The sequence below is a fragment of the Adhaeribacter aerolatus genome, assembly GCF_007991635.1.
Taxonomy (GTDB): Bacteria; Bacteroidota; Bacteroidia; order Cytophagales; family Hymenobacteraceae; genus Adhaeribacter; species Adhaeribacter aerolatus.
Genome location: NZ_BJYS01000018.1, coordinates 1 through 57,671, shown reverse-complemented (window position 1 = coordinate 57,671; position 57,671 = coordinate 1). Strand labels below are relative to the sequence as shown.

The 57,671-nt window shown below is 45.2% G+C and carries 44 protein-coding genes (1 of these 44 running past the window's edge); 23 read left to right on the top strand and 21 right to left on the bottom strand.

Going from position 1 to position 57,671, the window contains the following annotated elements; genetic code table 11:
• The 5 genes from AAE02nite_RS12765 to AAE02nite_RS12745 all read left to right on the top strand — a co-directional run.
• Positions 1-864: the 3' portion of an ABC transporter ATP-binding protein gene (locus AAE02nite_RS12765; protein WP_146898131.1), read on the top strand. The gene continues 9 nt to the left of window position 1, outside the view; the window shows 864 of its 873 coding nt (coding positions 10-873); its start codon lies off the left edge, out of view; it ends in the stop codon at positions 862-864.
• A gap of 246 nt (positions 865-1,110) precedes the next feature.
• Positions 1,111-2,790 (top strand): FAD-dependent monooxygenase, encoded by a 1,680-nt coding sequence (locus AAE02nite_RS12760; RefSeq protein WP_146898130.1) that lies wholly within the window; start codon positions 1,111-1,113, stop codon positions 2,788-2,790.
• Positions 2,791-2,956: 166 nt separating this feature from the next.
• Positions 2,957-3,334, top strand: coding sequence for a fluoride efflux transporter CrcB (gene crcB, locus AAE02nite_RS12755; protein WP_146898129.1), 378 nt, complete (start codon positions 2,957-2,959; stop codon positions 3,332-3,334).
• A gap of 131 nt (positions 3,335-3,465) precedes the next feature.
• Positions 3,466-4,611, top strand: coding sequence for a hypothetical protein (locus tag AAE02nite_RS12750; protein ID WP_146898128.1), 1,146 nt, complete (start codon positions 3,466-3,468; stop codon positions 4,609-4,611).
• Between the two features lie 80 nt (positions 4,612-4,691).
• A complete protein-coding gene (locus AAE02nite_RS12745) occupies positions 4,692-5,045 on the top strand; it encodes an MmcQ/YjbR family DNA-binding protein (protein ID WP_146898127.1) in 354 nt (117 codons plus the stop codon).
• 117 nt (positions 5,046-5,162) lie between these two features.
• Here the strand turns inward: AAE02nite_RS12745 and atpG are convergent, their stop codons facing one another.
• The 8 genes from atpG to AAE02nite_RS12705 form a co-directional block, all read right to left on the bottom strand.
• Entirely contained in the window at positions 5,163-6,059 is an 897-nt protein-coding gene (atpG, locus tag AAE02nite_RS12740) for an ATP synthase F1 subunit gamma (protein ID WP_146898126.1), read from the bottom strand.
• A gap of 119 nt (positions 6,060-6,178) precedes the next feature.
• Positions 6,179-7,759, bottom strand: coding sequence for a F0F1 ATP synthase subunit alpha (atpA, locus tag AAE02nite_RS12735; RefSeq protein WP_146898125.1), 1,581 nt, complete (start codon positions 7,757-7,759; stop codon positions 6,179-6,181).
• An 88-nt stretch (positions 7,760-7,847) separates the two neighbouring features.
• Entirely contained in the window at positions 7,848-8,405 is a 558-nt protein-coding gene (gene atpH / locus AAE02nite_RS12730; protein WP_146898124.1) for an ATP synthase F1 subunit delta, read from the bottom strand.
• 87 nt (positions 8,406-8,492) lie between these two features.
• Entirely contained in the window at positions 8,493-8,987 is a 495-nt protein-coding gene (locus tag AAE02nite_RS12725; protein ID WP_146898123.1) for a F0F1 ATP synthase subunit B, read from the bottom strand.
• A gap of 171 nt (positions 8,988-9,158) precedes the next feature.
• Entirely contained in the window at positions 9,159-9,422 is a 264-nt protein-coding gene (gene atpE / locus AAE02nite_RS12720) for an ATP synthase F0 subunit C (RefSeq protein WP_146898122.1), read from the bottom strand.
• A 39-nt stretch (positions 9,423-9,461) separates the two neighbouring features.
• Entirely contained in the window at positions 9,462-10,532 is a 1,071-nt protein-coding gene (gene atpB / locus AAE02nite_RS12715; RefSeq protein WP_146898121.1) for a F0F1 ATP synthase subunit A, read from the bottom strand.
• A gap of 38 nt (positions 10,533-10,570) precedes the next feature.
• On the bottom strand, positions 10,571-10,960 hold the full coding sequence (locus tag AAE02nite_RS12710; protein ID WP_146898120.1) for a hypothetical protein: 390 nt from the start codon (positions 10,958-10,960) through the stop codon (positions 10,571-10,573).
• A 44-nt stretch (positions 10,961-11,004) separates the two neighbouring features.
• Positions 11,005-11,241: an AtpZ/AtpI family protein gene (locus AAE02nite_RS12705; protein WP_146898119.1), complete on the bottom strand. Its 237-nt coding sequence runs from the start codon at positions 11,239-11,241 to the stop codon at positions 11,005-11,007.
• Between the two features lie 336 nt (positions 11,242-11,577).
• On the opposite strand from AAE02nite_RS12705, the gene AAE02nite_RS12700 reads away from it, so the two are divergent.
• The 3 genes from AAE02nite_RS12700 to trxA all read left to right on the top strand — a co-directional run bounded on the left by AAE02nite_RS12700 (position 11,578) and on the right by trxA (position 13,352).
• Entirely contained in the window at positions 11,578-12,039 is a 462-nt protein-coding gene (locus tag AAE02nite_RS12700; RefSeq protein WP_146898118.1) for a hypothetical protein, read from the top strand.
• 27 nt (positions 12,040-12,066) lie between these two features.
• Positions 12,067-12,261, top strand: coding sequence for a hypothetical protein (locus AAE02nite_RS12695; protein WP_146898117.1), 195 nt, complete (start codon positions 12,067-12,069; stop codon positions 12,259-12,261).
• 767 nt (positions 12,262-13,028) lie between these two features.
• Positions 13,029-13,352: a thioredoxin gene (gene trxA, locus AAE02nite_RS12690; protein ID WP_146898116.1), complete on the top strand. Its 324-nt coding sequence runs from the start codon at positions 13,029-13,031 to the stop codon at positions 13,350-13,352.
• Positions 13,353-13,370: 18 nt separating this feature from the next.
• Here the strand turns inward: trxA and AAE02nite_RS12685 are convergent, their stop codons facing one another.
• The gene (locus tag AAE02nite_RS12685) at positions 13,371-14,732 is read right to left on the bottom strand and encodes a sensor histidine kinase (protein WP_146898115.1); all 1,362 of its coding nucleotides are present in this window, start codon (positions 14,730-14,732) and stop codon (positions 13,371-13,373) included.
• Positions 14,722-16,101, bottom strand: a complete 1,380-nt coding sequence (locus AAE02nite_RS12680; RefSeq protein WP_146898114.1) for a sigma-54-dependent transcriptional regulator — start codon at positions 16,099-16,101, stop codon at positions 14,722-14,724. The genes AAE02nite_RS12685 and AAE02nite_RS12680 overlap by 11 nt, the downstream gene beginning before the upstream one ends.
• Positions 16,102-16,483: 382 nt before the next feature.
• Here AAE02nite_RS12680 and AAE02nite_RS12675 point away from each other — a divergent pair, with 382 nt between their 5' ends.
• The 3 genes from AAE02nite_RS12675 to AAE02nite_RS12665 all read left to right on the top strand — a co-directional run bounded on the left by AAE02nite_RS12675 (position 16,484) and on the right by AAE02nite_RS12665 (position 21,863).
• Positions 16,484-18,892, top strand: coding sequence for an ABC transporter permease (locus AAE02nite_RS12675; protein ID WP_146898113.1), 2,409 nt, complete (start codon positions 16,484-16,486; stop codon positions 18,890-18,892).
• Positions 18,893-19,199: 307 nt separating this feature from the next.
• Positions 19,200-21,068: a M61 family metallopeptidase gene (locus tag AAE02nite_RS12670; protein WP_170252594.1), complete on the top strand. Its 1,869-nt coding sequence runs from the start codon at positions 19,200-19,202 to the stop codon at positions 21,066-21,068.
• A gap of 315 nt (positions 21,069-21,383) precedes the next feature.
• Positions 21,384-21,863, top strand: a complete 480-nt coding sequence (locus tag AAE02nite_RS12665) for a hypothetical protein (protein ID WP_146898112.1) — start codon at positions 21,384-21,386, stop codon at positions 21,861-21,863.
• Between the two features lie 357 nt (positions 21,864-22,220).
• Here AAE02nite_RS12665 and AAE02nite_RS12660 read toward each other — a convergent pair whose 3' ends face one another.
• From AAE02nite_RS12660 to AAE02nite_RS12650, 3 genes are all read right to left on the bottom strand, one after another.
• Positions 22,221-22,619, bottom strand: coding sequence for a hypothetical protein (locus AAE02nite_RS12660; RefSeq protein ID WP_146898111.1), 399 nt, complete (start codon positions 22,617-22,619; stop codon positions 22,221-22,223).
• Positions 22,620-22,702: 83 nt separating this feature from the next.
• Positions 22,703-23,263 (bottom strand): hypothetical protein, encoded by a 561-nt coding sequence (locus AAE02nite_RS12655; protein WP_146898110.1) that lies wholly within the window; start codon positions 23,261-23,263, stop codon positions 22,703-22,705.
• A gap of 743 nt (positions 23,264-24,006) precedes the next feature.
• Positions 24,007-25,050: a chemotaxis protein CheB gene (locus AAE02nite_RS12650; protein WP_146898109.1), complete on the bottom strand. Its 1,044-nt coding sequence runs from the start codon at positions 25,048-25,050 to the stop codon at positions 24,007-24,009.
• A 327-nt stretch (positions 25,051-25,377) separates the two neighbouring features.
• On the opposite strand from AAE02nite_RS12650, the gene AAE02nite_RS12645 reads away from it, so the two are divergent.
• The 8 genes from AAE02nite_RS12645 to AAE02nite_RS12610 all read left to right on the top strand — a co-directional run bounded on the left by AAE02nite_RS12645 (position 25,378) and on the right by AAE02nite_RS12610 (position 37,491).
• Positions 25,378-26,439, top strand: a complete 1,062-nt coding sequence (locus AAE02nite_RS12645; protein WP_146898108.1) for a chemotaxis protein CheB — start codon at positions 25,378-25,380, stop codon at positions 26,437-26,439.
• A gap of 647 nt (positions 26,440-27,086) precedes the next feature.
• Positions 27,087-27,338, top strand: coding sequence for a hypothetical protein (locus tag AAE02nite_RS12640; protein WP_146898107.1), 252 nt, complete (start codon positions 27,087-27,089; stop codon positions 27,336-27,338).
• 400 nt (positions 27,339-27,738) lie between these two features.
• Complete coding sequence (locus tag AAE02nite_RS12635; protein WP_146898106.1) at positions 27,739-31,746, top strand: chemotaxis protein CheB; 4,008 nt, start codon at positions 27,739-27,741, stop codon at positions 31,744-31,746.
• 793 nt (positions 31,747-32,539) lie between these two features.
• Positions 32,540-34,795: a TonB-dependent receptor gene (locus AAE02nite_RS12630; RefSeq protein WP_146898105.1), complete on the top strand. Its 2,256-nt coding sequence runs from the start codon at positions 32,540-32,542 to the stop codon at positions 34,793-34,795.
• A complete protein-coding gene (locus AAE02nite_RS12625; protein ID WP_146898104.1) occupies positions 34,795-35,616 on the top strand; it encodes a DUF4249 domain-containing protein in 822 nt (273 codons plus the stop codon). The genes AAE02nite_RS12630 and AAE02nite_RS12625 overlap by 1 nt, the downstream gene beginning before the upstream one ends.
• Positions 35,617-35,756: 140 nt before the next feature.
• Positions 35,757-36,320, top strand: a complete 564-nt coding sequence (locus tag AAE02nite_RS12620) for an RNA polymerase sigma factor (protein ID WP_146898103.1) — start codon at positions 35,757-35,759, stop codon at positions 36,318-36,320.
• A gap of 56 nt (positions 36,321-36,376) precedes the next feature.
• Complete coding sequence (locus tag AAE02nite_RS12615; protein ID WP_146898102.1) at positions 36,377-36,598, top strand: hypothetical protein; 222 nt, start codon at positions 36,377-36,379, stop codon at positions 36,596-36,598.
• Positions 36,599-36,813: 215 nt separating this feature from the next.
• The gene (locus tag AAE02nite_RS12610) at positions 36,814-37,491 is read left to right on the top strand and encodes a ClpP family protease (protein WP_146898101.1); all 678 of its coding nucleotides are present in this window, start codon (positions 36,814-36,816) and stop codon (positions 37,489-37,491) included.
• A gap of 77 nt (positions 37,492-37,568) precedes the next feature.
• Here the strand turns inward: AAE02nite_RS12610 and AAE02nite_RS12605 are convergent, their stop codons facing one another.
• The 7 genes from AAE02nite_RS12605 to lpdA form a co-directional block, all read right to left on the bottom strand.
• Positions 37,569-39,056: a glutamate synthase subunit beta gene (locus AAE02nite_RS12605; protein ID WP_146898100.1), complete on the bottom strand. Its 1,488-nt coding sequence runs from the start codon at positions 39,054-39,056 to the stop codon at positions 37,569-37,571.
• The gene (gltB, locus tag AAE02nite_RS12600) at positions 39,049-43,599 is read right to left on the bottom strand and encodes a glutamate synthase large subunit (RefSeq protein ID WP_146898099.1); all 4,551 of its coding nucleotides are present in this window, start codon (positions 43,597-43,599) and stop codon (positions 39,049-39,051) included. The genes AAE02nite_RS12605 and gltB overlap by 8 nt, the downstream gene beginning before the upstream one ends.
• Before the next feature lie 515 nt (positions 43,600-44,114).
• The gene (locus AAE02nite_RS12595; RefSeq protein ID WP_246151015.1) at positions 44,115-44,942 is read right to left on the bottom strand and encodes a purine-nucleoside phosphorylase; all 828 of its coding nucleotides are present in this window, start codon (positions 44,940-44,942) and stop codon (positions 44,115-44,117) included.
• 203 nt (positions 44,943-45,145) lie between these two features.
• Positions 45,146-46,906 carry a signal peptide peptidase SppA gene (sppA, locus tag AAE02nite_RS12590; protein WP_146898098.1) on the bottom strand — a complete coding sequence of 587 codons (1,761 nt, stop codon included), beginning with the start codon at positions 46,904-46,906 and terminating at the stop codon, positions 45,146-45,148.
• Positions 46,907-47,441: 535 nt separating this feature from the next.
• On the bottom strand, positions 47,442-48,710 hold the full coding sequence (locus AAE02nite_RS12585) for a replication-associated recombination protein A (protein ID WP_146898097.1): 1,269 nt from the start codon (positions 48,708-48,710) through the stop codon (positions 47,442-47,444).
• Between the two features lie 482 nt (positions 48,711-49,192).
• Positions 49,193-50,188: a D-alanine--D-alanine ligase gene (locus AAE02nite_RS12580; RefSeq protein WP_146898096.1), complete on the bottom strand. Its 996-nt coding sequence runs from the start codon at positions 50,186-50,188 to the stop codon at positions 49,193-49,195.
• Between the two features lie 128 nt (positions 50,189-50,316).
• Positions 50,317-51,714: a dihydrolipoyl dehydrogenase gene (lpdA, locus tag AAE02nite_RS12575; protein ID WP_146898095.1), complete on the bottom strand. Its 1,398-nt coding sequence runs from the start codon at positions 51,712-51,714 to the stop codon at positions 50,317-50,319.
• Positions 51,715-51,926: 212 nt separating this feature from the next.
• Between lpdA and AAE02nite_RS12570 the strand changes: the two genes are divergently transcribed.
• Positions 51,927-52,640: a tetratricopeptide repeat protein gene (locus AAE02nite_RS12570; RefSeq protein ID WP_146898094.1), complete on the top strand. Its 714-nt coding sequence runs from the start codon at positions 51,927-51,929 to the stop codon at positions 52,638-52,640.
• A gap of 157 nt (positions 52,641-52,797) precedes the next feature.
• Complete coding sequence (locus tag AAE02nite_RS12565; protein ID WP_146898093.1) at positions 52,798-53,400, top strand: tetratricopeptide repeat protein; 603 nt, start codon at positions 52,798-52,800, stop codon at positions 53,398-53,400.
• A 396-nt stretch (positions 53,401-53,796) separates the two neighbouring features.
• On the opposite strand, the gene AAE02nite_RS12560 is transcribed toward AAE02nite_RS12565, so the two are convergent.
• Positions 53,797-54,381, bottom strand: coding sequence for a hypothetical protein (locus AAE02nite_RS12560; protein ID WP_146898092.1), 585 nt, complete (start codon positions 54,379-54,381; stop codon positions 53,797-53,799).
• Positions 54,382-54,549: 168 nt separating this feature from the next.
• Between AAE02nite_RS12560 and fabG the strand changes: the two genes are divergently transcribed.
• Both fabG and AAE02nite_RS12550 read left to right on the top strand, forming a co-directional pair.
• A complete protein-coding gene (gene fabG, locus AAE02nite_RS12555; RefSeq protein WP_146898091.1) occupies positions 54,550-55,296 on the top strand; it encodes a 3-oxoacyl-[acyl-carrier-protein] reductase in 747 nt (248 codons plus the stop codon).
• A gap of 209 nt (positions 55,297-55,505) precedes the next feature.
• A complete protein-coding gene (locus AAE02nite_RS12550; RefSeq protein WP_146898090.1) occupies positions 55,506-57,590 on the top strand; it encodes a vWA domain-containing protein in 2,085 nt (694 codons plus the stop codon).
• The last annotated feature ends 81 nt before the right edge of the window (positions 57,591-57,671 follow it).

The following is a 57,671-nucleotide window of genomic DNA, read 5'->3' as shown; positions in this document are numbered from 1 at the left end:
ATTCGGGTTCGGAAATCGTTGCTGATGGCATCCGGCAAAACAGAACTAGCTGTAGATTTTAACCTGGAGGCCGGCAGTTTCTGTACGCTCTACGGCAAATCCGGCGCTGGTAAAACTACCATCTTAAAAATATTAGCCGGTCTGATTCAGCCCGACGAAGGATTTATCAGCGTAAACGATGAAGTATGGCTCGATACAGGTAAAAATATCAACCTGCCGCCCCAAAAGCGTGAAATTGGCTTTGTATTTCAGGATTATGCCCTCTTCCCGAATATGACCGTGCGCGAGAATTTGCAGTATGCACTCAACGGAAAAACAGATAAAAACCGCATAGACGATTTACTGGAGCGGGCAGCCTTGCAGCAACTGGCCCATCGCAAACCGTTAACCCTTTCGGGAGGACAGCAACAGCGGGTGGCTCTGATGCGGGCATTGGTGCGGAAACCCCAAATATTGCTCCTCGACGAGCCGCTCTCGGCCCTGGACCTGGAGATGCGCCAAACGCTGCAAACCGAAATTTACGGTTTACACCAAAGCTTCCACACCACCACCCTTCTGGTCAGCCACCAGTTATCCGAGATTTACCGCTTATCAGATTTTATCATCAGCCTCGAAAACGGTAAAATTATGGCGCAAGGTACCCCGGCCGGTGTTTTTGGGCGCGAACGGCTGAGTAGTAAAATTCAGTTAATTGGCGAAGTTTTAAGTATCCGGGAAAATGGCGTGGTATATATTCTGGATATCCTGGTCGGAAATAATATTATTAAAACGGTGACCACCGCGGAGGAAGTTCAGGGCTTGCAACCCGGCGATCAGGTGAAAGTATCGGCTAAGGCGTTTAATCCAATTGTTCAGAAACTATAAATTTAAGCGTTAAGCTTCCTGCAGAAGAAGCTGGCTTAAGCTTTAATTATTGCTTATGTAACGGAAAATATAAGATAGCCACGCTTTATATTCCCTTCTTGCTCTTATATTAAAAAGGACGGTTGCTGATTATTTTACCCCAACAAAATACTTTAGATGAATCGCTTCGTTTTACGTACACAGGAGGCAATTTAAAATATCATCACTACCGCTTCCGGCGGCAAAACCTTTGCGTATCTTTACCCCATGGCCCTGCCTAAAAAGCATACAAACGTCCTGATTGTTGGTGCTGGTCCTACCGGCCTGATGCTAGCCTGCCAATTGGCCACGCGGGGTATCTCTTTCCGGATTATCGATCGCAATGCGGGGCCCTCAGATAAATCGAAGGCGATTGTGGTACAGGCCCGCACCCTCGAAATATTGGAGCAGATGGGCATTGTAGCCGAAGCGCTGGAGGCCGGGCATGCGGCTACAGGCCTCAATTTTATCGTAAAAGGTCGCTGGGTTCAGAATATTAACCTGCAGGGCATCGGCGAAGGGCAAAGCCCCTACCCTTATATGTGCATTCTGGAGCAAAGTAAAACCGAACAACTGCTGTTGCAATATTTAGAACAATATCATATTGCCGTAGAATGGAATACCACCCTGCACCACCTGAAACAGACCGAAAAACAGATAAAAGCCCTGCTTCATTTTAAAGACACCAACCAGGAAGAAATTACCTGTGACTGGCTGGTGGGCGCTGATGGTGCCAGCAGCCGGGTGCGGCATTTACTGGATGTAGATTTTATAGGCGGTACCTACGAGCATACCTTTTTAGTGGCCGATACCCAGGTAGACTGGGATTTTAACCACGATGAGATGTTCGTGTGCCTGGCAAATAAAACCTTGGCGGCCTTTTTCCCGATGGCGGGCCATAAGCGTTTCCGGGTAGTGAGTTTCTTGCCGCCCCATCTCCAATACCGCGATGACCTTACGTTTGACCGCATCGCCCCCAGCCTGCAGAAACAACTCGGCTTTAAAGTCAGGTTTAGCAATACTAACTGGTTTTCAACTTATAAACTGCACCATCGCTATGCCAAACAATTTTACGAAGGACGGTGCTTTATAGCCGGCGATGCGGCCCATATTCATAGTCCGGCGGGCGGGCAGGGCATGAACACCGGCCTGCAGGACGCTTATAATCTTGCCTGGAAACTGGCGCTGGTTATAAACGGCACCGCCCCCCCGGATTTATTGCACAGCTACCAAACCGAACGGTTGCCGGTGGCCAGAACCTTGGTTTCTACTACCGACCGGGTATTTAGCCTGATGGTTAGCAAAAATTTTGTAATAAGTTTCCTGCGGTTAAAACTACTGCCTACCCTGATTAGTAAACTTACCCGGCCCAATTATATGCGCGCCGAAATATTCCGGCGGGTTTCCCAAATTGGTATCCGGTACCGCAAAAGCAAGTTATCGGTAACGCCCACCGATGGCAAACATTTTCCGGAAGAGGCGCCCCGCCCCGGTGACCGCGTGCCATTTATTCAGGTTTTTAGTTCCGATTACGACAAGCTGGTTAGTATTTATTCGCTGCTCCGGAATTCTTATTTCACCTTAATTATTTTTAAAAGCAGCTTTGGTACCGACCGCGCCGAACAACTACAGGAAGAACTGGAAACAGCCTTGCAGGATTATTTACCCAACCTGATTAAGTGCCATATCCTTTATCCGCACGACCAAAACCACGGGGTTTACGGCTTGTTTGGCATTGTAGAAGATGCTTTTTACCTTATCCGGCCCGATAATTACATTGCTTTCCGTTCGCAGCCCGCCGATACGCAAAGTTTGTTAAATTACCTGACCGACATCTTACAACTGCAACCATTGCCGCCTAATGTAAACGAACCGGATGTAAACGTTCCTCCTTTTACTGCTGAATAAATTAAAATCCTTTACGCCTTCAGCTTTATTTAACGGAATTTTCCGGCAGGCTATCGCTGGTTTCTGCCACCAAAGAAGGCGCCAGCAATCTTACCCCCAGAACAACTACAAATTCCGGTTATATAAAAGCAGCTTTTTAATATTATCTTGCGGATATTGTTTTCTTATGAAGGAGTTTTTACTTGTTTTCTTGGGTGGCGGCCTGGGCAGCATGATACGGTTTGGCTTAAGCCGGGCTATTAATTTGGCTAATATTACCGCTTTTCCGCTGGCTACCTTGATAATTAATATGCTGGCAAGTTTTATTCTGGGCTTCTTTCTGAGTTCTCTCGATTTCAGAAACAATGCAAACGTTTCCTTAAAATTATTAGTAGCGGTAGGTTTTTGTGGCGGTTTCAGTACTTTCTCTACCTTTAGCCACGAAACCTTGGTTTTACTTCGCTCCGGTCAGCCTGCTTTAGCATTGGGTAATATTTTTCTGAGTGTGCTCCTGTGTCTGGCGGCAACTTTGGGTGGTTTGGTTTTGGCAAAAGCTATTCTTTAATCCTTTAAGCCGAAATTGGAGGAAGCTCTCGTTTAAATTTGTAACAGCATTGTAAATCCTTCTCATAACAAAATTTACTCATTACGGGGAGTTCTCCGGTAAAAACAGAGGCAAACTTTAATTTAATGCACATGGCAAAATCATATAAAAAAATTACGCCACAAGCGGCTACTCCGAAAAAAGAGCTGACTATTGCAAAACAAAAGCAACAAGTTTTAAGTAAGCCGCAGCAAACCTTTAACCGGCTGACCAAAAAAATAGAAAAGCTGCAGCAGGAAATAGCCGATACCAACCGTATGCTAGGCGAAAAGCTGGCCTTTTATGGCGAAAATATTCATCCGCTAGAACAGCAATTAGTAGTATTGCGAAAGCAAACCGTACAACTGCTTTTGCCCTATTACACCGATAAAAAGCTGCTGCCCAAAAAAGATAAAAAAATATTAAGAGAAGTATTAGCAGAGCAGCTAAACGATATATTTTCTTTTAGCGAGGACGAGCCAGACGAGGAGCTTCAAAACGCTTTTGAGGTTGTAGAAGGGGTAAAATATGAAGAGGCGCAACAACAGGACTTCGACCAGATGAAATCTGAAATGGCCGATATGTTCGAGAGCTTCGGTTTCCGGATGAATTTTGAAGACCTGCGCCCGGATATGAGTCCCGAAGAATTAATTCGGAAAATGCAGGAAATGGAAGAACAAGTATCGCAACAGGCCCGAAATTTAGGTCAGGAGGCACCGGCCCGGAAAAAATCGAAAAAACAACTGGAGCGGGAAGAACGCGAAAAGCAAACCGCCGAAGTAAAAAGCAAAAGTATCAGCCGGATATATAAACAACTGGCCAAGGTACTTCACCCTGACCTGGAGCAGGATACCGAACTAAAAGCCTTTAAAGAACTGCGAATGCGGGAACTGACAACCGCTTACGAAAAAAATGATTTGCACACCCTGCTAAGGCTCGAACTGGAGTGGATTCAGAAAGAAGAGGCTAATTTAGAAAAACTGACCGACGAAAAGCTAACCATTTATAATGAAGTATTAAAAGAACAAGTAGCCGACCTGGAAGAAGAATCTTTCACCATGCTGCAACATCCGCGTTACCAACCCTTGCTCCGGCTGGTTATGTTTCCGATGGCGATAAAAGGGCTGAACCTGAACAGGAAAAAGAAAGATTTAGACGAAACTTTAAAAAGTCTGGAAAGCAGCATTGCGCGACTGCAAAGCGAAAATGCGCTGACGGAAGTCAAAGATATAATCAGCTTTTTTAAACTAATGTACTAATCACCGGTAGTGGCTTCTTTTTAGTCTAACTTTTCTTTAACTGCTTGCGGGGTTTAATTAAAAAGAATATTTAATACAGAATGACCATTGAGGAAATACAAAATATTTGCCAACAGCTTAGGGGCGTAACGGAAGATATAAAATGGGAAAACCACCTTTGCTTCAATGTGGGCGGCAAAATGTTTCTGGTAACCGCTCCCGATAGTACGCCTGCTACCGCTTCTTTTAAAGTACCCGACGAGATATTTGAAGAAGTTGCAGCAAAAAAAGGGTTTTCGCCGGCTGCTTATTTAGCGCGGTACAAATGGGTTTATGTAGATAATATAAATCGGCTGAACTTAGAGGAATGGCAAGCATATATTAAGCAATCTTACGATCTCATTTTTGCCAAACTTCCAACCAAAATACGAAAGGAAATAAGCCTGAATAATTAAGTTCGTAATGCAAAAAGTATATTCAGCCTATCAGCAATATTAACCTTAATGATTAATAAAACAAAAAGCGCCTCTTTATAAAGAAGCGCTTTTTAATAAGGAGTAATATTTAATTTATTACCGGCTAGCAGCCAAAGCTTCGGCACCACCCACAATTTCGAGAATTTCGGTAGTGATAGCCGCCTGGCGCGAGCGGTTATAAGTTAATTTAAGTTCTTTTAATAATTCACCGGCATTGTCAGTTGCTTTGTCCATGGCCGTCATCCGGGCCCCATGTTCCGAAGCATTAGACTCCAGTACGGCTTTGTACACCTGTATCTTCAACGATTTAGGTATCAACTCCCGAATAATATCTTCTTTATTGGGTTCAAAAATATAATCCAGGTTAGTAGTGGCTGTGGTTTGGGTCTGCGCCTCGGCCTTTTCTTCAATCGGTAAAAATTGTTCGGTCCGGATAATTTGGGTAGCTACGTTTTTAAACTCGTTGTAAACCAAATCCACGCGGTCGTAATAGCCGGCAGTAAAACGCTCCATGGCATATTCAGCAGCGGCCCGTACCGTATCGAAAGATAAGTTCAGGAAAACCCCGGTATAAGTATCGATTACTTTATAACCGCGGCGGGTTAGCGCTTCGTAACCTTTTTTGCCAATGGTTAAAAATTCAACGTTACCGGCTGCCATTTGGGAGGCATAATTTTCGTTTACCAGGCTAACAACCGCTTTGGCAATATTGGTATTAAATGCGCCGGCCAAGCCCCTGTCAGAAGTAATGGCAATCACCAAAACCCGGTTTACTTCGCGTTGCTGGCTATATTCATTGCTTCCGGCATCATCGGTTAAACGCGATAAGTTGGTTAAAATGCTGCTCAAACGCTGGGCATAAGGTCGCATCCGGATAATATTGTCCTGAGCACGTCTTAGTTTAGCCGCTGCCACCATTTTCATGGCTTTGGTAATCTGTTGGGTAGAGGTTACCGATACAATGCGGTTGCGTACTTCTTTTAAACTGGCCATTTATTTTTTTCTAGCTCTAAGCTGATAGCTTTTAAAATCTTAAAGCGGATTGAATAGATAATAGATAAAAAGAAGGAACTCACCGGGAATATTTTACCCGGGAGTTCCTTTGGTATGTATTATTTTCTGAAACGGGCCGAAAGATCTTTCGCCGTTTGTTTTATTGCATTGATAGCGCTGTCTTCCAGTTTACCGGCTCTTAATAAATTTAAAGCATCGGGGTGAGAAGTACGCATGGTCACTAAGAAATCTCTTTCAAAAGCTCTTACTTCGTTAACCGGAACATCATCCAGCAAACCATTGGTACAGCAGTAAATAATGGCTACCTGCTCTTCTACCGGTACCGGCGAGAATTGTGGTTGTTTCAGCACTTCCAGGTTACGACGTCCCCGCTCAATAGTCAGCTTGGTAGAAGCATCCAGGTCAGAACCGAATTTCGCAAAAGCTTCCAACTCGCGGAACTGCGCTTGATCCAGCTTAAGCGTACCTGCCACTTTCTTCATGGATTTAATCTGGGCGTTACCACCTACCCGCGATACCGAAATACCTACGTTAATTGCCGGACGAATACCAGAGTTAAACAAGTTGGTTTCGAGGAATATCTGGCCGTCGGTAATAGAGATTACGTTGGTTGGGATATAAGCCGAAACGTCACCGGCTTGCGTTTCAATAATTGGCAACGCTGTTAAAGAACCACCGCCTTTTACTAAATGCCGGATAGAATCTGGCAAATCGTTCATGTTACGGGCAATTTCATCCGAAGCGTTGATTTTAGCCGCCCGCTCTAACAAGCGAGAGTGCAGATAAAATACGTCGCCGGGGTAAGCTTCGCGTCCTGGGGGACGACGCAGCAACAAAGATACTTCGCGGTAAGCTACCGCTTGTTTAGATAAATCGTCGTAAACTACCAAAGCCGGACGACCAGTATCGCGGAAGAATTCACCAATAGCGGCACCGGTAAATGGCGCAAAGAACTGCATTGGTGCTGGGTCAGAAGCAGCTGCTGCCACTACCACGGTGTAATCCATGGCACCACCTTGCTGCAAGGCATTAACCACCTGCGCAATGGTAGAAGCTTTCTGGCCTACGGCTACGTAAATACAGAAAACCGGCACGCCTCTTTCAAAAAATTCGCGCTGGTTAATAATGGTATCAATCGCCACGGCAGATTTACCAGTCTGGCGGTCACCGATGATTAACTCCCGCTGGCCCCGGCCTACCGGAATCATCGAGTCAATCGCTTTAATACCGGTTTGCATTGGTTCGTTTACCGGCTGACGAAAAATTACCCCTGGAGCTTTTCTTTCCAAAGGCATGTCGTACAGCTCCCCACCAATCGGGCCTTTACCATCTATCGGCTGACCCAACGTATTTACTACCCGACCAACCAAGCCATCGCCTACTTTAATAGAGGCAATTTTATTTGTGCGGCGCACGGTAGCACCTTCTTTTATTTCGCTGTAGTCGCCCAACATTACGGCTCCTACGTTATCTTCTTCTAAGTTAAGAACAAGTGCCTGCAATCCGTTTTCGAACTCCAATAGCTCGCCAGATTGGGCTTTAGACAAGCCGTAAATCCGGGCTACCCCGTCCCCTACCTGCAGTACGGTACCTACTTCCTGCAATTCGGCTGCGGTTCTGAAATCAGATAATTGTTCCCTTAATATTGCGGATACTTCATCAGGTCTTACTTCTGCCATGATTATTTTTTTATGTTATTTCGTTTTTGCAATGCCGGTGCTTTTGAGCTACCGATTCAGGTAACAGTTTTAACGGTTACCAAATTCCTTAGAGCTTGTTGATATAAGGATTTTCTTTGAATTTATTTTTCAGGTTCCGCAGACTGGTTTTGATAGAATCATCTACCTGCAAGTCACCAATCCGCACGACTAAGCCGCCAATTAAAGCAGGATCTACATTTTCCTGCAACTGAATGGTTTTACCGGTTTGCTGCGCCAGCCTTTGTATTAATTGGGCTCTCAGCTCCGGCGTTAAAGGAACAGCCGTGGTTACATGCGCAATCAGGATTCCTTTGTATTGGTTGTATTGCTTAATAAACTCCGTAGATACACTGGCCAGAATTGCTTCGCGGTTTTTCTCGGTTACGAGCAGAAAAAACTTCAGGGTTAAATCACTTACCTTTCCGGTAAATAAACTTTTCAGAATGGCCAGTTTTTTACCGTGGTTAATAATTGGGTTCGTCAGGAAAAGCTCAAAATCACGGTTGTCTTTTACCGTTTTGGCAAATAGCACCATATCCTGATAAACCTGTTCCAACAAGCCTTTTTCCAGGGCCAGGTCAAGCAAAGATTTGGCGTAACGGGAAGCAACTCTTATATCAGACATCTTTTATATTGTTAAATTGTTAGGTGTTGAATTGTTAATTGTTTTTCCGAAGAATATTAACAATTAAACAATTTAGCCATTCAACAATTAGTTAAGGTTTACTTCTTTAATATAATCGTTTACCAAAGCTTGCTGCGCCTGTGGGTTGGCCAACTCACGCTTCAGGATTCGCTCGGCAATTTCAATGGAAAGCGCAGCCGCCGTATTTTTAACTTCGGTTAAAGCCGCTTTCTTCTCGTTTTCGATTGCCTGACGGGCATTAGCAACCATGCGGGTACCTTCTTCGTTGGCTCTGGCTTTGGCTTGTTCTACTATTGCAGTACCGGCTTCACTGGCTTCGCGCAAAATGCGGTCACGCTCAATGCGGGCTTCCTGCAATAATTTTTCGTTATCCGCTTTCAGGGCCTGCATTTCCAGTTTCGCTTGGTCGGCCATGCGCAATGCCGACTCAATAGAATCTTCGCGCTGGCGCAAAGAAGCCATGATGGGTTTCCAGGCAAATTTGGATAATAAAAATAATACAATAATGAACGTAACGGTTTGCCAGAAAATAAGGCCTATACCCGGTGTTACTAATTCCATTTTACTTTATTTTGGTTTATTGTTTAATTTAATCAGAGGTTTAACCTCCTGACAGCTACTTATTTTCTTCTCTATAATTGTATGTTACCCGAAGCAGATTTCTTCTTTTTCAGCGGTCCGTGCTAAAAGGCATGCCCTAGAAGCCGGTCCGCTGAAAAATTGGAGGCTTTACTAGCCTTTGAAAGAAATAAGAAGACATACTACCACACCAAACAGGGCAACACCTTCAATAAGAGCTGCCGCGATAATCATCGCAGTTTGGATACGAGCAGTAGCTTCTGGCTGGCGGGCGATAGATTCCATGGCTGAACCACCAATTCTACCAATACCTAAACCGGCACCTAAAGCAACTAAACCAGCACCGATACCGGCACCCATAATTGCTAAACCTGTTCCCAGGCCTAATCCTGCTTGAAGCAACAACGCTAATAACATAGTTATAAAAATATAGAGTTAAAAAATAAAAAAATCTTATTAATGGTGGTCTTTAACATTACCGCCAAAGCCCATATCTTCTACATGGTCGTGTTCTTCGGTAGCACCACCAAAGTACATAGCGGTAAGCAAGGTAAACACATATGCCTGCAACAGCGCCACGAACAACTCCAGGAAGTTCATAAACACGGCAAACGCCACGCTAACCGGCCCAATGGCAATGCTTTCGAAAATAAATATTAAGGAGAATAAGCTTAGAATAATAATGTGGCCGGCCGTAATGTTTGCGAATAACCGGACCATCAGCGAAAATGGCTTGGTTAAGATACCTACTAATTCAATTGGAATCATGATGGGCAATAAAGCTACGGGTACACCCGGCGTTTTAAAGATGTGCGCCCAATAAGCTTTGTTAGAGCTAAACAGTGTTACTAGTAAAGTAAATACCGCCAGCACCATGGTAACGGCAATATTTCCGGTTAAGTTAGCGCCACCCGGCATTAAGCCCAGCATATTATTAAACCAGATAAAAAAGAATATGGTTAATAAATAAGGCACATACCGCTCGTATTTAGGGCCAATATTAGGTTTGGCTACTTCGTCGCGGATAAATATAATAATGGGCTCGAAGAAAGACTGTATGCCTTTAGGAGCTTTGCCCGCGTTGGCTTTATAACGGCCGGCAATGGTAAAGAAAATAATTAATAATAACGCAACACTCAAAAACAACGAAGCAACGTTTTTGGTAATCGAAAAGTCCAAAGGCCCGGCATGGTGTTCTTCGCCTTCAGCATTTGTTTCAGTCAACGGCTCACCGGCTTCATTCGCATAGTAAATATGCCCATGCTCCTTTACATAACCATTATAAGGTTTTAAATTACCGTGTTCGTCGTAAAAGTTTTTAGAAGAAAAAATATCAAGGCCGTTTTTACCGTACAAAATAACGGGCAGATGCAGCGTAGCGCCGTGGGCAAATTCCCAACTGTGCTCATCGCCAATGTGGTGGGTTATCATCTGACCCGGGTCGAACTTACCACCTTCTTCGGCTGGCTCAGCCGCAAACCCCGAAAATGCAAAAAGAGATAAAAGTAACGTGAATAACTTCTTCATTAAGAGATTGTTATATTCAAAATTTAGCAGTCTAAACATCATTCCGACACCTGCTTTTTCGAAATTCGGCGCAAGTTACTTAATATGCTATAGATTTCAAAACCAGTATAAATAAAATAAATCAGAAAGAAATTTATCGCAAACTGCAGTTCCCGTTCGGTAGCGAAATACACGTAAAAAAATACCACAAACATGCAGAGCAGCACCCGCCCCACCGATGAACCAAAATAATACAATTGGAAACTACCGGCATCCTCACCAATGCCTTTCCGGATAAAATAAAAAGTAGCCCAGGTAATTACGGCAAAAAACAACAACATATACCAAGCCAGCGGATGTACCAGGTTATAGCCGGTAAAGTAAATCAGCGCCCCGATTACGGCTACAATCATTAAAGACAAGACTAAAAGATTGCGTGAGAAAGACATAGGTTTTAAATAGGGCACAAAATTACGCACCAAAAGATATAAACCTATTTTTTTATCACAGATTTGATGATCATATACATCGAGGTGAGCACGCCTAACAGCATTAAACCAATCGTCCACCAGGGATTTTTGTTACCTACTTTGTCATCCAGGGCCATGCCGCCCCAAGCCGCCAGCACCAACACCGCAATCATTTGAAAGCCCAGACCGGAATATTTCAGGTAAGGCTTTAACTGGTCTTGCCGGGAAGATTCTTTTGATGGTTTGGTATCTGGATCCATAGTTAACAATAAAGACTTATTTATAAGTCTAACGCAGAATGAAGGTTAGCAGTTTTTAAGTAAAATAAGTAATGGTTTACTCCTTATCAACTCCACCATATACCATCGGATAAGTAGTGAGCAATTGGTAATGGAATATTCCGCCAAATGCAATAATATTTATTAGTGCTCCCTGTTTAATTAATAAGAACATCTGAATAAATAATTTTTAAAGACTTTCAGACTACATTCTTCATCCATTTTAAAGTTTTTTGAGCAAAAACACTATATTCAAAAATTTAATTATTAAATTACTTTAATTTATTTATTGCCACCTTATTTACCGCTTACTTTAATATGACTATCCAGGATTACAGGAAACTCTTAGAAGACCAGGAGTACCTGACACAAACCATTATTCCGCTTTACCAACAGGAAGAAAACAAATTAAAATATTCTAAAATGAAACTGTTGCACTTGTTCTTCGAGAACGGGATTCAGCAGAATTATAATATTCAATACCTCGAAACGCTCTGTTCGCTGCTCGACAACACCTGCGCCCAAATATTTTCTTACTCGCTTTATAATTATTTAGATCCTGCAGGCCACGAAAGCATCGCCCGCTTACTGCATTTTGCTTTGCCCACCGATTTAGAGTTATTATCGGTTAATCTCCGGTTTCACGAGTTAATATTCTCTGCGCTGGAAGAGTATGAAGTTTGCGCCAATATTACTTATTTGCACGTAAAAGTATTAGCCGAAATAGACCGGAAACTTGCCCAGGAACCACAGACACCTAAAAATTCAAAGCTGCTGTAATTTCACGGCGTTTCCGTAAGCTTACCTATGCGCATCAGAAAAAAAATAAAAATGCTATTGCCGGTGGAGGCCTCCCGGTTTATAGCCTTGGGGGCCTTTGTAAAAGCAGCCGAAAAAGAAAATTGGTCGGAAGCCGAAATACAGTTTGTCATGGATGAAGTGGTAGAAGCTTCTTCGGATGCCGAAGCCATGTTAATCTTGCAGGATTACATACAAAGCTGAAGCCGTGAAGATGAAGCGGTTTTAGTGCTAAGGTTTGCTATTCTGCCTTATTAAAACGGTTTCCTGCCAACTACTTTCTATTTAAGGGCTAAAGAGCAAAATTACCAATATTAGAAACAGCCTAAAATCACTTTTTCTGAATGGTACTCCATAAATTAGCTTACTTTTTATCTGTCTCCTTTTTGAAAGATTGCATCTTTCAAAAGATAGGTGCTAACTCATAGCAAGAACCTAAGTAGCCTCCCGGCCGGCGGGCCCCGTTTGGCCGCTCGGGCTGCTCATCTTCCCTTTCCTCGCAATGCTGCGCACCGGAAACCCAGAAGAGCATCTTCCAAAAGGCACTCGCTGTCCAAACTGCTGTCAGTTGCCTGTAGCTGCTGCCTTTCTAAGCTCTATAAATGAATAAACTTTCTCAACAAAGTGATTCCATTATGCTCCGGTTCGGCCGAACTCCTTCCCTAGTTTAGGGAAGGTGCCCGGAGGGCGGAAGGGTTAAACTCTTCCAGGAGACCAGAATAAGCTGCCGCATAAAACGAAAGCCAGCGAACACAGTAGAACTCCTGAGCGGATTACAAAGAACCTTCATGCCAAATAATGCCAGAACCAGATTCCCTATGGAATATTCTTTAATGGAAGCAGTATTATATATTTGATATGCCTTATCTCCAATACTTTTAAACCTATTAATCAAATTCAAATCAAAACACACCAATATATTAATCCGTACTTCTTTATGGTTTTAAGTTAAAATTAAAGGAGCGGAAAAGATGCCGAAGAAATCATTTTCAGAACTGATAAATAGCCCGGGTATGCCCGTGTTGGTAGACTTTTACGCCGATTGGTGCGGCCCGTGCAAAACCATGAGCCCTATAATACAGCAAGTGGCCAGCGAAAATGCGGGTAAAGTAAAAGTGATTAAAATTGATGTTGATAAAAACCAGGCAGTAGCCCAGCAATTCCGGGTGCAGGGTATTCCTACCCTGATGCTTTTCCAGGGAGGTAAAGTACTTTGGCGGCAATCGGGCGTAGTACCAGCGCACCAGCTTAACCAGGTACTGCGGCAATACACCGCCAGAAATGATACATCGTAGCAAACTGTTTTTAGCTATTTAAAAAACCAAGGTAAAAATAGTCTGTCCGGGTGAGGTGTGGGTTACCCGCAAACTGCCTTTGTGCAGCCGCATAATTTGCCTAGATAAACTTAAGCCAATGCCGGAACCATGGCGCTTGGTGGTATAAAACGGCACGAATATCTGGTCCAGAATATCTTCTGGAATTCCTTTGCCATTGTCTTTAATTTCTACTTTCAACCGGTTGTTTTCCTGAACATCGGCGTAAGCTTTTATTTCTACCTGCGGATTGGGACTTTCCTGGCAGGCTTCCAAGGCATTTTTCAACAGGTTTATAACTACCTGCTCTATCATATCAGCATCGGCACTTAGTGGCAACGGGGTGCTTGGCAGTCGTACCTGCAATTGTACCCCACCCTCCTGAAACTCGCGTTGCAGCAACTGCTGAATACCTTTTAATAATTCGGTTAAATCGAGCGGTTGAAGACGGGGCTTCGGAATGCGGGTAAGTTTGCGGTATTTTTCTACAAAGTGCAGTAAACCCTCGCTGCGTTTTTCAATGGTTTGCAGCCCGGTACGAATATCCTGAATAACTTCTTCGTCGGGTGCTTCGTGGTCTTCCCGATTTACCAGTTCGGCCTCTACCAGCGTACCAATGCTGTTGGTCAGCGAAATAACCGGGGTAATGGAATTCATAATTTCGTGCGATAAAACCCGAATGAGTTTCTGCCAGGCATCCAGCTCTTTTTCCTCCATTTCGGAACGGATATTCTGCAGCGAAATAATTTTAAGCGCTTGCCCCTGCAGCCGGAACGTACTGGCCTTAACTGTCAGCAGCAATTGCTCTTCAAAATGGTTTATTACCACCAGTCGGCTTTCCTCGTTTTCCAGCGTTTGCATGGCCTCTACCAGTTCGGAGCTTATTCGTTGCAGGGCCTGAATGCTGGTGAGATGCGGTACCCGGAGCAAATCTTTGGCTGCCTGGTTCATCAGGTTTACTTCGCCGCTTTCGTTAAAAGTAATAATGCCAATGCGCAGGTGCGCCACCAGGTTTTGCAGGTACAAATGGTTCGCTTCTTTGTCGGCTTTAATGCGCTGAAAAGCCGCAATGGTATTGTTTAATTCGGCAGATAAATCGGCAAAAGAACCGGTTTTTGGTTCGGTGGGAAAGCGCTGGGTAAAATCTTCGTAGCGGATGGCCGTGAAAAACCGGATTAACTCGCGGTTAGTTTTTTCGAGGTAACTAAATAAATCCAGCAGTAGGCCCAGCATTACCAGCAACAAACAGAATGCCGTGATATACCAGTGTTGGTACAGGAGTACGTATAAAAAAACACCGGTTACCGCTATCAGCAGCATAAACCGCAGCAACACGCGGAGGCGAAAGCGATTATAAACCATATTTTTCGATGCGACGGTACAAAGCCGTGCGGGTAATGCCCAATTCGCGGGCGGCGTGGGTAATATTGCCGGCGTGTTTACTCAACATTTTTTGTACCATCATGCGCTCCAGCGTCTCAAGCGTTAAATCTTCGGCCAGGGCAATTGGCGCTGCCGGCGTGGGTTGCATAAAATCAAAATCGGTGGGCCGCAAAGTTGCCTGGTCGCTTAAAATAACCGCTCGCTCAATGGCGTGGTCCAGTTCCCGGATATTGCCGGGCCAGTGGTACTCCGTTAATTTTTTAAGCGTGGCCTTTTCTAATCCTAAATTGCTTTTCTGGTACTTGCGGTTGTACAGGTTCAGGAAATGCTCGGCCAATAACGGAATATCTTCTTTGCGTTCGCGCAGAGGCGGCAAATGCAGTTCTACTGTATTAATGCGGTATAATAAATCCTGCCGGAACCGACCCTGACTTACCATTTCGTACAGCGGCATGTTGGTGGCACAAACCAGCCGGATGTCAATATTTTTAGGCTTATTCGTACCCAGACGGGTTATTTGCCGGCTTTGCAGCGCCGTTAGTAATTTTGATTGTAACGCCAGACTCAAGTTACCTATCTCATCCAGAAACAACGTGCCCCCCGAAGCCACTTCAAAACGGCCGGCGCGGTCGTCTTTGGCATCGGTAAAAGCGCCTTTGGCGTGGCCGAATAATTCACTTTCGAACAGGGTTTCGCTCACCGCTCCCAGATCTACGCTCACGAACGCTTCGTCCACGCGCCGGGATTTCCGGTGCAGCGCGCGGGCCGCTAACTCTTTGCCGGTACCGTTTTCGCCTAATATTAACACGTTGGCATCGGTAGCGCCTACTTTCTCAATGGTTTGGTAAACCTTTTGCATGGGCGCCGATGTACCAATAAAATCGCTGTAATGCGCGTTCATGGCCTGGTTCAAGCCGCGTTGCCGGTCTACCAGGTTTTTAACTTCCTGGGTAGATTTGCGGAGACGGCAAGCCGCCGTAAGCGTAGCCAGTAATTTTTCGTTCTGCCAGGGCTTCAGCACAAAATCAGTAGCGCCTTCTTTTAAGGCCCGCACGGCCAGTTCTACATCGCCGTAGGCAGTAATTAAAATAACGATAGCCGCCGGGTCAATCTCCAGAATCCGGGAAAGCCAGGCAAAACCCTCTTTGGAGTTGGTAGCCCCTGCCGTGTAATTCATGTCCAGCATAATTACATCGTAGCTGTCGTTTTGCAGGTGGTACGGTATTTTATTCGGATTAGGCTCGGTCCGGACAAAGGTAAAATGCTGTTTCAGAAATATCCGGCCCGCCGTTAGGATATCTTCTTCGTCGTCTACAATCAGAATACGGCAATCAATTTTATTACTCATGTATGTGAGGCTGCAAGCAAAAGGGAATTTATTTCCGGCTTTAGTTTTCCGAAATCTGACCTAACAATAATAACAGTTTCAAAAAAGTTAAGCAAATAGCGGTTACCCGCGGCAAATTTACAAGTCTTGTGCCAACCCGTAAAAATCCCAGTTAACCAACTTACAGCTTAATCAGCGCGGCCGAACTTATTTTTAACTTTATTTTGGTGTACGATTTCAGACACCTAATGCCCGATAACAGACGAAAGTTTAAGCTGAATAGGCACTAAACCCGGTATACCTTTAAGCTAATAAGAATTTCTAATTATGGCACCCTTCTTGGGTTGGCCATTTGCCGGCGAACAGCTGTTAAGCCCATACAGATCCTAAACCTGACCAAACTATGCTAAAAAACTACTTTAAAATTGCCTGGCGTAATTTGCGCCGGAATAAAATTTATTCGGCTATTAATATTCTGGGACTGGCCACGGGTATTTCGGCTTGTATCCTGATCTTTTTGTTTGTGCAGGACGAACTAACCTACGAGCGGCATTTTAGCCAGGCCGACCGGATTGTGCGGGTGGTGAGCAGCATCCGGATGCAGGAAAATCTCGATAAATTTGCCTATACCCCTTTTAAACTGGCCCAAACCATTGGGGATAATTATCCGGCAGCCGAAACGGTTACCAAAATATTGCCGATTGGCAAACAAACGCTGTGGGTGGCCGGTAAGGCCTTTAACCAAGAAAACTTATTTTTTGCTGACAGTAACTTTTTTAAAGTTTTCGATTACCCCTTTTTGCTGGGCAACCCCGAAACGGCTTTAAAAGCACCCAAAACCATTGTTTTAACCGAAGACTTAGCTATTAAACTTTTCGGTAGTACGGCGGCTGCTATGGGGCAAATGTTGCAATTCAGTAAAAATGAGCACCTCGTTACGGGGGTAGTGGCTAATCCGCAGCACTCGCATTTGCAGCCCGAAGGCTTTTTATCGGCCATTACGTTGGGTAAAGGTTCCACCGAAATTAATGCGCCCACCTCTATTACCAACTGGCTGGCGCTGAACTGGTATACTTACGTGTTGCTAAAAGATAAAAATCAAATACCAGCGCTGCAGCAGCAATTATTCGATTTAAGCCGCAACACCATTAACCCCTGGATAAAAGAAAACGAACTTACCGCCAGCCAGACTTTTTACCTGCAACCCATCCGCGATATTCACCTGAACCCCGAATGGAAAGACCAGACCGCCACTTACGGCCAAAAAGCTTACGTGTATATTTTCAGCTTTGTAGCAATATTTTTACTGCTGATTGCCTGCATTAATTACATGAATCTGGCTACGGCCCGCTCGGCCAAACGTGCCCGCGAGGTGGGTTTACGCAAAGTAGTAGGCGCTTACCGGTCCCAGATTGTCCGGCAGTTCATCGGCGAATCTATCCTGATAACTTTGTTTGCGGTGCTGCTGGCGCTGGCGCTGGTAGAAATATTGCTGCCGCCCTTTAACACGCTTACAAACAAAAATTTCTCCTACACTTATTTTACCGAAGGTTCATCTGGCCTGGTGCTGCTGGGGATTGTGGTGTTTGTGGGTTTGGTAGCCGGCAGTTACCCGGCCTTTTTTCTTTCGGGTTTTAAGCCCGCCGAAGTACTCAAATCCGATAAAAGCCCCCAGGGCAGCAATGCATTACTCCGGAAATTTCTGGTGGTGCTGCAGTTTACCATTTCCCTGATATTAATTATTGGCACTTTGGTTGTGTACAGCCAGATGCAGTTTATCAAAAATGCCAACCTGGGTTTTAAAAAAGAGCAGGTGTTTGTAATTGATATTCCCGTCGGCGATACTACTTTAATCCGGAAACTGCCCCACCTGAAACAGGAGTTATTAAATAATCCGGCCGTGGCAAAAGTAGCCAATGCGGCCAATATTCCGGGTGGTACCATTAGCGATTTGATAACTTTAATCGAAAAAGACGGCAAGCAGGAAGAAAGAACTTCTTTTGTGCTGGCCGGCGATTACGACTTTTTAGATTTATTGGGTATTTCGGTTTTAGAAGGCCGTAATTTTTCCCGCGAAACACCTACCGATTTAAAAGGAGGCGTTTTAGTCAATCAGGCCATGGTCAGAAAAATGGGCTGGCAGGATAGTCCTATCGGCAAAAGAATACTTTTTTCGGACTGGGATGCCAAGGTAATTGGCGTGGTGAACGATTTTCATTATACCTCGCTGCACACTACCATCGATCCCTTAATTATTGCCCTGGCACCCACGTCGCCGGGCTATTTGCTGGTGCGGGTAAATACAACTAACCTGCCGGCTACGCTCCGGTTTGTGCAGGAAAAATGGAAAGCATTCGATCCCAACCACCCGATTGAATATTTTTTCCTGGATGAATATTTTAACCAGCAATACCGCACCGAAGACAAAATGCTGACGATTTTCGGGTATTTTGCCGCCCTCACCATTATTATTGCCTGCCTCGGTTTATTTGGGCTTACTTCGTTTACGGCTGAGCAGCGTACCCGCGAAATCGGGATCCGGAAAGTACTGGGCAGTTCGGTGGCTGATATTATGATGCTGTTGTCCCGGGATTTTGCCTTGCTGGTAATTATTTCCATTGCGCTCGCTACGCCCATTGCCTGGTACGGCATGCACCGCTGGCTCCAGGATTTTGCTTACCGCACGCCACTCAGCCTTTGGACTTTTTTAATCGCCGGTGTATTTGCCATGGTCATTGCCATGCTAACCGTTAGTTTGCAAGCCGCCAAAGCCGCCACCGCCAACCCGATTAAAGCTTTACGTTCTGAATAATCGTCTATTTTTGACTAGCTTTCCGGACTACTATTGCAGCTTTGGTTTAGTACCCTTTTCCAGCGCGGAAGTTACTTCCGTGCTTGGTTACTCGGGAAGGCACGGAAGTAACTTCCGCGCCATAGAGAGCCGTATTAAATTAGTTTAGGCGGCTGCAATTACGTTTACAAGGGAATGTTACATCTAGCTGCTTCGGGTTTAAAAATCATTGGCTTTGGCTTGATTTAAGTATTTCTGGTCCAAAACCTAACTTCTAATATTCTGTTTTACTTTAAACCATTTATAGAGAATTTACTTTAATATTTATATGAGAAAACTATGGCTGTTGCTGCTGGTTTTAAGCCTGCGGCAAATTACGTTCGCTTCGGATGAATTAATTAAAAACAAGGAATACCAGTTTACCCTGAACCTGACTCGGGTACAAAACGACCGGATACAGGTTACTTTGAAAGCGCCCGAAATAAAGGAATCCGAAATAATCTATAACATGCCCAAAATGGTACCGGGCACCTACTCGGTTTATAACTTCGGAAAATTTATTTCTGACTTTAAAGCCACTGATAAAAAAGGCCGGACCTTGCCGGTAACCCAACTGGACGAGAACCGCTGGAAAATAGGTAAAGCCAAAGATTTAGACCAGATTACCTACTGGGCCAGCGATACTTTTGACAATACCAAAAAAGAAGATCTGGTATTTGAACCGGCTGGCACCAACATCGAGGAAAACAAAAACTTTTTGCTCAACACGCACGGTTTTATTGGCTATTTCGACGGCATGAAACGGGTGCCTTACGAGCTAACCATTATTAAACCGCAGCAGTTTTACGGCTCCACCCCTTTAAAAGCTGTTAAAACCACCCCTACCGCCGATACTTACCGCATCGATTCGTATATGGAGGTGGTAGATGCCCCGCTGATGTACAATGTACCCGATACAGCCATGATGCACATTGGCGGCGCCGAAGTATTGGTATCGGTTTATACCGCCAAAAAAGATGTACAATCCGATATAATTGCCCAGAATATTAAAGAAATTCTGGAAGCGCAGAAAAATTACCTGGGTGGCAAACTTCCCGTCGAGAAATACGCCTTTCTGATTTACGTTGACGATGCTTATAACACCACGGGTTCGTACGGCGCTTTAGAACATTCTTATTCTTCGGTGTATTATTTACCGCCTTTTAATTCGCAGCAAATTGCCAACCAAATCAGGGGTATTGCGGCCCATGAGTTTTTCCATATTGTAACGCCGCTGAATATTCATTCAGAAGAAATCGGCGATTTTGACTACATCAACCCGAAAATGTCGAAACACCTGTGGCTGTACGAAGGCGTTACCGAATATTTTGCTTCGCACGTGCAGGTAAACCAAAAGCTCATCAGCCCCGAAGAATATTTAATTAAACTGCGCAGCTACATAGCTGGTTCGCTTAAATATAACGACACCCTGCCGTTTACAGTCCTGAGCAAAGGCGCGCTGGATGTGCACGAAAACCAGTACGGCAACGTGTATCAGAAAGGCGCTTTAATCGGTCTGGCTTTGGATATCAGGTTACGGGAATTATCGGGCGGTAAATACGGCATCCGCAACCTCATGAACGACCTGGCTAAAACTTACGGCAAAAATAGATCTTTCAAAGATGAAGAGTTGTTCGATAAAATAACCGAGCTTACTTACCCGCAAATCCGGGAGTTTTTCCGGAAGCATGTAGAAGGCTCGCAGCCAATTCCTTACAGCGAACTATTTAATACCGTAGGCATTATTTACGCTCCGCAAGGCACCGATATGGTAAATACTTTCGGGCAGATAATAATTGGGCAAAACAAAGAAGGACAGGTGGTAATCTCCGGCACCGACAACATGAATGATTTTGGCAAAAAAATGGGTTATCAGGAGGGTGATGTTATCCTGGAAATAAACGGTGAAGCGGTAACCTCGGCTAATCTGCCTAAAATTGTGGCCCAACAGGTTACCAACGCTCCCGTAGGGTCTGAACTTAAAGTAACTGTTAGCCGCAAAAGCAAAAAAGGTAATTCCGAAACCCTTACGTTGAAAGGCAACCTAACCCAAACTTCCGTCGAAACGACCCACCTGCTGCGTCTGGACCCGGCCGCTACCGAAATGCAAAAACAGCTTCGGCAAGCCTGGTTGTTCAGCGGGCTCCAGGCAGATTAATTTAGATGATAAAGAAAGAAAACCGGCTCCTCCGCCAAAAAATGGAGAGAGCCGGTTTTTCTTTTTACCACTTTTTAAATCCGTTTTGATGGTTCTATTTACTTTAAAAAAAATCTTATGTAAAATAAAAAATTTTTATTTGTTACTAAATCCATTATTCCAATCAATTAATATTCTAAAAAGACCACTCAACAAACATTAAAGCCTTATTTTAAAAATATTACCCCATAAAGAGCATGTTACAAAACAGCACAAACTGTCCTTTTATTAAGATTAATAAGGTATTAAGTTTGTCTTAATAAAATCTGCTAATACATGAACACTTCCGAAATTTTAAACAAAACCCTGGCCTGGCTTTATATTAAGGAGCAAGAAGTACCCGGCACCATGTGGGATATTACCGGTTACCTCGATTCGATTGGCGAACAGCACCAAAGCGAAGCCATTGGTTTGGAACTGGCCGAACGTGGTTACCTGCGGACTTATTATCGTTACGAATCGCAGAATATTTTTAATGCGGCTATTAACACCATCGGTATCCAGCAGGTGGCGCCCGAGGAAGTGTTTACCCTTACGCAGATTGTTCTGAATACGCTTAACTGCGAGCCACAACGGTTTCATGATATTTCGGACTTGCCCGGTTTGGAGGCTAAAGCCTGGTTGCAACTCGTTGAATTTACCCGTTACCTGCTAAAACAGAACTGGATTGAAGCCAAGGTACTGAACGATAAGTTACTGGTAAAGCTGACCATCGAAGGCCGGTTGTATCTGAAAAGCTACGAATTTATAGCCTAAAGTAAATATTTAACACCTTTACGCCTAATATTTGGAGCAAATTATACGCATTTTTTAACTGTTTTAAATTATTGATAACTGGCCTGGTTCGGAAGCAGACGCCAGAAATAATAAAAGCCACCCTTTAAGGAGCGGCCATAAAACAGAATAGTGAGATTAAAATTTACCTTTTAACGGGGTAGCGAAAGCAGGGAGAGAGCCCCGCAGTTATTAACCAATTAAGATTAAGCTTTAATTATAGAATAAATAGTTTTTTGTTTGTGTGTTCAACTTTAAAATAAAAGCACGCTCATGCGTGCTTTTATTTTTTTATAGCCGGGTATAACTACCACAACCTGGCATTTATACCAGAACTACTTACCGGGCAGTTGCTTTACTCCCCGACAATTGCTTAATCATATCATCCAGAATATCTTTGCCGTAACCAATCCGGTGCGAGTATTCCAAACAAAGCGCGTATTCGCGGTCGTGGATTTTCCCGTCTTCCAGCATCATTTGCACCAGGGTTTGCAGTTCCATGGTTTTCTGCATACCATCGGCCGGAATAATAAAGGTTAATACGTCCAGGTTATCGGCAATGGGCATAACATCTTCGGGAGCAAGACCTAACTTATCGCCTATGTCCAGCAAGAACTGGCTTTCGTCATTTTCCAGAATGCCATCGGCGGCGGCTACTAAAATCAGGTTCTGAAAAAAGGATAACTTTTTTTGCTGCGTATCGAGCACACTTTGGAGAGAACGTTCGTCCTGCATCATCTTTTTTTATTTTATGAATGGTTCAAATCAGGGTTAAACCTATACAACGTGCACCCTGCCGGAATGTTATTCCTTATTGGGCCTTAAAACCCGAATATGCGGCGTTTTGGTTCTTCTTTTTTGTTCCGGTTCCGCCGGTTATTACGGTCATCGTCGCGGTTGCCGCCGCCAAAAATGCCGAACCGCTTTTTTTCTACTTTTTCTTTTACCAGAATATAGCGGATGGTGAAACCGCCGTCAAACGCAAACCAATCGGAATGGCTGGCATGAATGGCCGGCTTTATATCTAAGGATAGCACCAACGGGAACACCGGCACTTTTAATTCGGTACCCAAAATTACATCGGCCCCGTAGAAGCCACCGTACTCATTTAACGTGCCCACGTGTGCCCCGGCCCCTACGTAGTAATTAAACCCCTTACCTATTATAGGAAAATGCTTTTCTACTAATAAAGTAAAATCTGCTTCGCGGGTACCAATGCCGGCTATACCTTCCAGGGTAACTTCTTCAAATATTTTCTGTTGCAGCGAAATACCAAAATCGTTACGACCTAAGCGCGCACCCAAATTGGTGCGGTATTTTTGGGCAAGAGCCGCATAACTGGTAAGTAAAAGCAAAAAGAGCAGTACGGTATTTTTTTTCATAATGGGTTGTAGGTAAATTAAAGGGCAAATAAAGGTAAAATTCGGCCGATAGTCATAAATGGCCGGTTGGTTATAAGGCAAACCGCTATGGAGGGTTACCTTTAAATATTAGCATCGGTCTAATAGTTTCGGTTTAAAATGTACTTACGCCAAAAGCCCTATTTTATTATAAATATCTTGGCTATTACCCGGGCTGCTGCCCAAAATACATTATTTGAACTAACCGGGCTTTTGCTACCGGTTTATTCCTGCTGGTTAAGCCACCAAATATTCTTCTTTCCCGGCGCTTGCGTGTTCTCCGGTTAGTTCTCAAATTTTGTACCTGATTTTTACCAGAATATTATTAGCGGCTATTTGGGCTAAGACAAACGCAGCAAACCAAGCCTTTTAATGAAAGGCTTACCCCGTTAAATTTTGAAAAGATGGAGGTGCGTTCCGGCAGGAAAAAAAGCGTGGTTTACAGAAAGTACAGATAATAAACTGGTTAGAGCATGTTTAAAATTTATACTTTGGGCTGCAAAGGATTGCTATTGGAACCTGACTTCGCCTATTTTTCGGGCCGTAGCGCTGCTATGCCCCTCAAAATAAGTCTCGTCAGAACCCAATAGCAATCCTTTTCGCTCTCAAAAACAAAATTTAAACAAGCCCTAATACTTATTTTAGCCAAAACTTAAGTCTCGGCCTATAAAAGTTCCGCTGCAACGACCCACCGTTACCCTAACAGAATCAGCAGTTAACAAAAATTAACCTGCTTCCCGGCGGTGCTGGTGCTCCTGGTCCGATATCGTGGCAGCCTCCAGGATGCGGCGAATACGTTCAATATGTACTTTCATCTCATCTGCGCGTTGGCGTTGCATATTGGCCCACTTGGTATTGCCCAATTCCTTCTCGGCCATACCGGTAAGCATGCTGCGGCGTTCTTCCAGGGTGCGCATGGCCACATAAAGGGTTTCTTCCAGGTTCGTGTTCATATTGGCCAGCAAACTTTGGTCGGTGTAGGCATGGCCGGTATGGCACCGGAACCGCTGTACGTTATCCTTTTCTTTGGTTAATTCCCAAAGCGTTCCCCCGCACTCGGGGCAGGTATAGGGCACCCGTTTGCCGAGTTTATCCATGTCCTCGATATTGGCATTTTCACTGTTTATCATAATGCGTTGGGCAATTTGCGCTTCTAATAAAATATCGGGTGGCACCGTTACAGAGTCAGGCGACGGTTGGTGCACCAGCTGCGTTAATAGTTCTCCCATTTGGGCAATGGGCACGGTATGGGTTACTTGCATGTGCCGTAATATATTACGGGGCAAATCGGGGTATTCGGCATCGGCGGGGTCTTGTACTACGGTAAACCCGCCGCAGCGCTGGATAGCGTTCATGCCCACCAGGCCATCGTTCATAAACCCGGTTAAGGTTACCCCAATGGTTTGGGCGCCGTGGAAGGCCGCCGCCGACCGGAAAAGGGGATCGATAGAAGGCCGGAACTGGTTTTCACGGGGACCTCTGGCTACCAGAATATGTTTTTTATCGATGAGTAAATGATGATCCGGTGGTGCCATATAAATAGCGCTGTATTCTATATGGGTGTTGTGTTGGGCCTTTACACAACTTAACACCGTATGACTCGCCAGTCGTTTTACCAGGAAATCAATATTTGAATCAGCCGCCAGGTGTTGCACCACAAAAATAGCGGCTGGTAAATCGGCGGGCAATGGCTCTACTAGCCGGCACAAGGCTTCCATGCCGCCTGCCGAAGTGCCAATTACAATAATATTATGGCCTCTTATATGCATTTTCAGGTTTAATAGCTTAGCACTTTAGCTTACGAGTATTTTTTCATTCCGATTAATTCCGCTTAATATTTTATAATTTTTTGTATACATAACCCTGTTCTAATCTGGTTTGAACAAGCCTGACCCAAGTGATTCTTCGATTAGCTGGAAAACTGACCAAAAAGAATAGTCTTACCCAATTTGCCTTTAATATTCGGGTTTGCTATTTTATTCTGAATAGGCAGCCGGGCTGAAGACGGATCCAAAATTCCGGCTAGGCTGAAAAACAAACTTACCACCGGAGCCCGCGTAAAAACATAACTGCCTTCCCTTATATAGAACAAACGCATGACCACCAAAGCTGCCGTTAATTCAAAAGAAGTCAAAAAAGATATTATTGTTATCGGCTCCTCGGCGGGTGGTATAAAAGCGCTGGTAGAATTTGTAAAAGACTTACCGCCCGATTTTGCTGCTTCTATTTTTGTGGCCCAGCACGTTGCGCCGTACGCCGAAAGCATGCTGCCCTATATTTTAAGCCGGGAAGGACCATTACCCGCCGTACACCCCCAGGATGGTCAGGGTTTTAATCCTGGGTGTATTTATGTGGCGCCACCCGATTTTCACCTGCTGCTGGAAGACGGAAAAATATTAGTAAAGCGAGGACCCAAAGAAAACCGGTTCCGGCCCTCAGTAGATGCGCTGTTCCGGTCGGCGGCGTACGTGTATGGCCCGCGGGTAATTGGCGTGGTGCTGTCGGGTTACCTCGATGATGGCACTTCGGGTTTGTGGTCGATAAAAAGGCTGGGCGGCACCACCATCATTCAGGACCCGGAAGATGCAGCCATGCCGGCCATGCCTACGAATGTACTGGAGTTTGTAGAAGTAGACCATGTGGTACCCATTGCGGCACTGGCGGCTTTGCTTTCGCGGCTTACCACCGAACCGGTTACCCACGAACCCAAGGTTACCAAAGAAGACCTCGACCGGTTGGAGATTGAACTGGCCATTGCCCGCCGCGACAATGCCTTTCAGATGGGTATTATCGAAAAAGGCGAACTAACCCCTTTTACCTGTCCGGATTGCCACGGCGCCCTTACCAAACTGGTAGAAGGTAACTTAATCCGGTTCCGGTGCCACACGGGCCATGCCTATACCATTAGTGCGTTGCTGGCCGAAGTAACCGAGGCCGTAGAAAGTGCCATGTTTCAGGCCATGCGGGGGCTCGAAGAAACGAATATGCTACTGGAGCAATTAGGCAAACAGTTCGAAGGCATCCAAAAACAGGAGGCAGCTGAATTATTTTATGAAAAAGCCGCGGATATGGCTAACCAGGCCCATATTATTCACAATTCTATCTTTCAGCACCAGTTGCTGAGCAGCGATATTCAGTTCCGGAAAAAGAAAGTTTAATAAGCCGCTTTAGTTTAAGTTAGCCCTGCCAAAATGAGCAATTCCTATTTGCTGTTTCAGGTGTTTACACTATTGCGATCAGGCCAAAGATTAAAATAACGTATTAAAAATAATTTAAAATATTAACCCACTAGCTGCCCTTTGTGCTTGCCGGTGAAAACACGCAGCACGGGTGAGCCTATTTACTATTTCAGCCGGATCAATAAAAAAAATACCGCATTACATAGTATCGCATTTGGCCGAGCCACCTTATCAGGTGTTTCCCTTATAACCGTTAGGCTAAGTAATATTTTGAATTTTTTTCTTCCAATCGCGTCAGCTTTTGGCTGGTGGGTACCAATATAAGGAAGTTTTGCCCTCGTTTTCGGTTGAATACGAGCCTAATAAATGGGTACAGGATACACTTCATTAAACCTGAACCAGATTAAGTAATGGTTACCTTACCCCGGATGTTTAAATTAAAACACCTGATATGGCAGTAATGCGAAAGAAATATTCTTTAAAAACAACGGCTAATCAAAACAATATTCGAATTTTACAGTTATTACCTTTAGCCGAAATTCAGAGACTGAGAAATAATAAATTTTCAGACTTAGCATTAACTTTACCCGGCCTGATTTATTAACGCTTTTCTTTACCTTTTACTAATGGCAGGACTGTTAGATATTATCTTTACGAATACCGATACCAAAAACTTAACCCGGGAAGAAGTGCTGGCCCATTTGCATTACCTGGACGAAATTATTACACCGGCCATGCCCATACCCCAGCAAGTAAAATATTACGGGTATAAAATAAGACTCGGCCGTAAATTATTAGAACTGGATATAGCCCGGGTAAATACGTTAATTTACAAAACCGGCTGTTACCAAACTGGTTACCGGCAGCAGCATTTATAGTGGCCATGCCACCCAACCAACCCCTTATTTGCATTGTTGCCACCGGCAGGCATGAATTAGCCAAGAACCACGAAACAGAGCGGTTTTTTGCTAGTTTTGGCTAATTCCGACCCAAATATTCTTTAGCAGGTTTGTTTGTGCAAGCTGTAACAGTTTAGGCTGGTTTTTTATTTAGAATAAATAGGTATTAAAGCTGACCTCGCCGAATAAAATGCCGAATAAAATAGGAATTCGCGACTGTTAAATACGTATTTATAAAAGAAGAAACGAAAAATATTTCTTCTGCTGAATGATTTACGTAATTTGGTAGTTATTCTTATTTACAAACAGCCCAAACAGCCCAAACAGCCCAAACAGCCCAAACAGCCCAAACAGCCCAAACGGCCCGAGGTGTCAGTGCATGAGCAAAACAGAAAATCAATCAGAAAATAAACCTACGCCAGATAAAAATAAATCTAGCGGAAAGGATCCTTATGTTATAGGTATTGGGGCTTCGGCGGGTGGCTTACAGGCTTTGGATGCCTTGTTTAGTAATGTGCCGCGCGATAGTGTGGCATATGTAATTGTGCAACACCTGGCTCCCGAACACCGCAGCCTGCTAACCGAAATATTAAACCGGCACGAACAATTAAAATTTCAGGAGGCTCAGCACAACCAGCCCGTAGAAATTAACCATGTTTATATTATACCGGCTGGCAAATATTTATTTATTAAAAACAACAGCTTACAACTCTCCGACCGCGCCCCGGACAATAGCGGTTCGCGCACCATAGATGCTTTTTTTAAATCGCTGGCGCAGGATAAAGGCCATAAGGCCGTTGGTATTATATTATCCGGCACCGGCACCGATGGTACCGAAGGCGTGCAGGCCATTAAAAAGAGTAAAGGTTTGGTGCTGGTACAAGACCCCGAAACCGCCAAATTCGATGGAATGCCCCGCAGCGCCATTAATGCCGGACAGGTAGACGCAGTGCTGCCGCCCGAAATGATGCCCGAGGCTATTTTCGATTTTGTAAAAGTTTCGCCCCTGACCCGGCAAATGAAGCTTTTGCAGTTTTCCGGCGACCCTTCTTTTCAGCATATCCTGGAATTAGTACGCGAGCGGACCGGATTCGATTTTAATGATTATAAGCAGCCCACCCTTATCCGGCGCATTAGCCGCCGCATGGCGCATTGTAACCTCGATTCGCTACCCGATTATGTAGATTACCTGAACCTGCACCCCGAGGAAACCGAGACGCTCAGCAAAGAATTTCTGATTGGCGTTACTAAATTTTTCCGCGATGCCGAAGCCTATGAGGTATTGGCGAATAAAGTTTTGCCGCTGCTGGTAGAAGATTTAACCATTAACAACACCTTACGCATTTGGGTTACTGCTTGCTCTACCGGCGAAGAAGCTTACTCCATTGCCATGCTGGTGCGCGAACTGCTGGATAAAATAAACAAAGAAGTAGAAGTTAAAATATTTGCTTCCGACATTGATCGCGAGGCGCTGGACTTTGCCGGCACTGGCCTGTACCCCGAAAGTTCGCTTTCCGAAGTATCAGCCGAACGCCGCGAAAACTTTTTTATACTGGAAGACGGCAAATACCGTGTAGCCCCCCGCGTCCGGCGCATGGTTATTTTCGCCCAGCACAACATTATTACCGATCCGCCTTTCAGCCGCATGAACCTGGTAAGCTGCCGCAATATGCTTATATATTTAAGCCCCGCGCTGCAGAAAAAAGTTTTGGCCAAGCTGCATTATGCCCTTAACGTAGGTGGTTATTTATTTTTAGGTCCCAGCGAAAGCCTGGGCGAAATAAATAAATTTGAAGAGGTTAATAAAAAATGGAAGATTTTCCGGAGTACCGAGCCTTCCGGTTCGCTGGGCCTCGATAATTTTATTAGTCCCGGTACTAATTTCCGGAAACCCGAGATAAACATGCCCATGCGGGCCCGCGAGTTTAACCCGCGCCAGAAATTGCAGCAGCGCCTTACCGAAATGCTGAACGATGCTATTCTGGAAGAGTATTCGTTTGCGGCCATTTACCTCGACGAAAACTACGACATTATTCATGGGTTCGGCGATTACACCAAATATGTAACCCTGCCTGAGCGCCAGCTTAGCTTTAATATTTTAAAACTGATATCCCAGGATTTGGCCCTGGACCTGGGCACCCTGCTGCGCAAAGCCGAACAAAACAAAGAAAAAATAACTGCCACCGGTCTCGCGTTTCGCGATGGCGATACCATGCGCCACCTGAATGTGGTTGTAAAACCATACCTCAGCGATAAAAACTTATACGGCAACTTTATTTTGGTTTTGTTTAGCGAAATTCCCGAGCATGCCTATACGTTAAGCGAGCCTCACTTATCCCGGAAGGAAATTCATTTCGAAACCCGCGTACACGAGCTGGAATTAGAACTGCAGCTTACCCGGGAAGATTTGCAAAGTGTGGTAGAGGAGCTCGAAACGGCCAACGAAGAACTGCAGAGCACCAACGAAGAACTACTTTCGTCGAACGAAGAACTCCAAAGCGCCAACGAAGAACTGCAATCGTTAAACGAAGAGTTAAATACCATTAATGCCGAGCACCAGTATAAGATAAAAATGCTGGTAGAGCTCGACGATGACCTGAATAATTTTTTCCGGAGCACCGATATTGGCCAGATTTACGTAGACAGCCAGCTCATTATCCGCAAATTTACGCCGGCCGCTACGCAGCAAATTAACCTGATAGAGGGCGACATTGGCCGGTCTATTCTCCAGATTACGCACAATATTGAGCACCCGGAATTAATAAACGATATTCTGGAAGCCACTAAAAACTCGGTAGTAATTGAGCGCGAAGTGCAGGATAAAAACGGCATCTGGTATTTACTGCGCATTTTGCCCTACATTACCCAGGACCGACAACCCAATGGAGCCATTGTCTTGTTCATTAATATTAATGAACTAAAAAATATGCACCTGATGCAGGCCAGCATCCTCGATAGTTCGCCGAATGCCATTCTGGCCCTGCGGGCCATTCGCAACAACCTGCATATAATTATCGATTTTGAATGTACCTTACTAAATAATAAAGCCGAGGAAGTATTAAGGATACCGGAGAAAGATTTATTAAGTAAACCTTTAAGCAAAGCATACCCGGCGCTGTTGAACCACGAATTATTTCAGAATTATTTAAACGTGGTAAACGAAGGGCAGTTGCTGGATATTGAACTGCTATTAACACTTACCGAGCACTCTTCCCGCTGGATAAGCTTACACGCCGTTCAGTTTAACGACGGCCTTGTACTCGCACTGCACGACATTACCGAGCGAAAAGCGAACGAAGATCTGTTAAAGCAGCAACAACGCGAAATTCAGGCCAGCGCCGACCGCTTCCGGACCTTGCTCGAAGCCGTACCCCATGTAACCTGGACCAACAACCCCACCGGCGAAAACGAAAGTTTTAACAAAACCTGGTACGAATATACCGGCTTAACTGAAGCAGAATCGCAGGGCTGGGGCTGGACCCAGGCCATACACCCCGACGATTTACCCGAATATTTACGGGTTTACAAGGAAGCGCTGGCCACCGGCAATATTTTAAATATCCAGGCTCGTGTTCTCCGGAAAGCGCAGAACGAGTTTTGCTGGCACTTAATTAAAGCCGTGCCTATCCGCGACGATCAGGGTAACATCACCTTGTGGATTGGCACCGCTACCGATATTCAGGACCAGAAGGATGCTGAAGAAGCCAAAACGCGGATGCGCCTGCAACAGCAGAAACAAACTCTGAAAACCATTTTGCAAACCCAGGAAGCCGAACGCAAACGTATTTCGGAAGCCCTGCACAACGGTTTGGGCCAGTTGCTGTACGCTGCAAAATTAAACCTCGACCACTTCGATAACACCAACCATTCTCAGGCTGAAGCCAAAGAGCGGGTAAACAATTTAATCGATCAGGCCATAACTGCTACCCGCCATATTTCTTTTGAGCTAACGCCAACCGTGCTTCGCGATTTTGGTCTGAAAACCGCGTTGCAGGAACTGGTCCGACGGGTGGAAAGTCCCTCTCTGAAAATTACTTACGATTTAGTCGGCCTGGAAGAACGACTCGACGACCTGGTAGAAATATCGATGTACCGCATTATACAAGAGTTACTAAATAATATTATGAAGCATGCCGGCGCCACCGCCGCCCACATAGAACTGGAAAATAAAAAAGGACAGCTTTATTTACGTGTACAGGACAATGGCACCGGCTTTACCGACGAAAAAACCAAAAGCAATGGTATTGGCTTAAGTAGTATCCGCAATCGCGTAAAGCTGCTCGACGGTAAATTAAAAATTGATTCCCGGCCAAACCAGGGCACCAGCGTGGAGATAGTTATTAAAGGGCGCCCACTCGGAGCTTTACCGGCCACCGACCATGATTAATGTTAACCAGTTATTCTTATAAAGCAAAAATCCTTACTCCACCTAGTAGGGATTTTTCTTTTTCTCAGCTTTTTCTTACAATTCAATGCTTTTATAAAGTTGCAATTAGTAAGTCGCATACATAATTTTTAAACTGGATAGGCCATAGGGGGATTGCCGAAGGAACTATTATAATTACAAAAACCAGATTCAGCTATTTTGATAGGCACAACATGGCCGCCATGTTTTAAGCGCAGTACCTGAATAATAATGTTCAGGACTTTCTGGAGGGGGCAAGGGGGAGGATTTACAATGTTAAAAAACCATTTTGCGAAAGTCCTAAATGTTATTATTTAATATTCGCTGCCAGCTGCAGATTAGCAAAGCAAAAATTGTTCTATGCCGGTAATCATAACAAATGCGCTGATACAACATCATTCCCAATTCATAAAGGAACAATTAAACCTGAAACTAATCTAACTTTATTTGCAAGCCTTATAGACCGCGACTTACCTTCCTTCCCCGAAACACAATTGCCTCAGCACCTGCCAAACTCCCCTCCTTGGGTAAGGTGGGACTAAGGTGGATTGATTTTTTAATAAACCTGTTCCATATTCCAGTATAGCTACAGACTGATAAAACTCCTCAAAACATATTGTACCTTCGGGCGTTATTTATCTGAATAATTCAGATACAAATATTAACTCCTTTGACTACCGGCAAATTCTACCATACTACCCCCATTAAAAAAGTTGTTTATTTCGTCTACCCCGTCATCCTGGTTGCACTTTGGCTTGGGAGCAGTTCGCTAAATATGGCATTCGCCCAAAGTAAAGTTACCATCAGCGGTACTGTGCGGGCCGGTGACAGTGGCGAAAACCTGATTGGGGTGGCCGTACAAATTCCGGCTTTGCAGACCGGTACCAGCACCAACACCTACGGCTTTTATAGTTTATCGGTAACGCCCGGTACGTACACGGTGGTGTATTCCTATGTGGGTTATCAAACCCTGCGGCGCGAGGTTGCTGTTACCCAAAATACCAAACTAAATATTGAGCTGCCGGCCAGTACCCAGGAGTTAGGCGAAGTATCAATTGAGGCAGGCAGCCTGGAAGAAAAGCTGAAAACCTCGCAGATGAGCGTAGACCAGTTAACGACCCGCGAAGCCAAACTCTTGCCGGCGCTGTTTGGCGAGGTAGATATTTTAAAAACCCTGCAACTCAAACCCGGGGTGCAATCGGGCGGCGAAGGCAGTGCGGGGCTTTACGTGCGCGGCGGCGGTCCCGATCAGAATTTATTTTTGCTCGACGAAGCCACGGTTTACAATGCCTCGCATTTATTTGGTTTCTTCAGTATATTCAATTCGGATGCCGTCAGGAGCGTAGATTTATACAAAGGCGGCTTTCCGGCCCAGTTTGGGGGGAGGTTATCGTCGGTGGTAGATGTAAAGCTAAAAGAGGGCAACAACAAACGCTTTTCGGCCAGTGGTGGTTTGGGCTTAATCGCTTCCCGCCTAACCCTCGAAGGCCCTATTAAGAAAAACAAAGGCTCTTTTATTATTTCGGGCCGGCGTACCTACGTCGATGTTTTCACCAACCTGGTAAATAAAGTAAACGAAGACGACCCCGCGTACAATCCTATTCCAGGTTATTATTTCTACGATCTGAACGCTAAAGTAAACTACGACCTTGGCCAGAACGACCGTTTGTACCTGAGTGGCTACCTCGGCGACGACCTGATTGGCTTCCGGAACAGCGGTTTTAATTTTGATTTTAACTGGGGTAACCGGGCCGGTACTTTGCGCTGGAACCACATCTTCAACCCCAAATTATTCGCCAATACTTCTTTTACCGCTTCCAGCTACCGCTATAATATTACCAACAGCCTCGAAGGCTTTAGCTTTAATTTAACCTCCAATATTAAAGACTTAAGCTTTAAGTCGGATTTTGATTACGTGCCCGGTAATGCCCATACTTTTAAATTTGGCGTGCAGGCGGTTCAACACACGTTTGATGTGGGACGCTTAAAAGCCGGCTCCGAAGATAATACCATTGCGTTTAGCTCAGGCTCAACTTTTACGGGCGTGGAGTACGGCGCGTACGCCGCCGATGATTATAACCCCAGCCCCAACTTTACCCTGAACTATGGTTTGCGGTTCTCCGGTTTTACCAACGGCAAAAGTAATTTTAATGGTCTGGAACCCCGCATTTCAGCGCGCTATGCTTTATCTGAGAATACCTCGCTCAAAGGCAGCTATACCCGCATGATGCAATATATTCATCTGGTAGCCAGTTCGGGTGCCTCGCTGCCCACCGATATCTGGTATCCTTCTAATAAAACGGTACGGCCACAACGTTCGCAGCAGGTAGCCTTGGGCATCAGCCACCTGGCCGGTAAAGGCAAATATTTAATATCCAACGAAGTGTATTACAAGCGGATGCAGAACCAGGTAGATTTTCGGAACGGTGCCCAGCTTTTTGTAAACAATAACCTGGACCAGGAATTCTTATTCGGGCGAGGCCGCAGTTACGGCAACGAAATTTACGTGGAGAAAAAAGAAGGCCGCACCACCGGCTGGGTTGGCTACACGCTTTCCTGGACGTACCGGCAGTTTGCCGAAATAAACGAGGGCCGCTGGTTTCCAAACCGCTACGACCGCCGCCACGACATTAGTGTAGTAGCCATACATCAGTTCCGCCCCCGCCTCCACCTAACCGGTACCTGGGTATACGGCACTGGCAACGCTTTTTCGGTACCGGTATCCCGCATTATTTTACAAGGGCAAACCGGCAACAACGAAAGCTTTGTACCTATTTACACCGAACGCAACGCTTACCGGCAGGCCGCTTACCACCGCTTAGACTTAGGTATGGTGTATAAACTGCGCCCGAAGCGCGGCGAATCGGATTTAACGTTTAGTGTTTACAATGCTTACAACCGCCGGAACCCTTATTTTGTGTATTTCGAACAACTGAAAGACGATGCAGATAAATTAACCATTGGCTTCCGCGGCCGGCAGGTTTCTTTATTCCCGGTTATTCCGTCGGTTACTTATAATTTCAAATTCTAATGCGCATACGCTTAACTAAATATTCTCTTTTCTGGTCTTTACTGACGCTATCGGTGCTGCCTTACGGCTGCAACATGGAAAAGAATTTTGAGGTAGATTTGCCGGTGATGGCGCCGCAACTGGTAGCCGAATGTTACCTGGAACCCGGTAAGCCTTATCGCTTGACCCTAACCGAAAGCACCAATTACCTGGCCGCTCCGGATATTCCGCTGGTAAAAGAGGCCACCGTGGTTATTTTTTACCAGGGCCGGCCCGATACACTGCGTTACGCTCCTTTTTACGACAAATTCAGCCGGAAATATTATACCCATGCCTCTATAACCAAAATGCAGGGTAAACCCGGCGACACCTACCGCCTGGAGATTACCGATAAACAAGGTCGTAAACTTACCGGTACCACTACCGTTTTGCCGGTAGTACCCCTCGATACGGTTGAATATACCTACAACGACCGCAAAAAAGCCTTCCTGGTGGCTAAATTTTTTGACCCTGGGAACACCGCCAATTACTATTTTTTTAGTGTGCAGCGCGACAGCGTGAACAACCGGGCCGAAATAGACTACACCGCCGACGACCAAATCAGCAATGGCCGGGCTTCTGCGTTCGGCACCGGCTACGATTTCGAGAAAGACGACACGGTTTTTGTATCGTTATACCACCTGGAAAAGCCTTACTACGAATTCTTTAACTCTGTGGAAGGTGCCCGCGATGCCAATGGCAACCCTTTCGCCCAACCCGCCACAGTAATCTCCACCGTACAAGGTGGCTACGGCGTATTCACTAACCTCGTTTACGATCAGAAAATGATTATTTTAAAGTAATTTGCCTCAGTAGGCTCATTTTCATAAAACCTGCTCTTTCCCTATTTATAGGCACGTATAATACTCAGGTAAATATTTTCAAAATATTTAAGTATACAGGGTGATAATCATTTAAAAACCGGATTAACCATAAAAAGCCTATGCAGACTTTAACATGCCCGGTAAAGGCAACCAACTGGCGCCAAGCTTTTATTAACAACCGGGAGAAAACTTTAACCCAAATATACGCCGAAACTTACCCCATGGTACTGCACTATGTAAAGCAGCATAACGGTACGCCCGAAGATGCGCAGGATCTGTTGCAGGAGGCAATTATCTTGTTTTACGAAAAAGTGGTGCTAAATAAACTAACCTTAACAGCCTCGGTTAGTACCTACCTGATGAGTATCTGCAAAAACAAATGGCGTCAGGAACTGGATAAACGCCGTCGGCAACACCAATTACCAAACGAAGCAGCACCCCGGTGGGAAGAACCGGCCACCGAGCCGGAAAACCCTACCGTAATTTTACTTTCTTTTGTAAACCAATTAGGTAAAAAATGCCAGGACATATTAATAGCCTTTTACTATTTAGGTGAAGCTATGCCCCGGATTGCTGCCCAGCACCAGTACCGCAACGTGCATACAGCCACCGTGCAAAAGTTTAAGTGCCTGGAGCGGCTCCGGAAATCACTAGCGGCATTCACTATAAATGATTTCCGGTAAAGAGAATTTTCCAAAGCATTTTTAATTGTTGATTTCGCTGCTAATTATTAAAACCTATGCGACCAGCCCTAGAAGAAATTAAAACCCTGGAAGCCTTTATTGCCGGAGCTTTGCCCGAAGAAAACCGACAGGAAATAGAAATAAGATTACTATGGGATCAGGACCTGCAACAAAAATTAGGATTGCAGCAGATAGCCTACCGGTCCTTGCGGGAGGCTGGCCGGGCACAACTGCGGCAGGAATTAAAATCTATCCATGCCCGGCTATTTCCTGCGTAAATAGGGCTTTGAATTAGCTAGAATACTTTTGAATGGTACTTTAGTTTCTGTTTTCCAAATTGCAGATACAATCCGCCTGAATAATTAAAGTCTGCCCTGCATATAGGTTAACCGCTCAAGAATATCACGCCTGCTTCTTAGTAAAAAATATTACCAGTCATTTATGGCTGGCTAGGCTTCAGCATGCTTTTTTTAAACTTTAAACTTATAATAGAATGTACAACTCCGCCTATACTAAAAATGAATTCCGCCGCTTTGCCGTACAAGGGCTAAACCAAAATGGACTGGCCGTAGATAAATACATTAACCAAGTTGAAAACATGACCCGCTCGGTTATTGAAGAACGACCGGTTAATTTCCGGGAAGTGGATGTTTTCTCCCGCCTGATGGCCGACCGGATTGTTTTTCTGGGTACTGCCATTGACGATAATATTGCTAATATAATTGTGGCTCAATTGCTCTTCCTGGAGTCCACCGATCCCAAAAAAGATATTTTGCTTTACATCAATAGTCCGGGTGGCTCGGTGTACGCCGGCTTAGGTATTTACGACACCATGCAGTTTATTAAACCAGATGTTGCTACTATTTGTACCGGAGTAGCTCTTTCTATGGGAGCCGTGCTGCTGTGCGGCGGTGCCGCCAACAAACGTTCGGCCCTGCCCCACGCCCGGGTTATGATTCACCAGCCTTTAGGAGGTGCCCAGGGTCAGGCTTCGGATATTGAAATTACGACCCGCGAAATATTAAAACTCAAAAAAGAATTGTACGAAATTATTGCGCACCACAGCGGCAAAAGCTACCAGGAAGTACACGACAACTCTGACCGCGATTACTGGCTAAAAGCCGAAGAAGCAAAAGCATACGGTTTGATAGATGAAGTTCTGCAGCGATGAGGAGATAGATATCCGGCTAAAACAAAAAAGCTTCCAGAGTTTTCCGGAAGCTTTTTGCTTAAAAATATTGGTCTTACTTAAATTGCGTAAATGCTGGTGGTATTCAGCATCGAAACATCTTTGGCTTCGAGCTTGGTTTGGCCCATCAGAAAAATATCTACCTCGCGAGCAGCTTCGCGACCTTCAGAGATTGCCCAAACTACCAAAGACTGTCCGCGGCGCATATCGCCGGCAGCAAATACTTTCGGTACGCTGGTCTGGTAGCTGGCATTGCATTTTACATTACCGCGCTCGTCCAGGTCTAGGCCTAATTCTTCGATCATACCTTTGTGCTGCGGGTGCACGAAACCAATAGCTAACAAAGCCAGTTCACAAGGAATTTCTTTTTCGGTGCCGGGCACTTCCTGGAACTTAGGCGCTTCGCCGGGTTTGGCGCTGCAAAAATCCATCTGTGCTACTTTCAAGGCTTTAAGTTTGCCTTCTTCGTCGCCGATAAATTCTTTTGTTACAATAGCCCAGTTGCGATCGCAGCCTTCTTCGTGTGAAGTAGAGGTACGTAATTGCATGGGCCAGTTAGGCCACGGCGTAGAAGCATGACGATCAGCCGGCGGCTTAGCCAATACTTCAATCTGCGTTACCGATTTAGCGCGGTGCCGGTTAGAGGTACCTACACAGTCTGAACCGGTATCACCACCACCAATAACTACCACATTTTTATCTGTCGCCCAGATTTCTTCTTCCGGCGCAAATTCTTTACCACTAATACGGCCATTCTGCTGGGTTAAGAAATCCATCGCAAAATGTACGCCTTTTAAGTTGCGCCCCGGAATAGCTAAATCACGGGCTACGGTAGCACCACCGGTTAAAACTACCGCATCGAAAGAACGCATGATATCGGCTACTTTAATATTTTCACCTACGTTGGCGTTGGTCATAAATACCACACCTTCTTCCTGCATTACTTCCAAACGGCGATCTACTACCCATTTTTCCAGCTTAAAGTCCGGAATACCATAGCGTAACAAACCACCAATTTTATCGGCACGCTCAAATACTGTTACTGAATGGCCAGCGCTGTTTAACTGAGCAGCTGTAGCCAAACCAGCCGGTCCAGAACCTACTACCGCTACTTTTTTGCCGGTACGCAATATTGGGGTTTTCGCCCGCACGTACCCTTTTTCAAAAGCAGCTTCGGCAATACTTTTCTCGATTTCTTCGATGGTTACCGGTGGCTTGTTTATACCCAGTACACAAGCGGCTTCGCAAGGTGCCGGGCAAATACGGCCGGTAAACTCCGGAAAGTTGTTCGTCGAGAAAAGAATTTCAGCGGCTAATTCCCAGTTCTGCTCGTATACCGCATCGTTAAATTCCGGAATAATATTACCCAGTGGGCAACCGCTGTGACAGAAAGGTACGCCGCAATCCATGCAACGGGCCGCCTGCGTGGCTATTTTCTCTTCACCGAATTCTTCGTAAAGTTCATTGTAATCGTTAATCCGTAATTTCGGATCACGTTTTTTCGGCAACTCCCGGCCGAACTCTAAAAATCCTGTTGGCTTACCCATTTACTACAGCCTCCAAATTATCGATACCTACTTCTTTTAACTCTCTTCTTTTCAGCAATACCTTTTTGTAATCGCTCGGCATTACTTTAATGAAATGACTGACGGCGTTGTCCCAGTTATTCAGAATTCCTTCTGCTACGGCACTACCGGTAAAATCAAAATGGTTTTGGATTAACCGTTTTAGTTCGGTTGTATCTTCCGCATCTATTTCGTCAAACTCAATCATTTCCATGTTGCAACGCTGCGCAAAGGTTAAGCCGGGGTTGTATACATAAGCAATACCTCCGCTCATACCTGCCGCAAAGTTACGACCGGTTTCGCCTAATATTACCGCTACACCACCCGTCATGTACTCGCAACCGTGGTCGCCTACGCCTTCTACTACGGCTTTGGCACCGGAATTCCGTACGCAAAAACGCTCACCAGCCTGACCGCGGATATACGCTTCGCCGGCAGTTGCCCCGTAAAACGCTACGTTACCCGCAATAATATTTTCACTGGCTTTGAACTTAGCAGTTTTGGGTGGGTACAGAATTAATTGACCGCCCGATAAACCTTTACCAAAGTAGTCGTTGGCTTCGCCTTCGAGTTCGAACTTAATACCCGGCGCACCAAACGCACCAAAGCTTTGTCCGGCCGAGCCGGTAAACTTAAAGTGAATGGTACCGGCCGGTAAACCAACGCCCTTAAACTTCTTCGAAATCTCGTGCGACAGCATAGTACCAGTTGCCCGGTCGGTGTTGGAGATATAGAATTGATCAAATACAGGTTCTACATTTTCCAGGGCTGGCTGAGCAGATTTAATTAAATCTACATCCAGTACCGCTTCTAAAGCATGCTGCTGCTCTTCTTGCTTATAAATTCCAACTTCCGGGCCGGCCGGTTCTTTATACAATACGGCTGAAAGATCAATTAACTTATGTTTCCAGTTCGTTAAGTCTTTCCGCATTTCTAAGCGATCTACCTGGCCCACCATTTCGTTAATGGTTCGGAAACCTAGTTCGGCCATTATTTCGCGTAGTTCTTCGGCCAGAAAGTGGAATAAATTAACCACATCTTCCGGCTTACCGGTAAACAAGGCTCGCAATTCCGGGTTCTGGGTAGCAACACCTACCGGGCAAGTATTTAAATGACACTTCCGCATCATAATACAACCGGCAGTAACCAAGGCAGCCGTAGCTACGCCCCATTCTTCAGCGCCTAACAGGGCCGCAATTGCTAAGTCCCGACCAGTTTTCATCTGACCATCGGCCTGCACCACAATCCGGCTGCGCAGTTTGTTACGTACCAAAGTCTGGTGAGCTTCGGCTAAACCAAGTTCCCACGGTAAACCAGCGTGCTTAATCGAGCTAATCGGCGAAGCACCGGTACCGCCATCATAACCCGAAATCAGAACCACATCTGAGAATGCTTTCGCTACCCCGGCAGCTACGGTTCCAACGCCGGCTTCTGATACCAATTTCACGTTGATACGAGCTTTCGGATTAGAGTTTTTCAGGTCGAATATTAGCTGGGCTAAATCTTCAATCGAGTAAATATCGTGGTGCGGTGGCGGCGATATCAAACCTACCCCAGGGGTAGAATGACGCACCCGACCAATCCATTCATCTACTTTATGACCAGGTAACTGGCCACCTTCGCCGGGCTTAGCACCCTGGGCCATTTTAATCTGTAATTCTTCGGCGTTAGCTAAATAATAGCTGGTAACCCCAAAACGGCCCGAAGCTACCTGCTTAATAGCCGACCGCTCCCAGTCGCCGTTTGGCTTGCGCTCGAAACGAATTTCGTCTTCACCGCCTTCGCCGCTGTTGCTCTTACCGCCAATGCGGTTCATAGCGATAGCTAGTGTAGTGTGAGCCTCGTGCGAAATAGACCCAAACGACATGGCACCAGTGGCAAAACGCTTGAAGATACTTTCGGCTGGTTCTACTTCGCTAAGCGGAACAGAATTACCTTCTTTAAATTTAAGCAAACTCCGCAACGTACAGGCTTTTACGCCCTGCTCGTTCACTAACTTTGAATATTTCTTGAATACACCGTAATCGTTGGTACGGGTAGCCTGCTGCAACAAGTGAATGGTCTGCGGATTAAACAAATGGTACTCGCCGCGACGTTTCCACTGGTAAATTCCGCCTACTTCCAGTTTCGGATTAGGAATAAACTTATCAGGGAAAGCCAATTTATGCTTAACTAAAGCTTCTTTGGCAATACAATCCAGGGTTAAGCCGCCAATCCGGGAAACCGTACGGGTAAAATATTTATCAATTACATCTTTGCTGATACCCAGGGCTTCGAATATTTGCGCGCCCTGGTACGACTGCATGGTAGAGATACCCATTTTGGAGAATACCTTCAGCAAGCCATCGTTTATCGCTTTAATATAATTATAGAATAACTTTTCGTCGGCGGCGTTCGAGTCAATTAACCCTTTGGCTTTCATATCCACAATGGTATCGAAAGCTAAATAAGGGTTAACAGCCGAAGCTCCAAAGCTGATGAGCGTAGCAAAATGATGCACTTCCCAAGCATCGCCGCACTCTACTACCAAACCAACTTTGCCGCGCAAGCCTTTGCGCATTAAATGGTGGTGTACGGCAGAAGTAGCCAGCAACGATGGAATTGGGGCGTGGCTGCTATCCAAACTCCGGTCCGATAATAATATTATAGAGAAACCATCTTCTACTGCATCGGCCGCGTACTGGCAAATCCGTTTGATGGCTTTTTCCATCGAACCGGGCTGCCCATCGGCTTTAAAGTAGGTATAAATGGTTTTGGTTTGGAAATACGACTGATCCAGGAACCGTATTTTCTCCAGCTCTTTATTCGAAAGCACCGGCTGCTGCAACTCAACCATGCGGCAGTGCAACGGGCTTTCTTCCAGTAAGTTCAGGCCACCCCCTACGTAAGAGGTCAAAGACATTACCATTCGTTCCCGGATGGGGTCGATAGGCGGATTGGTTACCTGGGCAAATAATTGCTTAAAGTAACCCGAAAAATGCTGGCTTTGGTCAGACAAAATTGCTAACGGCGTATCGGTACCCATTGAACCCAATGGCTCTTTGCCGGTTTCCGCCATTTCGCCAATAATTACTTTTAAGTCTTCGGTCGTATAACCAAAAGCCTGCTGGTGCTTCAGGAGCGCGGTTGGACTTGGGTGATGGAAAGTACCCAAAGCTTCCGGCATATCTTTCAGCCGGATTTTATTTTTTAACCACTCGTGGTAAGGCTGGCGCGAACAAATATCGTCTTTCAACTCTTCGTCGCTAATGATGCGGCCCTGCTCTAAATCGGCCACAAACATTTTACCAGGCTGCAAGCGGCCTTTCTTTACAATTTTAGCCGGATCTACTTCCAGTACACCCGCCTCAGAGGCCATGATAACCTTGTCGTCGCTGGTTACGAGGTAACGCGACGGACGCAAGCCATTCCGGTCCAGGGTAGCACCTACAATTTTACCATCGGTGAAGGAGATAGAAGCGGGGCCATCCCAGGGCTCCATCAACGCCGCATGATATTCGTAGAAAGCGCGTTTCTTTTCGCTCATGTGGTTGTTGCCATCCCAGGCTTCCGGAATCAGCATCATCATCACGTGCGGTAAAGAACGACCACTCAAGGTTAATAATTCAACTACGTTATCGAGGTTAGCGGAGTCAGACTGGGTTGGGTCGCAAATCGGCAGGATCATATCCAGCTCTTCGCGCGAAAAATATTTCGAGCTAAAAGCCGCTTCGGCTGCACCCATCCAGTTAGTATTTCCTTTAACCGTATTTATTTCGCCGTTATGGGCAATATACCGGAAAGGTTGCGCTAACCGGAAAGACGGGAAAGTATTCGTGGAGAAACGCGAGTGAACTACCGCCAGCGCCGAAACCACGTTTTTATGCTGCAGATCCGGGAAATAAGACCGCACCTGGGCAGTGGTAAACTGGCCTTTATAGACAATAGTCTTATACGACAGGGTAGCAATGTAAAAAGCATCGTTAATATTAGGCAAAGCTACCGACTCCCGTACCAGGCGGGTAGTATAGTTGCGTAACACAAACAGCTTCCGTTCAAATTCTTCCGGATTGGTGATGAGGTCAGGCCGCTTAATGAAAACGTGTTCCATGATGGGTTCAACCTTCAGGGCGCTTTCGCCAATCTCGCCGTTGTAAGTAGGCAACTTGCGGTAACCCAAAAGCTGCATGCCCAGCTTTTCAATATTCCGGTTCAGAATGTCGCGGCATTCTTCGCGCAGCTTCTCGTCCTGCGGAAAAAACACCAACCCCACACCATATTGGCCAAACGGTGGCAACTTAATACCTAACTTCAAGCACTCATCCACAAAAAACTCATGGGGTACCTGAATCAGGATACCCGCCCCGTCGCCGGTGTTGGTTTCACAACCACAAGCGCCCCGGTGTTCCATGCGGGCCAGCATATGCAAGGCATCCGCCACAATATCATGCGACTTCCGGCCTTTTAAGTGGGCTACAAAGCCGATACCACACGAATCATGTTCAAATGATGGATGATATAAACCCAAATTCTTTTGGTCTGACATTATCGTATTTGTTCTATACTAAAAAATAATAATCGCGGTAAAAATATATTTTAAGCTCCTGCTGTTCCGACAATTTCAGCCTTGCTTAAGACTTATAAAGGAAGTCTACAACTACAATTTTAAGGTTTTGCAGTTTCAAAGTATTAAAGAAAAATAACTTTTCATAATAGTTATTTTAGATATTCAGCATTTACAACCTTCTGGAACCCTCAATTCAAGCTTGATTATTGAAATATATCTAATTATGGCTCTCAAAATAAAGTTTGTTTAAATCTGAGAGTAGATAAATATCGTTTTATTAAAAAAAACAAAATTTTTTGAAAACCATTCTTTTTATTCAGGCCTAACCGGTAACATTATTAATGCAAGTTCGGACTTAGCTTTACTAATATTTTTGGTTAGTAGTGGGTGGAGGATAAATTAATTTAATTCTTAAATGAACGAGCAGTTACTAATCTTAGAATTATATAAAATTGTTATGATTCATTATTTCGTATTAGCTATACAATTTTTTTTTAATCCTGGTTCCGGATTAACTCTTTGATTAGGAAAGTCATACGGGGTTCAGCCCGGGCTGCTGCTTCTAAAATATCGAGCAGAACCACCTTTTTAATTTTGCCGGGCACGCACAGGTCGGTAATAACGGAAACCGCAAAGCAAGTAAGCCCCATGTGGCGGGCCGCTATTATTTCGGGCACCGTCGACATCCCTACGGCATCGGCGCCGATACCGGCCAAATATTTGTACTCGGCTTTGGTTTCGAGCATCGGTCCTGGTACACTTACATAAACCCCCGTTTGCAAGGTAAACCCGTTTTGGCCGGCAATTGCCAGCGCCTGGTTTACCATTGTCTCGTCATATACCTCACTCATGTCGGGGAAACGCGGGCCTAATGGCTCCAGATTTTTACCGATCAGCGGATTGTCAGGCTGTAGGTTTATATGGTCGGTAATCACCATTAAATCGGAAGTATTAAAATCGGGGTTGAGGCCACCGGCCGCGTTCGAAACAAATAATTTCGCAATGCCCAGCATTTTCATAACCCGTACCGGAAAAACTACCTGGTCCATGGTATAACCTTCGTAATAATGAAAGCGGCCCTGCATTACCACTACACTTCTTTCGGCCAGGTGCCCGAAAATTAATTTACCCGAATGGCTTTCGACGGTTGATACCGGGAAATGGGGAATTTCGTCGTAAGGCAAGCTGTATTTGATAGTGATGTCGTTCACCAAATCGCCTAAACCGGTACCCAGGATAATACCGAACTCGGGGGCAAAGCTATTGGTCTGCTGGATCAGAAAATCGGTAGCATCCTGCAGTTGCTGCATTTGTTTTTCCATATAATATTTTTTAAGGCTAGAAGAAATCACCGGACGGCTTTCAGGTGGCCGTCCGGTTATGCAGAAGAAGGGTTGGCGTTCAGCGAAGTCTATTGAAATTGACTTCGCGGTGCCCTGTAGCTGAATTTAAATTTTTTAACAAGTCACCGCAGCTTAAACCGGCCAGGACGCCTTCGGATGTGCTGGAATAACCGATTGGTTATTTACTGAATATTAAAATCGTAAGGCATGCGCACCTGAATACCTTGCAGCTGCTGGACCTTTTTAGCTTTTTCGTAAAACGGATACATTTCGCCGAGTTCCGCTTTTAAGAAATGCATGCGGGCGCTGGTTTCCATACCCGACATAAAGCTTTCGAGGAATGTTTTCTGGTAAGGCACTTTTTTAAGGGTATATTCTTTTTCGATGCCGGCCCGTTTGGCCGCAATAGCAATAGCCTGGTCTAAACCGCCTAAAACATCTACCAGCCCGCGCTCTTTTGCTTCAACACCCGACCACACCCGACCCGCCGCTAAACTGCGCAGTTGGGCAACCGGCATATTACGGCCTTTAGCTGCTTTAGCTGTAAAATCCTCGTAAACGCGCTCCACGCCATGCTGCACAATCTGGCGTTCGGCCGGCGTTAACTGCCGGGTAATGCTGGGCATATCTGAATAACGACCCGTTTTAACCCGATCTACGGTAATCCCCAATTTATTATCGAGGAAGCCTTCGAGGTTAGCCAGCATCCCGAACACGCCTATGCTACCGGTAATGGTATTGGGGTGCGCCACAATGGTGTCGCAGGCCATGGCAATGTAATAACCACCCGATGCCGCTACATCCGACATAGAAGCAATTACCGGTTTCTCTTTTTTAGCCAGCGTAATTTCGCGCCAGATTACATCGGAGGCCATGGCACTGCCGCCCGGCGAATTAATGCGCAGCACAATAGCTTTCACGTTTTTGTCCCGGCGGGCTTTCCGTACTTCTTCGGCAAATTTGGTACCGCCAATATTATCTTCGCCCCCTTCGCCGTTCACAATATCGCCAGAGGCATAAATAACCGCAATCCGGTTTTTAGAATAACCATCCTCTTCTTTGGCCAGTTTGCGGTAATTTTTCAATTCTACCACATTCAGCTTATCGTCTTTTTTCAGGCCGGTTCTTCCTTTCATGTAGTCTACGGCTTGGTCAAAATAACCCACGTTGGTAATAATACCGTGCTTTAAAGCGTCTTCCGGATAGTGAATCAGCATAGAATCCGATAGCTTCTTCATATCGGCAAAAGATTTGCCCCGGGCTTTGGCAATATTTCGCAAATAATGATCATTCAGGGAGTTGAGGAAAGAAGTAACCTGCAACCGGTTGGGCGCGCTCATTTTTTCGAGCAAGAACGGCTCAACGGCACTTTTAAATTCACCTACTTTAAATATTTCGGGCTGGATATCCAGTTTTTCAAGCGTACCTTTAAAGAACAGCACTTCGGAACTTAAACCGTTTAACTCCAATGCGCCCTGTGGATTCAGGTATTGTTTATCGGCTACCGAAGTGAGGTAATATGCTTTCTCGGAACAAATATCGTTGTAAGCCACAATAAACTTCTTTGATTTCTTAAAGTCCAGAAGTTCGTTCCGGATTTCTTCTACCGTGGCCATGCCGGCCGTTAATATTTCGGTGCTCAGGTAAATACCCTTAATATTATCATCGGTCTTGGCGTGGCGAATGGAGGCTTTTATTTCGTCGAGGCCGTATTTAGAGGTGCCTAAACCACCCAGCAGCCCCATTCCTTCAAACGGGTCGTGTTCGCCCCGCTCGTCAATTTCCCGGTCCAGTTTCAATTCCAGAATCGAATTTTTTCTTACCGTTACCTCATCTTCCGAGGCAGCCGCGGCGGCAATACCCAACAAGATGAGAAACATCAGGAAAAAAAATAAAAAAAGGCCTAAAATGGTGGCCAGGGTATATTTAAAAAACTGTAACATACAAGCTAAGTTTACTACTTATAATAATGGGTACAAGCTACAAATTGTTTAGGTAAAAAGAGAGAATTTTAAAATAATTATACACAAATGATTCGCTTACAAATATTTACAACTAAAATCTACTTGCATTACAAAAACATTTTGGAATACTAAGTTTTATTTACTGCCTTACTTTGAAAGATTCCATCTTGCAGTGGGCAGGTGCTAATTGGTTTTAAATTCCTAAGTCGCGTCCTGGCCAGCGGGCCCCGTCGGTGAGTTCAGACTGTCTAATCTCCCTTTCCTCCTCCGTCGGAATGCCTCGTATCCCGGTACCAGAACCTTAGAAGGGAATCTTCCGGAAGGTACTCACCCCACCGACCAGCGGTAATTGGCTGTAGCCAACTTTTTCGCAATTTTAAATTTATTCATACTAAAGGCCCTTAACTACTAGCTGAACCCGGCTGAAGTAGATTTTACTGACTCCCCTCCTATTATCAAGGTCTTTTATTCTCCTGAAGCTGAGACTTCCCTTCTAAATACCAATAACTAACACCTAATACCCATACTTATCGCCCCACCAGTTACGGAGGTTTTTGCGCATCTCGTTTTCGCGGGCGTTGTTGCCGGGCTCGAAAAGTTTCTTACTTTGCAGTTGCTCCGGCATAAATTCCTGGGGCACGAAGTTCTGGTCGTAATCGTGGGCGTATTTGTAATTTTTGCCGTAGCCAAGTTCCTTCATGAGTTTGGTGGGGGCATTGCGGAGGGGCAGTGGTACGGGTAAATTACCGGTTTGCTTCACCAATTCCTGCGCCTCCCAAATAGCCATGTACGATGAGTTACTTTTGGGCGAAGTAGCCAGGTAAACGGCTGTCTGCGATAAAATAATATTACTCTCCGGGTAACCAATCACCTGCACCGATTGAAAACAGGTGTTAGCCATTATCAAAGCCGTAGGATTGGCATTACCAATATCTTCGGAAGCCAGAATCAGCATGCGGCGGGAGATAAATTTGGGATCTTCGCCACCTTCTATCATGCGGGCCAGCCAGTATAGGGCCGCGTTGGGGTCACTGCCCCGCATGGATTTAATAAAGGCCGAAATAATATCGTAGTGCATCTCGCCGGATTTGTCGTACATGGCAATATGCTGCTGCGCCATTTCCTGTACAAACGCATCGGTGATAATCAGGGCATCGGCATTGGCTCCTTCTACCACAATATCCAACAGGTTCAGGAGTTTGCGGGCATCCCCGCCCGATAGCATGAGCAAAGCATCATACTCCTGTACCTGAATATTTTTCTTTTTCAGCCACTCATCCTCTCTGATAGCCTTGTTGACTAAATCAATAAGTTCTTCTTTGGAAAGGTGCTGTAGTACGTAAACCTGCGACCGTGACAGCAAAGCCGATATCACCTCAAAAGATGGGTTTTCGGTGGTAGCGCCAATTAAGGTGACAATGCCTTTCTCCACCGCCCCCAACAAAGCATCCTGCTGCGATTTGCTGAAGCGGTGAATTTCATCAATAAATAAAATAGTACCAGGGCGGGTTTTAGCCTTCTCAATTACTTCGCGCACATCTTTTACGCCGGCGTTAATGGCGCTCAGCGCCGTAAACGGCAGTTTCAACTGTGAAGCAATAATATTGGCCAACGTAGTTTTACCTACACCCGGCGGTCCCCACAAAATCATCGACGGAATCATGCCCGAATCCAGGTAGCGGCGTAAAATACCTTTTTCGCCTACCAGGTGCTTCTGCCCGGCAAACTGATCGAGCGAATGGGGCCGCATGCGTTCGGCCAACGGAATCTTAGGGCTATTCATGCGCAGCTATTTTAAATTTCCGGTTGCAAGTTAAATATTATTCGTCGCATAATTTTGCGCCCAATAGCTTCTGTTTTTCCGCACTGTATTATACCCAAAAGTGATTACCACTTACCATTATATAAAAGCTTCTCTGTTGTCAGGCTGTAAGCATCTATTGTTTAGAAAGTAAAGTAGGCGATTACCGCTTTACTGGTTTCACCTGTAAAACGGTTTATCCAACAGGTCTTTTCATGATGACAAATGGGAAGAATTAATTTGGGCAGGTATTAAATACCAGGTGGTAGAAATAGCTTTAAAAGAGAAATCCTGAACCAAACTTTTGCGGGTAGTAGTTCAGGATTTTAAATTTTGTGGCTTAATATTTAAATTACTATTACTCCGGCTAGTTAGCGCTAGCGGCCAAAGTCCGGAAAATACCCATCACCGGCGAGACACCGGCGATAGCTGAGATTAAGCGCACTGAGGATTCCATTTTAGTTTTATTTCTTGATGTAAAGGGCCGCTTCTATTAACTCGGTATAAAAATCCTGGATGGTACGGCCGGTAGCTCTTACCTGCTGCGGAATCAGGCTGTTCTCCGTTTGTCCCGGAACGGTATTAATCTCAATAAAATAAAGATTTCCGGTGCCTTCTTCCAGGATATAGTCCATGCGGGTTATGCCTTTGCAATTCAGCTTTTCGAAAACCAAACGGGCTATTTTTTCCACGCTCTGCTTTTCCTCGGGCGTCATACGGCCGGGCGTTATTTCTTCGGTGACGCCGGTGGTATATTTGGCTTCAAAATCAAAAAACTCTTTCGAACTCACAATTTCGGTAGCCGGCAACACGCCAATGCCCTGCGCACCCCGGTAAATGCCAATGGTAAATTCCCGGCCGCTGATAAATTCTTCTACCAGCACCTGGCTATCTTCCTTAAAAGCTTTCGCCAGCGCTTCGGGCAACTCGGCTTCGGTTTTAACTTTGCTCATGCCAATGCTGCTGCCGCCATTATTAGGTTTTACAAATAAGGGAAAGCGCAAGTTTTCGTTTATGCGGGCTACATTATCTCCACTATTCGAAAACAATTGGATGGATTTAGCCACGTGTAATTCCAGAATATCCTGCACAATAGCTTTGGTGTAACCTTTGTTCATGGTAATGGCCGAGGTAAGCGCATCGCAGGTGGTATACGGAATATTTAACATATCGAAATAGCCCTGGAGTTTGCCATCCTCGCCCGGCGACCCGTGTAAACCAATAAACACGCAGTCGAACCTAACCACTGCTCCGTTCAGCGCTAAGGAGAAATCGTTTTTATTTATTTCGTATTTACCACCGTTTTCGTCTTCGTAATACCAGCTTTCGGGCGTGATGATTATTTTATAAACGTCAAACTTTTCCGGGTCTAAATTCCGGCCAATTACCGCCGCACTTTTCAGCGAGATAACCGATTCTCCGGTAAAGCCGCCGGTAACCAGCGCTATTGTTTTTTTCATGCTGCTTTAAAATTTTGAAAGCCCAAGTTAAATATTCTTCTTAAAAAACACGTCCCGGAACAGGTCGGCAATTTTTAAGCCTTGCTATTCCGGGACGTTACACGTATTACGTTTTACGTAAAATGATTTTACAAGTGAATTACCTCGTCGTAAGCGGCGGCGGTGGCTTCCATAATGGCTTCCGACATGGTTGGGTGCGGGTGTACCGATTTGATAATTTCGTGACCGGTGGTTTCGAGTTTACGGGCTACGACTACTTCGGCAATCATTTCGGTTACGTTGGCGCCAATCATGTGGGCACCTAAGAACTCGCCGTACTTGGCATCGAAAATAACTTTTACAAAGCCATCTTTTACGCCGCCGGCGCTGGCTTTGCCCGAGGCCGAGAACGGAAACTTACCCACTTTAATTTCGCGACCCAGTTCGCGGGCTTCTTTCTCGGTGTAACCTACCGATGCAATTTCGGGTGCGCAATAAGTACAGCCGGGAATATTTTTGTAATCGAGCGGCTCCGGATGGTGGCCGGCAATTTTCTCCACGCAAATAATACCTTCGGCCGAAGCCACGTGGGCCAAAGCGGGGCCTTTTACAATATCGCCGATGGCATAAATGCCTTCCACATTGGTTTTGTAAAAATCATCGGTAATTACGCGTCCTTTCTCTACGGCTACGCCTAGTTCTTCCAGACCTAAATTCTCCAGGTTAGTGGCAATACCTACCGCCGACAGCACAATATCGCAATCGATAAACTCTTCGCCGTTGCCTTTCTTAACCCGTACTTTGCAGCCTTCGGCGCTGGTATCTACCGCCTCTACCGAAGCGTTGGTTAAAATATTGATGCCCGCTTTTTTGAAGGAGCGCTCCAGTTGTTTCGAAACTTCTTCGTCTTCAATCGGCACCACGTTCGGCATAAATTCCACAATGGTTACCTGGGTACCCATGGCATTGTAGAAATAAGCAAACTCTACCCCAATCGCTCCGGAACCCACCACCACCATCGATTTAGGTTGTTTTTCCAGCACCATGGCTTCGCGGTAACCAATAATTTTTTTACCATCAATCGGTAAATTTGGTAATTGCCGCGAACGGGCGCCGGTAGCCAGAATAATATGCGGCGCTTCTACGGTACTTTTGGTGCCATCGGCAGCCGTTACTTCTACCTGTTTCTTGCCAACTAACTTGCCGGTACCGGCTATATGATCTATTTTATTTTTCCGGAACAAAAACTGAATGCCTTTGCTCATGCCGTTGGCTACACCCCGGCTGCGGGCTACTACCGCGCCAAAATCGGCAGAAGCATCGGCTACGTTAATGCCATAATCTTTGGCGTGCTGGATATATTCGAAAACCTGCGCACTTTTTAATAAAGCTTTGGTAGGAATACAGCCCCAGTTCAGACAGATGCCGCCTAACTCCGCTTTTTCTACCACGCCTACTTTCATGCCTAATTGCGAAGCCCGGATGGCGGCTACGTAACCACCTGGTCCACTACCTATTACTATTAAATCGTATGATGCTGATGCCATTTTGATAGCGTTTTACGTTTATTAAAGATGCCGCAAATTTACCCGAATATCTCTATTTCACAAACGGATTGAGCGGTTAGCCGTATAGCGTAACGAACTATAAAAATATATGGTTATAAGAATATTTATTAGGAACAATTTTTGCATTAAGCAGTACGTGTAAACAAAACACATTTCCGGCACACCAAACCAACCACTATCAAACCATATTTATGCGATTATATTTAAATATCATTTTTTTTGCGCTACTGTTAACCACTGCCTGTTTGCCCAAAGGTGCTAAATATTACGCCAAAAGTGGTTTAAGCTTGGCTGAACGCGAAAACTACGAAGGCGCTATTGCGGAGTATACCAAAGCCCTGGAGAAAAAACCGGACGATCCGGAGCTTTACAAATTGCGGGGTATTGCCCGGTATGAAACGAAAGATTTTAGTGGCGCCTCCGAAGATTTGAACCAATCGCTGGTGTTAAAAGACGGCGACCCGGAAGTATATAAATATCGCGGCGATATAAAAACCCAGCAGAAAGATTTTAAAGGAGCTATTACCGACTACAACAAAGCCTTAACATTAAACGCCGAATACGCCAACGCCTACAACAACCGCGGCTACTCCCGGGCTAAGTTAAAAGATATTACCGGGGCCATTACCGACTATAACAAAGCCCTGATGCTCAAACCCGATTACGCCGTGGCTTACCAAAACCGCGCCAACGCATTTTTCCGCACCAAATCTTTTCAGGAAGCCTTAGCCGATTATAATAAAGCCATTGAGTATAATCCCGACTTAGCCGAAGCTTATTACAACCGGGGAATTATTCACCGGACGTTAAAGGAGAACGAGGCTGCTTGCCAGGACTGGACTATGGCCCGCGACAAAGGCATTAGCAATGCCGAAAACTTTTTAAAGAAATATTGCAACAAATAAGCTGCTTAGCAGTAAAGAACTTTTTCGTTATGCCGTTGGCTTAAAGTTAATTATCAGTCTAAAAAATTGCTTTTTAGTAGGATTATAAGCGCTTTTTTTACTAACTTTCCTATCCGGGTAAAAAATATGGTGTATAAACTTAAAAGAACGAAGAGGTATGAAAAAAATTTTACTCCTGATTCCTTTGTTGTTGCTGGCCGGCCTTGGCTTTTCTCAAACTTCGATGATAGCTACCAATGCCCCCACCGAAAAAGTACCGGTTTCGGAGCATAAACGACAGGTAAGATTTTATTCGAATGTGCTGGAGGTAAACCCCAAAAACGTAGATGCTTATAAAAGCCGGGCCAAAGCCAATATTGAATTAAAGAATTATAAAGAAGCGATCAAAGATTATACGGCCGTTATCCGGTACGAACCCAGTAATGTAGACGCGTATTACAACCGGGCCGTTGCCAAAGTTAAAATTGACGATTACCGGGGGGCCGTAGCTGATTTCACGAAAGTAATAAAATATAAACCCGAAGATTTAGAAATGTATATGTACCGGGCAGCGGCCAAAATGGCTATGTTAAACAGCCGGTCGGCTATATCGGATTACAATTACGTTTTAAAAACAGATTCTACCTCTACGGAGGCATTATACAACCGGGGTTTGGCCAAATACGAAATACGGGATGACAAAGGCGCTTGTGCCGACTGGAAAAAAGCCGCTCCTAACGATGAACGGGCACAAAAAGCACTCGCTAAATACTGCAAATAGCTGATAATATACCATTTTATAAACCACCTAACTAATATAGTGCTTGGTTTGGAAAACTATTGACACCTCACCCTAAATCCCTCTCCTAAAGGTGAGGGACTTAAATTACCTTATCCGATAAATTGAAACTCAGATACCATGCATTAACTAATCGATTTGTAAGTAAATTATCGTCAGACCGGCTCCCCTTCGCCTTGAGGAGAAGGGGTTGGGGGATGAGGTATTATTGAGTTTGAATACAATTTCACGTTATAGAAGTAAATACACAGCTATGATTCTAATAAAAAGCCTCTGCTCTCCAGAAGAAAGCAGGGGCTTTTTACCTCTTAATTGTATATTATTGTATAATTAATAACTTATTGCTGTTAACTGATTATTGTTAACTGAAAACTGCTCCTATTTATCGGCGGCAAAAAAATGGAAAAAACCTTCTTTTTTACTCGCCACCTCGCTGTAGGTTAATATTACTTTCTTACCGGCCCACTCCACCATGTTATCAAATTCTTCGGTTTCTTCATAAACCAGCTTGCCGGGGCCATAAACCGATTGGAAGTACCTGAGCAATTCCCGGCTGTTCTCGATGCCGGGTGCCGTTATGTAAATATGGTTTAGCCGCCCCTTATGAAAACCGTAGACAATTTCGGTCAGCGGCATCCCATTAATCGATAATTTATCGGTGGCCCGGCGGCAATTGTAATCATCCTCTTCCTGCCATTCGCGCTTCGTTTTCTTAAAGAATTTAATATGCGTGCCCAGTTGCACATCCCGGAACCCGTATTTCTTATCTAACTTCTCTAAAAGCAGCTTTTCTATTCGTGCTTTCTCTAAAAGTTCTTCTTCCGTTAGTGGTTTTTCTACCACCTGAATTGAATCAGTTTTGATTGAATCAACCGGGTTTATAGCCAATTGGTTATCACTTTGGGCTTGGGCGGCCAGGCCGGTACTTAAAAAAAGAAATATTATTGCTGCTGCGCTTCTCATCTCTGCCAATAATGTGCCTGCAATTTTAGTTATTTAACCAACTTAATAAAAATAGAACCGGTATTTTTTACCTCATACTATTTCTTATTCCTGTTATCCAGGTTTCTCTCCAGCCATTTCTCCACCGGGCTTTTGCCTTATTTTAAAATCTTTGGCTACCTTTGGCCTATGAAACTACTCGAAGGAAAAATAGCATTAATCACCGGCGCGTCTAAAGGAATTGGGCGGGCCATTGCCCAGAAATTTGTAGAAATGGGCGCGCAGGTTGCGTTTACGTATTTATCAAGTGTAGAAAAAGGCCAGGCCCTGGAACAGGAACTGGCAGCCGGCGGCACCAAGGTAAAAGGTTACCGCTCCGATGCTTCGGATTTTACCCAGGCCGAGAAGCTGGTAGAAGATGTAGTAAAAGAATTCGGGCGCCTGGATATTTTGGTAAACAACGCCGGTATTACCCGCGACGGCTTGCTGATGCGCATGACCGAAGAGCAGTGGGATACGGTAATTAACACCAATTTAAAATCGGTATTTAACCTCACCAAAGCCGCCACCAAACCCATGATGCGCCAGAAAAGTGGTTCTATCATTAATATGACTTCGGTGGTAGGCATTAAAGGCAACGCCGGCCAGGTAAATTATGCGGCTTCCAAAGCCGGTATTATTGGCTTAACCAAATCGGTGGCGCTGGAATTAGGCTCCCGTAATATTCGCAGCAATGCTATTGCGCCCGGCTTTATCGAAACTGAAATGACCGGCGAACTGGATGCAGCGGTAGTACAAGAATGGAAAAAGGCGATTCCGCTGCGCCGTGGCGGTACGCCCGAAGACGTAGCCAACACCACCGTATTTTTGGCTTCCGACTTATCAGCTTACATCTCGGGCCAGGTACTGCAGGTAGATGGCGGTATGCTAACGTAGTTTCGTTAGTTGTTGTTCGTTAATCGTTATCCGGTTCGTAGTCTTTAAAATATATTCCGGAAATACAACATATAGTTTTTAAAAATAGCGTAAGATTAAACCTTACGCTATTTTTATTATCAAAAACCAAATATTATTTAAACTGTTAAGTCGTTTAGATAATAATGCTTATTTTCGAATAACGAGGAACGACTAACGCATCACGAAACTTGAGTCAATTTAAACTTCTTACTGCATATTCGCCGTGGCTGATATTGGTGTGCCTGGTAGTGGGAGCCCTGTACAGTTGGGCTTTATACTCCCGCAAGGCGCCGTGGTCGCCCCGGCTCAATTATTCGCTGGCTTTGCTGCGGTTTGTGGTTGTTAGCTTTTTGTGCTTTCTGCTGTTAGGACCTTATTTAAAAGCTGTAACCAATACGGCCGAAAAGCCCACCATTGTAGTGGCCCTCGATAATTCGCAATCGGTAGGTCTTTACACAAATAAAAACACGCTAACCAAAACCGCGCAGGAATTAGAAAAACTGGCCGAATCGCTGGGGGAGGAAAATTTCCGGGTGGAGTTTCAGACACTGAACCTGAATACAAATAAACCCAAGCCTACCGAAACGAAATTCGACAACCCCACTACTAACCTGGATGAACTGCTGAGCCACGTGCAGGGTGTTTACGAAAGCCGTAACCTGGCTGGCGTGGTGCTGCTATCCGACGGCATTATCAACAAAGGCAAATCGCCGACCTACTCCGATTTTAATTTTACCGTGTACCCCGTAGCCGTAGGCGATACGGTAGCCAAGAAAGATATTGCCCTGAGCTCGGTGTTGTACAACAAAATTGCTTACAGCGGGAATAAATTCCCGGTAGTTGCCGAAATCCAGCACGAAGGATTTAAAGGCAATACCGCTACCGTTGTACTAAAAGAAAACGGCAAAATCCTCGACCGAAAAAATATTACCCTGCGCCCGGACGGCCAACCTACCCGCGCCGAATTTACTTTAACCGCTACGGCTCCTGGTAAAAAGCATTACGAGATAGAAGCTTTGCCGCAAAAAGGCGAGTTTTCTACCTTAAATAATACGAAACACGCTTACCTCGATATTATTAAAGGCAAACTAAGTGTACTCATTGCCGCCGCCGCGCCGCACCCCGATATCCGGGCCATCCGGGCCGCCATCCAAACGAACGATAACTTCGAAACTGTTTTGTTTATACCGGGCATTACGCAATTTAAACCCGATAAATACGATGTAGCGGTGCTGCACCAGTTACCTTCCCGGCTATCGGGGAATAACGAAGCGTTGGCCTACGTGCGGCAGAAAAATATTCCGGCTTTGTACATTGTTGGTTCCCAAACCGATTTGGCGGCTTACAACCAGCTAGGCACCGGCCTCACCATCAACCGCCGGGGCGGACAGACCGACGAAGTAATTCCCGTGCTAAACGCCTCTTTCCGGAAATTTCAAATCGACCAGACCACCACTTCCGCTTTCGAAAAGTATCCACCGGCTGATGTTCCTTTCGCCGATTTTAACGTATCGCCGGGTACCGAAGTAATATTGCTGCAGCAGGTAGGCCGGGTAAAAACCACCAAGCCGCTGCTCGCCGCTTCGGTTAAAAACCAGAAACACAACGCTACCCTGCTCGCCGAAGGCATTTGGCAATGGCGCCTGACCGAAGGGGCAGCTACCGAAAACCCGGCGCATTTCGACAAACTCATGGTCAGCACCATTCAACTGCTTACGGCTCAGCAAAATAAAAAACGCCTGAACGTATACCCGGTGCAGGACGAATATTATGTAACCGACGATATTCGTTTTGAGGCCGAAGTGTACAATGCCATTTACGAAAGAATATTTGGACAGGAAATTAACCTGCGCATTACCGACGAGAAAAACAAAAGCCGGACCTTTAGTTTTAATAACGGCGAAGGCTTTTCGGGTTTAAATATTGGCAACTTGCCGGGCGGGGTATATTCCTACGTGGCTAGTACCACTTTAGACGGCAAACCTGAACAGGACCGCGGGCAGTTTGTGGTACAGGAACTACAGCTCGAAGCCCTGAATGCCCTCGCCGACCATAACTTACTTTACCAGTTGGCCCAAAAAACCAACAGTCGCCTTTACTACCCGAACCAACTGGAGCAGCTACAAGCCGATATTTTAAAAGCCGACTACAAAAATATTATTTACCCGAACGAGAAACTCGAAGACCTGGTAAACCTGAAATGGCTGTTCTTTGTGCTGCTACTACTCGTTTCTATTGAATGGACGCTACGCAAGTATCACGGCAGTTATTAACCGGTTAAATAATAAATGATTTCCTAATATAGAAGCAGATAAGTAAGTAATTATTGTCATTCAGATTTCTATGACAGGGGT

Coding starts and splice junctions, on each gene's coding strand:
- AAE02nite_RS12615 (WP_146898102.1), top strand. CDS start 36,377: ATGCGACCAGCCCTAGAAGAAATTAAAACCCTGGAAGCCTTTATTGCC.
- AAE02nite_RS12660 (WP_146898111.1), bottom strand. CDS start 22,619: ATGATGCAGGACGAACGTTCTCTCCAAAGTGTGCTCGATACGCAGCAA.
- atpG (WP_146898126.1), bottom strand. CDS start 6,059: ATGGCCAGTTTAAAAGAAGTACGCAACCGCATTGTATCGGTAACCTCT.
- atpA (WP_146898125.1), bottom strand. CDS start 7,759: ATGGCAGAAGTAAGACCTGATGAAGTATCCGCAATATTAAGGGAACAA.
- lpdA (WP_146898095.1), bottom strand. CDS start 51,714: ATGGCATCAGCATCATACGATTTAATAGTAATAGGTAGTGGACCAGGT.
- AAE02nite_RS12680 (WP_146898114.1), bottom strand. CDS start 16,101: ATGAGTAATAAAATTGATTGCCGTATTCTGATTGTAGACGACGAAGAA.
- AAE02nite_RS12705 (WP_146898119.1), bottom strand. CDS start 11,241: ATGGATCCAGATACCAAACCATCAAAAGAATCTTCCCGGCAAGACCAG.
- AAE02nite_RS12725 (WP_146898123.1), bottom strand. CDS start 8,987: ATGGAATTAGTAACACCGGGTATAGGCCTTATTTTCTGGCAAACCGTT.
- AAE02nite_RS12650 (WP_146898109.1), bottom strand. CDS start 25,050: ATGCATATAAGAGGCCATAATATTATTGTAATTGGCACTTCGGCAGGC.
- AAE02nite_RS12675 (WP_146898113.1), top strand. CDS start 16,484: ATGCTAAAAAACTACTTTAAAATTGCCTGGCGTAATTTGCGCCGGAAT.
- AAE02nite_RS12745 (WP_146898127.1), top strand. CDS start 4,692: ATGACCATTGAGGAAATACAAAATATTTGCCAACAGCTTAGGGGCGTA.
- AAE02nite_RS12665 (WP_146898112.1), top strand. CDS start 21,384: ATGAACACTTCCGAAATTTTAAACAAAACCCTGGCCTGGCTTTATATT.
- AAE02nite_RS12570 (WP_146898094.1), top strand. CDS start 51,927: ATGCGATTATATTTAAATATCATTTTTTTTGCGCTACTGTTAACCACT.
- AAE02nite_RS12595 (WP_246151015.1), bottom strand. CDS start 44,942: ATGGAAAAACAAATGCAGCAACTGCAGGATGCTACCGATTTTCTGATC.
- AAE02nite_RS12610 (WP_146898101.1), top strand. CDS start 36,814: ATGTACAACTCCGCCTATACTAAAAATGAATTCCGCCGCTTTGCCGTA.
- AAE02nite_RS12580 (WP_146898096.1), bottom strand. CDS start 50,188: ATGAAAAAAACAATAGCGCTGGTTACCGGCGGCTTTACCGGAGAATCG.
- atpH (WP_146898124.1), bottom strand. CDS start 8,405: ATGTCTGATATAAGAGTTGCTTCCCGTTACGCCAAATCTTTGCTTGAC.
- trxA (WP_146898116.1), top strand. CDS start 13,029: ATGCCGAAGAAATCATTTTCAGAACTGATAAATAGCCCGGGTATGCCC.
- sppA (WP_146898098.1), bottom strand. CDS start 46,906: ATGTTACAGTTTTTTAAATATACCCTGGCCACCATTTTAGGCCTTTTT.
- AAE02nite_RS12750 (WP_146898128.1), top strand. CDS start 3,466: ATGGCAAAATCATATAAAAAAATTACGCCACAAGCGGCTACTCCGAAA.
- AAE02nite_RS12630 (WP_146898105.1), top strand. CDS start 32,540: ATGGCATTCGCCCAAAGTAAAGTTACCATCAGCGGTACTGTGCGGGCC.
- atpB (WP_146898121.1), bottom strand. CDS start 10,532: ATGAAGAAGTTATTCACGTTACTTTTATCTCTTTTTGCATTTTCGGGG.
- AAE02nite_RS12710 (WP_146898120.1), bottom strand. CDS start 10,960: ATGTCTTTCTCACGCAATCTTTTAGTCTTGTCTTTAATGATTGTAGCC.
- AAE02nite_RS12645 (WP_146898108.1), top strand. CDS start 25,378: ATGACCACCAAAGCTGCCGTTAATTCAAAAGAAGTCAAAAAAGATATT.
- AAE02nite_RS12685 (WP_146898115.1), bottom strand. CDS start 14,732: ATGGTTTATAATCGCTTTCGCCTCCGCGTGTTGCTGCGGTTTATGCTG.
- AAE02nite_RS12585 (WP_146898097.1), bottom strand. CDS start 48,710: ATGAATAGCCCTAAGATTCCGTTGGCCGAACGCATGCGGCCCCATTCG.
- AAE02nite_RS12620 (WP_146898103.1), top strand. CDS start 35,757: ATGCAGACTTTAACATGCCCGGTAAAGGCAACCAACTGGCGCCAAGCT.
- AAE02nite_RS12565 (WP_146898093.1), top strand. CDS start 52,798: ATGAAAAAAATTTTACTCCTGATTCCTTTGTTGTTGCTGGCCGGCCTT.
- AAE02nite_RS12655 (WP_146898110.1), bottom strand. CDS start 23,263: ATGAAAAAAAATACCGTACTGCTCTTTTTGCTTTTACTTACCAGTTAT.
- AAE02nite_RS12700 (WP_146898118.1), top strand. CDS start 11,578: ATGACTATCCAGGATTACAGGAAACTCTTAGAAGACCAGGAGTACCTG.
- AAE02nite_RS12695 (WP_146898117.1), top strand. CDS start 12,067: ATGCGCATCAGAAAAAAAATAAAAATGCTATTGCCGGTGGAGGCCTCC.
- AAE02nite_RS12625 (WP_146898104.1), top strand. CDS start 34,795: ATGCGCATACGCTTAACTAAATATTCTCTTTTCTGGTCTTTACTGACG.
- AAE02nite_RS12560 (WP_146898092.1), bottom strand. CDS start 54,381: ATGAGAAGCGCAGCAGCAATAATATTTCTTTTTTTAAGTACCGGCCTG.
- AAE02nite_RS12635 (WP_146898106.1), top strand. CDS start 27,739: ATGAGCAAAACAGAAAATCAATCAGAAAATAAACCTACGCCAGATAAA.
- gltB (WP_146898099.1), bottom strand. CDS start 43,599: ATGTCAGACCAAAAGAATTTGGGTTTATATCATCCATCATTTGAACAT.
- crcB (WP_146898129.1), top strand. CDS start 2,957: ATGAAGGAGTTTTTACTTGTTTTCTTGGGTGGCGGCCTGGGCAGCATG.
- AAE02nite_RS12605 (WP_146898100.1), bottom strand. CDS start 39,056: ATGGGTAAGCCAACAGGATTTTTAGAGTTCGGCCGGGAGTTGCCGAAA.
- AAE02nite_RS12640 (WP_146898107.1), top strand. CDS start 27,087: ATGGCAGGACTGTTAGATATTATCTTTACGAATACCGATACCAAAAAC.
- atpE (WP_146898122.1), bottom strand. CDS start 9,422: ATGTTATTAGCGTTGTTGCTTCAAGCAGGATTAGGCCTGGGAACAGGT.
- fabG (WP_146898091.1), top strand. CDS start 54,550: ATGAAACTACTCGAAGGAAAAATAGCATTAATCACCGGCGCGTCTAAA.
- AAE02nite_RS12670 (WP_170252594.1), top strand. CDS start 19,200: ATGAGAAAACTATGGCTGTTGCTGCTGGTTTTAAGCCTGCGGCAAATT.
- AAE02nite_RS12760 (WP_146898130.1), top strand. CDS start 1,111: ATGGCCCTGCCTAAAAAGCATACAAACGTCCTGATTGTTGGTGCTGGT.